The sequence below is a fragment of the Paenibacillus sp. GCM10027630 genome (genome assembly GCF_042676305.1).
Classification (GTDB): domain Bacteria; phylum Bacillota; class Bacilli; order Paenibacillales; family NBRC-103111; genus Paenibacillus_S.
Genome location: NZ_JBHTGY010000089.1, coordinates 1 through 56,389 on the forward strand (window position 1 = coordinate 1; position 56,389 = coordinate 56,389).

The following is a 56,389-nucleotide window of genomic DNA, read 5'->3' on the forward strand; positions in this document are numbered from 1 at the left end:
ATTGAGCTTTGCGAGAACACTATTGAGAAATAGGGTGTATGGATTAAAATTTGAGAGATATTGAAAGCGCTTAATTCGACAGCCTGAGTTTTTCCAGTTAGATTGATTTCAGGCGATATCCACGCTGGATTAGCGTTACAATTTCCATCTATTTTCTTTCCTTCCGCAGCCGCCCGACAAATCATGGTCTCCTCTGATGGGAATTTCCCTATGAAAAAGACGCTTCCATTTCCGCTTACATGGTGGTTTTGGAGGCGTCTTTGTACATAGTTTGGGACTGACTCATTCAATGATATTCTTTTGGGACAGCCTCTCTAAGATTATGATAGATGGATCAGCTTATCTCTTAACCACATTGAAGTTATCCTCGATCAACAGCCAGTTTTGCGGAAAGCTCAGCCCGAGCTTCCAGTAGCTGATTCCTCGAAGTCCTAATTCCTTCAATAAATTAAACTTGGCTTGGATGGAACGCGCATCCTCGAACCAAACGACATGCTGCTTGCCGGAATGATCCCAATAACTGAAATGCGGAGCTTGCGATACATAATCGTACTCGATTCGTGCATGCTGATTTCTGGCCAAATCGATGGCAGCTTGCGGACTTAAGGCTTTGGCAAATGGACCGCCTTGTACGAACGGCAATGTCCAATCATATCCGTATAAATTTTGTCCCATCATGATTTTGGAAGCAGGCATTTCACTGATCGCATATTCCAAAACCTTGCGAACCGGACCGATAGGCGAAACAGCCATAGGTGGACCACCGCTATATCCCCACTCATAGGTCATAATGACAACGAAGTCAGCAACTTCCCCATGCACTTTATAATCATGAGCCGTATACCATGCGCCTGTTTGAGCCGAGCTTGTTTTGGGAGCCAGAGCAGTTGACATCAGAAAACCTTCGCGATGCAGCATGCCGGAAGCTTTGCGAAGGAAGCGGTTATAAGCGTCTCTATCATCCGGATGAAGATGTTCGATATCAAAGTGTATGTCTTGAAAATTCAGATCTTTTGCTGTTTGTATTATATTATTCAGCAATTGGTTCTGCACCTGTTCATCATTCAAAATGATGGAGCCAAGCTCGGGGCTGAACTGGTCCTTCTCCAAATTGGTTACGACCATCATTAAGGTAACATTGTGCTGGCGGGCAATTCCATTGAGACCATTCAAAGGCGGCGCTTGCAGAGATCCGTCTCGATTGATGCGAAAGCTGAAGGGAGCAAGATAGGTCAAATGAGGTGCGGTATCCCTTGCGGACTGCAGCAGCTCGGAGGAAATTTCATGTCCTCTAGGCTCAAGATAGGCATTAACTTCTGCTTTACGGTGCGGTGCTGGTGGAATATAGAGTCTCATTCCGGCATTTAGTGACTGATTCGTGTTTAAATGGTTGACTGATGCCAATGTCTGAACAGGGACGCCTAATTTGTTGGCTATGCTGTATAAACTGTCGCCAGGCTGCACCCAATAATACGTTCCAACTATAGGAATGACTAATGCCTGTCCTACGACTAGCGATTTTTCGGCAGAAATTTCATTGGCATCGGTTATTTCCTTAACCGTCACCCCATAAGTATTCGCAATCTGATAGAGTGACTGACCCTGTTGCACGACGTGAATTTGCATGGTTCCCCCTCCTTGTAAGGATTAGATTTGTAAATTACGATATTTTCATTATTGGATAGAGTATGCGGAATAGCCCAAATGGGTGTCTGTCTATACCAAGAGTCCTTCCAACATTTTAGGTGTGCTAACTGGTTATAGGGTAAAAGGGTTAGGCACTTCCCACCATAACCATTTCGTGCTACTTTTAATAGACATTATTATTAATCTGCAGCCGCAGCGAGGTGGAGAATTGTTTAACAAGAAAGCGCTATCAATAAAAACGAAGCTGGTGCTGCTTATTCTTTTCTTTTTATGTGTTCCGCTGCTTACCTTTGGCACGCTTTGGTATGTAAAGGCTTCTGAGAGCATTGAGCATAACGCAATCGATTACAGTGAGCAGCTAATGGGGCAAATCAATTCTCAGCTGGATGGGTATTTCTCCGACCTGGAAAGAATAACCTACCCGCTGCTGCTGCATCCGCAGATTCAATCCTTCATGAAGCTTGGGCCTGAGGACCAGTACGAAAGGTTCCTCATCAGCAAAAAAATATCCGACGAGCTGTTTCCAAACATTACTTTCGGACGCCCTGATATTTATGGTCTATCGATTGTATCCAAGAATGGCATTGCTACCGCAAGTTATAGTGCTACGGCTGCCAAAGCAAGCTATGAACAGTATAAGGATGCGCTGTTGGGTGATCGGAATTACCGGATTGTGGGCATCGAATATATGGATTCAATCCCTGTTTTGACGATTGCCCGCAAGTTTTTGGATACGGTCTCCTATCAATCCAACGGGATGCTGATCGTTTATGCCAGGCTCAATGAAATCATTAAAATTTGCGAGAAGATCAAGCTGGGGGAAAGCGGGTTCGTATGGATTATGGATGCGGATGGACGGATCGTCTACCACCCTCAGAGGGAGAAGTGGGGAGTGCCCGCTCAAACACCCAAGCTCAGTGAAATGCTGAAGGCTAGCCAGAGAGGGTACTACGTGGAGAAGGCTCAGAGCGACAATCGGCTTATTATATATGAACGCTCCCAGATGACGGGATGGACTCTGGTTTCCGAAGTATCATTAAAAGAATTGAATGGAAAAATGATTGGCCTGAGGAATGTTACCCTATGGGTCGGCCTCCTGCTGGTAGGACTGGCGTTAATGATAACGGGAGGCTTCTCTTTCTATTTAACCCGTTCATTATCCCATTTGCAGCGGCTTATGCGACGTGCGGAAGAAGGAGACCTCAGCGTTAAGGCTCCTGAGAGAAGGAATGATGAATTGGGAGGCTTAAATCGGGGATTCAACCGTATGGTCAGTCAAATTGGCCTGCTTATTCAGGAAGTGCAGACTTCCCATATGAAGGAGCGGGAGATGGAAATACGTCAGCGGGAATCGGCTTTGCAGGTAATGCAATCGCAGATCAATCCTCATTTTCTCTATAATACTTTGGAGATTATTAACTCCTATGCGATTATCGAGGATGTTCAGCCCATTAGCCGGATGGCTACCTCATTGGCGGATATTTTCCGATACAGCGTTGGTAACCCTGGGCAAGCGGTCACGTTAATGGATGAAATCCGGTATATTCGCACCTATCTGGAAATTCAACAGGAGCGCTTCAATGCTCTACAAGTAGAGATTCGTGTGGAGGACGAATTGCTTTCTCAAATACAAGCAGTACGGCTAATGATTCAGCCGCTTGTGGAGAATGCGTTTAAGCACGGCTATCAAGCTCACAAGCAAAAGCCAAGCTACATAGGGATTAGCGGCAGGCTCCAGGATGGGCAATATATGCTGTGCATTGAAGACCGGGGGCAAGGAATGGACAGCAAGCTTATGGAACGGTACAATGAAGCCTTTATGATGGACGATAGCAGAGGGCTGCCGCAAAACGGGGATGTTAGCGGAGTCTTTGATACCATTGGTCTATGGAATGTACATCAACGCATCCGAATTAGCTTTGGACCGTCCTATGGGTTATATATCGTCAAGTCCGATGTGACAGGAACCCTTATCGAGATGCGGCTCAAAATGATCAACTGGAGAGAGGGTGAAGAAGATGTACAACGTATTAATAGTTGATGATGAAGTGATGATCAAGCGCAGTCTGACTAAACTAATTAATGACAGTTCACATGGATTTCACGTCTTGGGTGAAGCGGAAGATGGGAGCGAGGCGCTGGCTCTATGGGAGCGGCTGAAGCCAGACTTGATCATCACCGATATAAGCATGCCGGTTATGGATGGCCTGGAGCTTATTAAAGAAATCCGCAGCCGGGAACAGGTAACGGAAATTGTCATTTTATCCGGCTATGATGATTTTGGATACGCGCAGCAGGCCATGCGCCAAGGGATCATGGATTATTTGCTCAAGCCGATCCGGCAGGAGCAGCTGGAGGATCTGCTGGGCAAAGCGGCAGCGCGTTTGGAGCAGCGAGGGAGAAGCATCAAGGAACGGGGACAGAGGCTCTGGGAATGCAGAGGTATTGCCGCCTTAATTGCCGATGACTTGTGGATGGTTAGAGAGACGGAAGCACTGCGGCACCTGACGGATTATCAGCAGCAGCTGTTGAGTCGCGGATTGACCGTCGCGCAATGCTCCGAGCAGCTGGAGGATGCGCTTGTCTTGGCAGAAGCCGAGCTTATTGCCCAGAGCAGCGGTAAATTGCAGGAGCTTCCGAAGCCGCTGCTCACTCCTGCTGCTGTCTCTGCCGAGGAGCTGCTGCTTCGTGCGGGAGAGAGTGTTGCGGCCTACGTAGATCAGATTCGTAATATGCGTAATTGGGGACAAAATCAGAGCATCCAGAAGGCGGTTGAATATATTTTAGCTCATTATACGAATGAGCATCTGTCCCTTTCCCATGCTGCGAATGAGGCCGGTATGTCCGACTCTTATTTCAGCAGATGCTTCAAAGATGAGCTTGGACTTAGCTTCATTGATTACGTCATTAAGCTTCGTATGGAGAGAGCCAAGGAGCTGCTGGAAGCTGCAGAGAGCAAGACATACGAGGTCGCCTTTACTGTAGGCTACACGGACTACCCGCATTTTTCCAAATCGTTCAAAAAATATTGCGGGTTATCGCCCAACGACTATAAGAAACGGTTAAGCAATAAATAAGACGTGCAGCATTTGCACGTCTTATTTATATTTAGAACTTAGGAGGATCGAATGTGTCAAAAAAGCACAACTTGTTATCTTTAAACACATGGTCGTTTGAAATGACAGCGGTTACAATAAACAGTGTGAAGGGGAGGGAGAGAAATAATGGAGTTAAGAAAGAATAGCACAGCACCGGAACCAGCAGTCTCCATTCCGGTCACAGTCTCGAAGCGAAAGTCGTATTGGTACAAACATTGGCAAATTTATTCGATGGTGCTTCCTGGGCTGATTTATTTTATTTTATTCAAATATATTCCACTTACCGGCGTAGTTATCGCATTTCAGGATTACAACGTGTTTAATGGAATTTTTGGCAGCAAGCTTGTCGGGCTTAAGCATTTTTACAATCTGTTTACGTATCCCGAATTTATGAGAGTACTGAAGAATACGCTGCTGATCAGTATTTATCAAATCGTGTTGGGGTTTCCGGCTCCTATCGCTCTGGCTATGCTGATGAATGAAGTTCGCCGGATGTTTTTCAAACGCACGATACAAACCGTCCTTTACCTTCCGCATTTCCTGTCTTGGGTCATTGTTGGAGGGCTTGTCATCAACTTCTTGTCACCAAGCTCAGGGATGATTAATGACATACTGAGGTGGATGGGCAAGGAACCGGTATTTTTTATGCAGGAGCCCGGCTATTTCCGTTCGATCGTCGTTATCTCTGCCATTTGGAAGGAAGTGGGCTGGGGTACGATCATTTACCTTGCAGCACTAGCGGGCATCAATCCAGAGCTGTATGAAGCTGCTGAAGTCGACGGAGCGGGTAAGCTGAAGCAAGCTTTTAGCATTACACTGCCCTCACTCCTGCCGACTATTATGGTGCTGCTGCTGTTAAGAGTTGGCAACGTGCTTGACCTCGGCTTTGAGCAGATTTATATGCTGCTGAATCCTCTCGTGACGGAGACGGGCGAGATTATAGATACTTACATTTACCGCATTGGTCTCTTGGGTGGGCAGTATAGCTATACAACGGCTATCGGATTATTCAAATCACTTGTCGGTGTCATTCTGGTTGTTGGAGCGAATCAATTAAGCAAGAAAACAACCGGAAATTCGATTTATTGATTACTGAAAGGAGAGCGGTACTTTGATCAAGGAAAATGCTTCACGCCGTGCGTTTATTTATGGCAACTATTTGTTTCTTACCTTTACCGGTTTAGCTATGCTGCTTCCTTTTTTACATATTTTTGCAGGTTCATTGAGCAGCGGAAATGCAATATCTCAAGGCCGAGTTAGTATTTTTCCGGTAGAGTGGACGTTGATTAATTACGAAGCCGTTCTCCAGAACGCGGCCATATGGAAATCCTTTGGTGTGACGATGCTGCTGACAGTGGGCGGAACGATTTTCAATCTGTTTTTTACCTCACTGATGGCCTATGGATTGTCCAAAAATGAGCTGAAGGGCCGTTCCTTTATTTTGCTGCTGATCGTTTTCACGATGATTTTTCAAGTTCCATTGATTCCAGGTTATTTGCTCATCAAATCATTAGGGATGCTCAATTCGCTGTGGGCTCTTATTATTCCCGGAACGATAAGCGCTTTCAATTTGATCATTATGATTTCCTTTTTCCGTGAGATACCTGAAGGACTTGTTGAGGCTGCTCGGATTGACGGCTGTGATGAGTACCGGACCTGGTGGAGTATCGTGCTTCCGCTGTCGCTTCCATCCTTAAGCACCGTTGGATTGTTCTATGCGGTTGGTCATTGGAACGGCTACTTCAGCGCAATTATGTACATCCGGGATCCCAGCTTGTTTCCTCTTCAGGTAAAGCTTCGCCAGCTGCTCGTTGACAGTGATACCGAAGCGCTTATGCAAAGCGTGAACGTGACGCTGCAATCGATGGAAGGCATTAAAATGGCAACGATTATGGTTGCTACTATCCCGATTTTGTTGGTTTACCCGCTGATTCAAAAGCATTTTATAAAAGGCGCGATGCTGGGGTCAGTGAAAGGTTGATATAGAATTCCATTATAATTATAAAGGAGAAGGGTCACATGAGAAAAAAAATGACGATGCTTGCATTATCCGCGGCTTTGGCTGCAGGGACTTTGGCTGGCTGCTCATCAGGCGGCGATACTAAGGGTCAAACTAATCCGCAGGGAAAGACGGACAGCAAGCCGGTTAAGCTGAAGGTAGGAATTGGTACGGAAGGGCTGCAATATATTGAGGGCTCCGCGAACATTAATGAAGACAAGTATACGAAAAAGCTCCGTGAAATTTCTAAAACTGATGTGACCCTGGAGTTAATTCCGCACCGTGAATTCGATCAAAAGCTGACGTTGCTGTTTGCCGGTGGCGAGCTGCCGGACTTGCTGCAAACACATGGCATTAATAAGCCTGAAGTGGCTCCGGCTATCGATACTGGCGTATTAATTCCGCTGAATGAGTTGATTGACAAATACGGACCTAATTTGAAAAAGAACATCCCGAAGGAATCATGGGATTTCGCCTCCGTCAGCAAAGACGGTAAAATATACGGTATTCCTACAGTAAATGCGACGCCTAACGGCAACGTTATGATGGTCCGTAAGGATTGGCTGGATAAGCTCGGGCTGAAGCCGCCGAAAACGGTAGACGAATATATCGAAATGTTGAAAGCGTTTAGAGACAAGGATCCGAACGGTAACGGAAAGCAAGATGAGATTCCATTCTCCGGACGCGAGAAGCTGGCATTTACCGAGGCATTCTTCGGAGCTTACGATGTCATGCCGGCAGACTGGAAGTTTGAGAACGGACAGTTGATTCCGAACCTGATCCGACCGAAGATGAAGGATGCATTGGCGGTTTACCGGACGCTTTATGAACAAAAGCTGCTGGACAATGAAGTATTCGTGCAAAAGCCTAAGGATTGGGATGCGAAAATTAAAGGTCAGGGGATTGTTGGCTTATGGATCCACGGTCCTAGATTAGCGGATAAATGGGCAGCTGAGGTAAGGACAGGGACACCAACGGCTCAATTGGAAATCATTCCGGCGCCTGTTGGACCTGACGGTAAAGGCGGCTTAGGCATCAGCTCCGCCGTTGGCGGCAGCGTATGGGTCATCCCGAAAACAACGAAAAATCCGGAAAATGCTATAAAATTTCTGGATTGGTTTTACTCGGATGAAGCTCAAAAGTTTCTTACCTACGGGATAGAAGGAGACGACTATACGCTAGAGGGCGGAAAGATCAAGTACAAATATCCGGAGAAGCAGGAAGACATCTATAGAGAAGAAATGCATCTGACCTGGCTGCGCATGGTAGGGCCTTCCCACTTGAGTGATGCGGAATTTATGAAAAATCGTCCATCCGGCGACCTTGTAATGAGAGCGATGGATGTGGCTGCGAAGGAAGGACGCAAAAACGATGGTCTGGGTATGCCGGCGCTGCCGACTGCACAAGCTCGTCCGGAGCTCTCAAGAGACGGCCTCTGGCTGGAGCTGGCTGCGAAAGTCATAACCGGCAAGGAATCACCGGATGCGTTCGATAAGTTTGTCGAGGATTGGAAAAAACGCGGTGGGGATCAAATTATTAAAGAAGCGACCGACTGGTATAAGAGTACACATAAATAAATAGTTGGAGTAGGCATTGCTCTATGCAATGCCTATTTCGTTAAGGAGTGGTGAACATGGAGCATTTGGTTGGAACGCATGACTTGAAGCAGCTTCCCTTATGGGGACCGTACACGAAGAAATACATAGGCATTTCGCATATTGCGGACGCTGACAGAGGCTTACGCTTTGATTTGAGTGTATTCCCAGGTTTTTACCGCAGAAAGGTAGACGTACCTAATGTGATGTGGGAGTCGGGTTACCATCCATGGGAAGCGTCACCTGATCTTAGCTGGTTTACGCATAGGCATGAGCTGGAATGGAAGGATCAGGTTTATACGGATATTACCTATGCCGAGATGTCCGAGAATGCAAGGCTGGTCCGGTGTGAATTCGTCAACCGGACCGAAGCTGAGCAGAATGTTGTGCTGCATTACATGGCCTCGATGCATTTCCCGCAGGTGCGTGGTCATGGAGAACTGCTGCGGACAGTCCGCCCGGAGCTTCCGGAGGGGGCATTGTGGACGAATGCACTGGACTATGCGGCGTTATCCTACGCAACGCCGCAGCCGAGTGACAATCTGGTATACGACGGCTTTTTTCGTGGCGAAGCACGCGGTCAAGGATTAGTCGGAGGCTCTGCGCTTCGTTTCGGGAGAGAACCGGGGGACCGGGTTTCCTACACGGTTGTGGCTGCCAAGCCGTTGGAGCAAGCTGTGCTTCTGCTGCGCTTCCGAATGAAGGAAGGGCAGCATCTAAGTATTCGGCTAGGCGGTATGATTGATGCTTCCATAGAGCTTACCGGGACAGGTGAGCTGGCTGAAGCAAGTGTAAGCTTAGGAGCGCTTGAGGCAGGGCATTATGAGCTTATTTTTACAGCTGGTGAAGGTAGTAACGTTGGCAACAATAACGCTGGTGGCAGCAGCAGCTACAGCAGGGGTAATGCTTTCACCGTCTCAGCGGAGTTTGACGGGTTTGTCATTGCAGAGCAAAATAGGCTTGATCAAGTGCGATTTATACCTGAGTCGGACGAGGCGCATCCACAAATAATCCAGGGGCCAGTTCCGAACAGTCTGCTGCTGAAATATGAGGGAATCGATCACTATTATGGGCTGCTCTGGGCTTATGAGGACTACGAGGTGCGGGAATTTCATTGTGATGAGCTCGATCGTTTTATGCGTCACAATGTGCATCATCATACTAGTTCTGTATTTAAGGGAGAAGGGCGAGGCCATTTCACCAATGTATATTTGAGACCGATTCCTTTGGCTCCGCATTCCAGCAAGCTTATACATGGAATGGTGTGCAGCGGCAGCAAGGACGAGGTAGAGCGGCAGCTATCTTCCAGTCTGATTGATCCGAAGAGATGTGAGACGGTTTTCGCATCGTTGAAGGAGAAATCTTTGCAGGCCATGAAGAAAACGTACAATCCGTCCGGCGAGCCGTACCGTTTGAGCCAACAATTAATGGAAGCAACACTCGCTACGAATATTGTTTATCCGGTTTATACAAAGCGCTCTTATATTCGTCACAGTACTCCAGGGCGTTGGTGGGACAGCCTGTACACTTGGGATTCCGGGTTTATCGGGATCGGCCTGGCGGAACTGGACATGGAGCGGGCGTTGGAATGTTTAAATGCGTACGTTACTGAGCCAGGAGATCCGCACGCCGCGTTCATTCACCATGGCAGTATGGTTCCTGTACAGCATTATTTGTTTCTGGAGATTTGGAATAAGACACAATCCAAAGAGCTGTTGAATTATTTTTATCCAAGGCTTAGGCAGTACTATCTGTTCTATGCAGGCAAGCTTGGGAGCTCAACCACAAGAGTATTATCCTCGGGCCTGCTGAAGACATGGGATTATTTCTATAATTCCGGTGGTTGGGATGACTATGCTCCTCAGGTTGAAGTTCATCGAAGCCGGTTGACGGCTGAAGCTGCTCCAGTGTCCAACACAAGCCATGCTATCCGTATTGCCAAAATTTTAAAAATGGCGGCAGCAGCAATAGGGGGACTTGAAGAGGACGTTGCGGAATATGAGGGAGACATAGCTCTTTTTGGAAAAGCAATCCAGGATTATGCATGGGATGAAGAGAGCGGTTATTTCGGTTATATTATGCACGATACGAAGGGGCAACCGAATGGATTGCTGCGCCATGAAAGCGGGCAAAACTACAATATGGGGCTCGATGGAGCTTATCCGCTCGTAGCGGGTATATGCAATCCCGAACAAGAACGTCGTCTACTTGGATATATATCTGACAGCAGTCGTTTATGGAGCCCTATCGGCTTAACAGCTGTCGATCAGAGCGCTGCTTATTACAAAAAGGATGGCTATTGGAATGGCGCCGTCTGGATGCCGCATCAATGGTTTTACTGGAAAATGCTCCTCAGCCTGGGCTACAGCGAACCGGCACATAGGATCGCCCGTACAGCGCTTGAGCTATGGAAGACGGAGACAGGCGAGACCTATAACTGCTATGAGCATTTTATCGTCCAATCCGGAAGAGGAGCAGGGTGGCATCACTTCGGTGGACTTTCCGCCCCGGTGCTAAGCTGGTTTGCCGCCTATCACCGACCAGGGACACTCACCTGCGGCTACGATGTTTGGCTGGAGCACAAGGAGTTTAGCGTGGATAATTCGGAGCTTACCGCCGAAATTCGTTATTTTGGTGCAGCCGATCGTACTCATTCGCTTTTGGCCTGCATGAAAGCAGGCGGCAGCTACAAGGTCACTTGGAACGGGAACCCTGTGGATGTCCAATCCGCTGAGGATGGTGTGCTGGACATTCGATTGCCTGGGGAAAGCAGCGGGAGGCTGAGGGTTACTTCGGCTTGAATCGGTCATTTATCGATTCCACGAAGCTTTACATCGTTATAGTGAATTACATCGTGAAGGACCTCATCATGAGTATTGTTTTTTTTCATACTTCTAGACCCGAGCTGGTAGCACGTGAACGTTATAGGAGTACGTGATTTTATGGAGGAAGCAGGACTTGTGATTGATCTGAAGTTGATGATAATCAAATCCAATGGTGGATAATATCAACCCAAAAAATAAATAAATCGGATATCGCCCAAACCCGCTAAGGCTTGATTCTGCGTGGGTTTGGGCTTTTTTGTGGTGATTTCTTTTATTGTTCTTTTATGGCTAAACCTCGAAATCAGTGCTTGATCCCCATTGGAACATATGTTCCCAAAAATCCTGCAAACATGCAGTTATTTTCTAACAAAATTGTTGTTGAGAAGAACATGCCTGCAAAAATACATCAATTTTCATGGCAAACTCTTCGGTCCAGCTAAGAATGAAAAAATAAATGCACATTTGCATGAATTCAAGAAGACTGCCGATATGCAAGCCAAAAGGATGTATAGAAGCAGGTTTTAGGAAGAGGTAATGACTTCGAATCGAATAATTCGAATACAGTCGTGTGCGTTAGCATTGCCGTTCTTAAGGTTTTGTCTACAGCTGAGCAGGGCACGGCACGGAGACAAAATCGAATGACTTTGTCAAAGTGCTGATTTCTTTTATTATTCTTTTATTGATGTGTTTTATAATAAATCTAGCAGGTTGACGACATCCGGGATTAAGCTCGATACCGAAAATGCTGATGCAATTGGCCTTTATGGCATTTGTGCCTTCGCTGCCGAAATAATATTGCTGATCTTGTTTTCAAGATTGAAAATGGCTTGCTTCTCCTCATTGATTTGATGGGATAAGGATATCAGGGATGCGAGCGTGTCCAGAACGGTGTGGGGATCGTTATTTTTGGCTGCTTGTTTAAACGTATTCCACACTGTGGTTATATCGGTTTCGTTAGTTTTGATTGCACTTCGCTTATTTTTAATTTCCAGATTAACGGGGGTGATTTCTTCCAATCTGCCTCGAAGCTCTTTCTTCTTTTTGGCTGCATTTTCCTTGGCTGCCCGCCATTCATTTTCTTTGGTATTGATGTTTATACGGGCTGCTTGAACAGGGATTTTTATGAGATTAACTTGGAATTGGAACAGATTGGTTAAGTCCTTGCTTTTCAGTGCTCTGGCTGCTTCAATCTGCTTGTTCAAAGAGCTGTAATGGGAGAATAGTGCTTTGTACCGTTCTCGTAATTGTGTAACTTCGGATTCGAGCTTGTCTAAGCTTTCGGCATCGATTTGTTGAATTTCTTTATTGAGAGCCGCCGAAGTATCCTGGTTTCGAGTGTGGAGCTCTTTGATTTCTACATCCCAGTCTTGCAATTGTTTCTGAACCGTGAGTAGTTGATCGTACAGCGAGCTAATTTTATCCGCTTGACTAGGGGCTGCAGCTGCAATTGTTTTATCGAGAGATGACTTGACGGAGGTTGTGAATTTAATAGGGGCAGCGGTTACTGTAGTAGGGATACTGGAAGCAAGTATAGAAGCGGCGAGCAAAGCTATGAAGATTGATCTAGTGTTCATTGAATTCCTCCTTAGTTATGAATGGAATGTGAGGTACCGGATTGCAGCAAAAAAAGCACCGATAAGAAAGGCAATTAGCCTTCTCTTACCGGTGCTTCCGTTGTAAGCGATCGTATAAATGATATGTGTAATTACTATACAGGATGCCTCAATGGCCTGTCAACAACTTATACAAACCGGGAGACAAATTGTTTCAGCCAAATGAGTTTGCTTACTATTAACCGTGTACAGGCGTAATCATCAACTCTATAAAGCTTTCTTTAATAAGAGATAGATAAACTATGTAAATAGAGACTGGATAATTTTAACTGGTATAATCTTATAAAATACTAGTACCTTGGAACTAAGTTTATAGTACAATTATGTAAAATAAAGTCACGTTCATTTAATGAAAAGAATGGAGAGTAAGCCTCATGCTCAAGCTTTTCACAGGTAAGACGATGGTAAAGGCAGCTCAGAGGTTTACAGAGGATAAGGAAGAATATACGAAGGTACTATGGCTGTTTGGCTATTTGTTTTGCGTAGTATCGGCATCCACGTTAGGACGGACTTCAGCAGATGCCCTGTTTCTATCGCGGTTTGACGCCTCTCAATTATCCATCATGTATTTGCCTCAATCGGCTGCGCTTATTTTAATTGGATTTTTATTTCAAAGGTTTGGCAGTCGTTTTCGTTTGGATCGTTTGATCAAAGCTTTGATTCCTATCGTTTCCCTGCTGGTACTCATCTCCAGAGTAGGGGTAGGTCAAGATTACACATGGGTTTATCCTGTTATCTATGTGATATACGATGTGTTTAATTTTCTGATGATCGTTATCTTCTGGCAATTTGCCACCTCTGTGATGGACCAGCGAAAGGTGAAACGGATGATTGGTTTGGTTGGGAGCGGAGGGATCATTGGGGGAATTATTAGCGGTTTTGGATTAAAGCTGTTAGTTCCGCTGACAGGTACGGCCAACTTAATCTATTTTTATGCAGCACTCCAATTACTGGCATTGATAGCTGTGTATCGTGTTATTGGAATGAGTAAAGACCCGGAGGAATTATTTTCAACATCGAAAGCAAGATCGAAGAAACCGACCAATGAACGTAAGCGGCAGGGGGAACAAAAGGCTGGCTTGTTTCAAAATGTCCCTCACCTGAAGTACGTTGCAATTATGTCGGCAACCTTGGTGCTTTCGCTCACTTTTGTCGATTATCAATTTAAGGTCATTCTTAGAAACACGCTGCAAAATGATGCTCTAGCCGGATTTATGGGGAGCTTTTACGGATTTTCCGGGCTGTTGGCCTTGTTCGTTCAGCTGTTTGTCGCAAGTAAATTATTAACGAGATTTGGAGTTATGACAGCCATTCTCGTATTCCCTATTGCCTTGTTTACAGGTAGTTTGGGCGTTCTATTGATGCCTGTTCTTGCGCTGGCAGTTATCGTTAAGGGAAGCGACAAGGTAGTTGGGGATACCATTTATTCCTCGGTAAGCCAATTGATTATGTTTCCAATTTCTCCGGAATGGCGGAATCGGGCCAAAGGCTTTTTGGACGGCGTCGTACGAAATGGAGCCAAGGGAATAGCGGGTATCAGTCTAATTATATTATCTCCGCTGCTTAGTGCAGGGCAGTTTAGTTATGTCATTCTCGCTTTGCTCGCCTGCTGCGTAGTAGCGGCTGTCAAAGTAAAAAGGGCTTATTTGCAAACGCTGCTGTCTACTTTGGAAACGAGGGGGACGGATCTTCAAGAAACGGAACTCGATTTAATGGACCCTGCAAGTAGACAAATTCTAATCTCTGCATTAGAGAGTTCGGACAGGCATCAGGTCATGTATGCTTTAAAGATTTTACGCGGGTTGGATGGATTTGATTTATCTCCGCATATTCCGGCACTGCTTCGCAATCCATATCCAGAGGTCTGTGTAGAGGCTGTCATCTATATCGAGCAAATGACTCCGGCCGGGCTGGAGCAAGAATTGCAGGAGCTTCTAAGCTCATCTAACCCTCAGGTTAAAGCCCAAGCTTTATTGGCATTAGCTGCTTATTCCAAAGAAGAATATTTGGATCAAATAACGCTTCACCTTGAGGCGGATGAGGTCGGGATTAAAGCGGGGGCGATAGCAGGATTAATAAAATTTTATGGTATAGAGGGGATGTTTCGTGCTGTTGGAACACTCAAGCAATTGATTGAGAGTACGGATGAAGAGGAACGGACGGCTATGGCCGTCTTATTTGGACGGATTGGAATCCAAAGCTTCTACAAGCCGCTGGTTCCGATGCTGAATGATACCTCATCAAGGGTACGAATCTGTGCCTTGGAATCTGCTGCATTGCTTTGTGTGCCTGCTTTAGTACCCCATATTGTGCTTATGCTTCAGGATAGCCGGACGCGTCGGCATGCTATTGAAGCGTTGGCCCGTTATGATGAGAAAGTTATCATAGGGCTGCTGGAGCCCTATTTCATTGAGGATGGCGTATCTTTGCTGCATTTGCCCAAAGTTTTCGAACGTATTGGAACGCAAGGGGCTTTCGATACCTTATTGATTCATTATCGCCACTCGAATTATGAAATGCGCGATAAGCTGCTGGAAGCTTTGAGAAATTTGCGTCATGGGATCCGGCAGGTGGACGAAAAGCTGGTGGAGGAATTAATCCTCCAAGAAATCCAGCTATATTGGCAATTTGCGGAGCAGAGTTCAGGAGTCGTTGGAAATAAAGCTTATACAGCCATTTCGGAAGCGGTAGATCAGATACGGTCGTCGATGACCGGGCGTATTTTTGGGCTAATAGGGCTCGTCTATGAGTCCAAAACCGTTCAGGCGGTTTACGCTAACTGGTCTGAAGGAGAAGCGAGGCATCAAGCGAATGCAGCAGAGGTTATGGATCAAATGCTGTCCGGAAATCTCCGTATGGAGATAATCAAGATCATGTCGTCTCCTAAAACAATAACAGTTGCCATGAAGAAGGAAGCTTTAGAGGATGAAAAGCTGATATGGCTCTATGAGAATGGAGATGAGTGGCTGCGTCAAATGATTCAGCTGGACGTTATGCAGGAGAAAAGGCTTGTGAAGAACACAGCGCTTAAAACTCGGCTGGATGCATCCAAGGATATTTCATTAGAATGGCTGGCTGACCAGATGGAGCGGGTCCATTTGCTGAAGAAGGTGTCTTTGTTCCAAGGATTGACGAGCAGGGATTTGTTTTTTATTGCCCAACAGCTGAAACAGATCAATGAAACAAGCGGAGCTATCGTATTCAAAGAGCGTGATCCGGGAGATTCTCTATATTTAATTCAGTGCGGTAAAGCAGGTGTATACCGTAATCAAGAGAAGATTAGTGTACTCGAAGCCGGGGATTGCTTTGGCCAAACAGCTATTCTAACCAAAAAATTAAGAACGGCGACAATCCGCGTTGAAGAGGACATTCAATTGTGGCGGCTTGATTCCACAGCATTGTATGAGTTGATGTTCGACCGAACCGGAATGGCTCTGGAAATGATGAAATTGCTGTCTCGCCGCTTGCGGTCTATGCTTGAACGCAGTGCTCAGCCCAAGGAGGAGACGGATCAACAAGACGGGGCTGATAAACATCAAGTTGTATCTTCATTGCCAGAAGCAGCCGCTGCAGCTTCGGCCGAGTTGGGACATGCGGACTCAGTAGCCGATTCGACACATAACAATAAAATTCTACGCCGAGTATTGATTCTACAAAAGATTGAACTGTTTTCCCACCTAACCCAGGATGATTTCATTCGGTTGGCGCAGATGGTGGACGAGGTTGAATACGAGGCAGGAGAAGCTATATGCAGTGCAGGTGATTTCGGTGACTCCATGTTTGGAATCATTGAAGGAAACGTTCGTGTTCATAGAGGAAGTGAAACTTTTGCGACTTTGGGCGAAGGGGAATATTTTGGAGAAATGGCTATTATCGATAGCGGCCCTCGTTCTGCTGATTGCACAGCGATAGGTCAGACTGTACTGCTTCAGCTTCAAAAAGATCAGGTGTTCTCCTTCTGCTTCCAAAATATCGACTTGCTCCGCAGCATGATGCAGGTACTTGCAGACCGGGTTAAAGGAATGCTTCATGAAGACGGAAGTCGTTAGAACATATAAATATAAAACAACGGTCTTCCTTCAGGAGGGCCGTTGTTTAAGCGTCTGAGTAACTCTTAATCCATTTGCTTAACTGGGCTTAGCTTACGATAAGTCAGCAGCTCCGATATCGTTACAAAACGGTAGCCCCGGTTTTTGAGCTCCGGCAAAATTTGCTTAAGTGCATCCACCGTTTGCGTTTTCCCTTCAACCCAATCGTGAAGCAGCACGATATCGCCATTTTTCACATTATTTAATACGGTGCTTGTAATCTTGGATACCCCAGGCGTAGCCCAGTCTCTTGTGTTGATATGCCAGGACCACATAACTACCGTGTAGCCCGCTTTTCTCGCTGTTTGGACGAGTGCTTCGTTATAGTACCCGCCTGGCGGCCGGAACAAGTGGGACTTTTGACCGGAAGCTTTGAAAATGATCTCCTCCGCACGTCTTATTTCCTCGGAAATTTTATTCTCGGGAAAAGAACGATTGAAGTAAGTGTGATGGTATGTATGATTGGCCAGCTCATGTCCTTCGGCAATTTCACGGCTTACAAGCTCAGGATATGCCTCCGCTTTATTTCCTACAATGAAAAAAGTTGCTTTGGCCTCATATTGCTTCAGCAGCTCCAATATTTGCGGTGTGTCCTCTGGATCTGGACCATCATCAAAGGTCAATGCAATTACCTTTTCATCGGTCGGTACCTCCCATACTACTTCTCCTCGCTTCTCGTAGTAGAATCGATTTTTCTTTGGCGTTTGGGCCGCGCTCAAATTGCCGCTTAAACCAATTAACATACAGCACATCAATAGTAATATTTTTGTCGAAAATTTCAACATGGTGTTAGATTCTCCTTCCCAGATCAGGCCCAGGGCAAACCGGCGTATGCTGGAATTAGCTCCTCGAAAGTGAGTGCTTTTTAGTTTTCCCGCTTTCTTCCTTATTAACCAAGCATGTATGAAGAAATATAGGATATCGCAACTGTTACAACAAAAAACGCCCCTTTTTTTAGGAAAAATGGTGGAGTCAAAATATCCATTTTCCCGCAAAGGAGCGTTCTTTTTTTAGTATAAGGCTATTGAAGCCGTTTTACTTACCAGCCTCTTTGATACTGTTTCGGCGCTGCAAGCTCAGCGCCTAATTGCTTGGCAGCAGTTCGCGGCCAATATGGATCGCGCAGCAGCTCTCTGCCTAGCAGTACGAGATCGGCACGACCGTTGGAGATAATTTCCTCGGCCTGCTCGGGCGCTGTAATCAATCCGACAGCTCCTGTGGCGATGCTGGCAGATGTTTTGATTGCATGTGCGAGAGGAACCTGATAGCCCGGATATGCATCGATTCTGGTAGGTACGACGCTGCCTGAGCTGCAATCGATTAGATCAATTCCCTGTGCTTTCATTTGTTCGGCAAAATAAATGAAATCATCGATCTGATTGCCTTCCGGATGGTACTCGTTGGCAGATATTCGGACAAACAACGGGCCTTTCCAAAACGCGCGGATGCCATCAATTATTTCTCCAAGGAAGCGGTAACGATTGTCCCGGTCTCCACCATAGATGTCTGTGCGGTGGTTGGCTAGTGGTGATAGAAATTCATTAATTAAATAACCGTGAGCCCCATGAAGCTCCATGGCATCAAATCCTGCTTCCTGGGCTCTCCGCGCTGCATGAATGAAAGATTGCTGGGTAGCTTTTACCTGCTCCAGACTCATGGCTTCAGGAGTTTTCGAGCTGTCATTGAAGGCGATCGCTGATGGTGCGATGATTGGACCGTCCAGTACTGCTTTGCGGCCTGCATGGGCTAATTGGATAGCGATTTTGGAGCCTTGACCTTGCACGAGTCCGACCAGCTCCTTCAAGCCTGCTACATGCTCATCACTCCAAATACCAAGGTCCTGAGGTGAGATTCGGCCCTGCTCCGTTACTGCTGATGCTTCAACGATAATCAGTCCGACTTGGCCGACTGCTCTTGCAGGATAATGGACCTTATGCCAATCTTGGACCTTTCCGGATTGATCTGCGCATGAATACATACACATCGGCGACATAACAATACGGTTTTTGAGCGTCATCCCATTTATCGTAATCGGGGAAAACAATTTCATAGCTTCTTTGCCTCCATCCTATTGTTTTAATATTCGAATATTAAGTAAATAACTCTATAATAGTAAGCTGCTTTCATAACAATAATTATACATGATTATTAGGGTGTAAATCTAATTTTTATGTTTATTTTCATATAACATCCAAGTCATTCATATAGCATCCCATATTTAACTTACTGTATGTATTTTACATAAAATGACTGATGAGAATTAAGTGCATACATTTTATTTAGAGTTTGACCGGCTGTCATACTGTGCTGAAACGCATGTCACGGGTTTGGGAGCTTTAAGAAAAAGAAAAAAAATACTCGAATCGTGTTGCAATAACATGAAATATGTGGTAATTTATAGTCAATATTGGTAAATAGAGCGGAAGAACCGTCTCTCCCATGTTAACGCATGGTGGGGGGCGGTTTTTTTTGTGTCTATACAAAAGGTTCAAATGATGGGATTGGAGGGATGTGTATGCTTAATCAGCAGTCAGGCAAACATGCCGGAGATGTACTGGGGGACCGGTACAAGATTGTTACTGTACTTGGAAGCGGGGGGATGAGTACTGTTTATTTGGCAGAAGATTTACGGCTCGCTGGCAAGCGCTGGGCAGTGAAGGAAACAAGGACGACTGAGAAGGAGGCTTTAGCTTGTGTGGCTGAGGCGGATATGCTGATTCGATTGAACCACCCGAATTTGCCGAAAATTGTAGATTTTTATCCGGCAGGCAATGAGGGCTTCAGTTATCTGGTGATGGATTACATCGAAGGGGAGACATTGCTTCAACGCTTTGAGAGACAGGCCAAGAGGATGCCGGAAGGTCAAGTTATAGGTTATGCATTGCAGCTTTGCGATTTGTTTCAGTATCTGCATACCCGGAGACCAGAACCGATCATTTACCGCGACTTGAAGCCGACTAACTTAATGATCGATGTAGAGGAGCGGGTGCGCCTCATTGACTTCGGCATTGCCCGCAGCTTCAAATCAGGGCAGATAGCCGATACAGTAAGCATCGGGACCATAGGTTTTGCCGCCCCTGAGCAGTTCGAAGGGAGACAGACGGATTCGCGCACCGATCTGTATGGGCTTGGCGCGTTAATGTACTTTTTGTTGAGCGGCGGTCAATATTATTGTGCCGCTTATAAGCGCCTTCGTGAGCACGACGCGGGGCTCTCGGCGAGCCTCACAGCGCTCGTGGAAAAGCTGCTGCGCACTGAGCCCGACGAGCGCTGCCAGACAGCCGCGGAAGTGCGCAGCGAGCTGCAGCAGGTGCTGGCAGCGCAGCGTGCGCACGACGGCGCAGCCGCAGGCGCGGAGCGCCAGGTGCCGGGCAGCAACGCAGTAGCCCGTGGGCACGCGCGGGCCGAAGCAGCCGAGGCTGGAGGCGCTGCGGGCATGGCGCAGCCGCCGCGCATAATCGCGGTAGGCGCGCTGTACGCCGGCGCCGGCGCGACGTTCGCGGCGCTGGCGATAGCCCGTGCGCTGCACGGGATTGGCGTGCCGCACGCGGTGCTCGAGCCGCCGGGGCGGCAGCCGGAGCTGTACGCGCTGCTGTACGGCGAGAGGCACGCGCCCGCAGGCTACCGCTGCTACAACGAAGCGGGCGGCGGCGAGCCGCAGTGGGCGGACGGCTGCACGCTTTGGCTGCCAGCCAAAGCGCTTCCGTACGCGCAGCCCGCCGCCTCAGCAGCGCAGTCCGGCAGCGGACGAAGCGCCGACGGCACACCGCTTCCCTACGGTGCCGGGAGGGTAGCTGACGCCTCGGCTTCGTCAGCTTATTACCTCCAGACCTACGGGGGTCCGATCATGGGTGACGGTCTCTATGCGCCTAGCATAGGCCCTGGCTCAGGCACATATCGCCATGAGAATAACGGCTCAGGAAGCGGTCTTCGCGGAGCGCAGGAATACTGGCTGGAGCTATTTGAGGGCTTGGCACGACCCGTCATTCTTATTGATATCGGCTCCGACTGGCAGGGCCCTGCTGCCAGAGAGCTGCTAGGGATAGCTACCGAGTTGGTTTATGTAGCCGATCCTCTGCTGCACAAGCTGGAGCTGTCATCGGCAAGGCGCAACCTCCGGCTCCTGAGTGAGCTTCGACAAGCGGGCAAGGCTGTTTACGGCATTGCTAACAAAGCCGTTGCATCAAGCCATACCGCTCACTGGCTGCGCGTTCTACCGGAGCAGCCGGTGTGCCTGCTGCCAGCCATTCATCAGGCTAAGCTTGCCGAGGCAAGCTGGCTGGGCGTTTTGGCGCAGGAACGGCCTGGCGTCAAACAGCCGTTGAACAGGGCGCTGCACTCGTGGCTGCTCAGTTTGCTGCCGCAGACCCGGGGGCAGGCAAAACCGGACGGAACAAAACGGATGCTCAATAAATTTCTGAAAAATGGATAGAGCGGGAGGAGGGCATGATGAGCATTGGTTATAGATTCCTTTATTACATTTTAGTTATTGGGTTGTGCTTATCCGGTCCCGCTTTATTAATTGGCTGGAAATGGATGATTGAGCCGAATTGGGGGACGGTTGAGGTCATACAGGCCGCACGTTCGATAGACCGTGGGGTCCGGTTGACGGAAGCTGATTTGAAGATGGTGAAAATAAAAAAAGATCAGCTGGTCGACGGTGCGGTGGTCAGAATACCTTCCGCACTTAAACAAGAGACCGCTCGTGCGATTCGGCCCAATGAACAAATAACGGATGCGATGCTCAATACGAGTCATCTGCTTCCTGCGCCGAACGAGTGGAATATGCCGCTTCCTGCGGAATGGGTGTTTGGCAAGCCTCCCGGAAGTCTGCTGCGAGGTGATCGAATTTCTCTTTTGCCGGTGCTGAAGGAGGACATTAAACGAGCGGGTGAGCAAACGGCAGAGCAGACATTGTCCAAAGAGAAGCTTATACAGTTGGAAGTGCCTTTCGAGGAGGAGAAGAAGCTGCAGGAAATCGTGGTGAGCTTTGCCAAAGGTACGAATAATCAGGAAATTGCTGCTTCCGATGACCGAAAGAAACCAACTGGCGCTGTAAGTACTATAGAGCTGATAGTGAATGACGAGCAGAAGGAGCTGATTCGTAAATACGGTACCAAGGGATATCGGTTTCTGGTTGTCTATCGATAATACTACAGTGAGGGAGGCGAATGATATTTGAAAATGTATGCTGTGTCAGCAGACCGGAGGCTCCTTGAAGCACTGCGATTGTCCAGGCACTATGATTCGGTGACATCTGTTACTAAAGAAATGGTGACCGTATTGCTGATGGACGAGAGTGAGCAAGTTTGGGATCCAGAAGAGAAAAGCTCCTCTTTCCTTCAGGAGGGTAACCAAGGTGGAGCTAAAGGTTTAGAGCTGACTTCCAACAGGCACGGTTCGGGAAAAGAACGTACGGGAACTGCTATCGTTCATGGAGATGTATGGCTAGTGAGCGATACTCTGTTGGATATTCACGAGGCAGTCGCTCTGCGCAGACGGTACCCGGCCAATAGGCTCATCTATATGCTGAGCAACCACGCAGATACACTTGCGCTTAAAGCAGTACAAACCCTTTGTGCTGCACATGGCATGCATTATGTGCTTCCGTATCGGACACCTGAGCAGGTGGCGGAGGAAACGGCAGGAATATGCTTGGCTAGAGAAAAAACGGTCAGCAAGGTGATAACTGTAATCGGGGCGCTCCCGCAGACGGGGTTAACCTCAAGCTTGATCGGCTTGGGGGTTATGCTGTCGCGCTTGAGTGGAGTCCGTATCGGCATATTGGGGATGAATGGCTGGAATCCTGGAGATAGCGGCTTGCGCTACAATGCCAAATATTTGGACGAGCTGTGGGGCAGCTTGCAGGGGAAGCAGCTTCAAGCTGCCGAGCTTCGCAGTAAGATGCAGCAGCTCGCTCCAAGAGTTCATTATATGGCAGGTAATCGGGATTTAAAGAAGCTTTACTATTACCAGACAGACGGGGTTTCCTGGCTTATTGAGAAAGCCCGGGAATGCTTCGATATTGTCCTGATAGACGCAGGCAGCTATGTGGATCATGCTTTGGCTGCACAGAGCATTCATGTTTCCGATCTGCTGTTGGTCCAGATGCACCAAGGCCAGCAGGCGAGGACACAGTGGCGCCGAATGCATGAGCATATTTTGCAGCCTGTGTTCCGATGGAATGAAAGACAGACGATGCTGCTTTTTAACAAAATGCACCGCTCCCCTAATTTCGAGAATGAAAAGCAGCTGTCACGTCAGATGGATATGTCCTACATAGGCAGTCTTCCTTATGTAACATCGTTTCATCGAAGCGAGACGGAGAGCAACCTGCTAAACCTGCATTGGCCAGAGTATGATAAGGAGCTGCAAAAGGTAAGTCAGGCGATCATGCATTATTACTCTCTGCCATCAGTGGCGGTTGAAAAGGAAGTGAACCGCGGCCATTCGCAAATACTGCAGGGCAGGGAACGAAAAGTGTCCTGGTTTGGCTGGATGAAGTCGGCAAGGGAGGCTTGAGTTGATGGGCGACGAGCCTTTACCTTTACCTCTAACTTTGCCTTTAACAAGATTTCAGATTGGTCAGTATCGCCCGGACAAGGCAAGCGATCCTGCTGCTGAAATTGTAACTGCGGCATCTGTTGTCCAGCAATCGCAGGAAGCTGTGGCCGCTTCCAGAAAAGCTGCATTTGAGCAGGCTTGTCTGGCATTTAAAGAAATGTCCGGAGCCCGCTTTAGCCATGCTGTACATCGTGGCGATGCGGCTAGACAGCAATCAGGCCGTACATCCGTTGATGAAGCGGAAGCCTTTGTTGAGCTGGAAAATAAAGCTATTATCGGTGTACCCGAAACGGTGACAACCATAATGGAACAGATTCAGTCTTATGTTGAACAGCATGGCTTGCATCAGATGGAGCTGCCTGACTATTATTGCGGTCTTAGAGCATTCGCACGCGCAGAACAGAAATGCTATTCCGAAATCACGCACGCAATGTTTCATGAGATTTATGGATTCAAAGCTCTGGCTTGCTGGCAAAAGTACCCGGATAGCTACGCGGCGCAAGTGATAGGGACTGCTATTTGGATTCATCATAATGGCCGGCATGAGCGGATGCCGTTTCAATTCGCTTCCACTCAGGAGGTGGACAAAATTATCCGGGCGCTGACACGGCAGAAGGAGGATGCCATCGTTAATTTGTACAATACGACTCTGGAGATCGATTTGTACACAGGTGAACGAGTTACGCTGACGGTCAAGCCTGATGTTCGGCATGATGTAATCACATTTCGCCGATTTCTGATCGGGCGTGTGACCGTGGATGATCTAGCGGATGAACGGCGCAGAACCATTCCCCCGGAAGCGGCTATGCTGCTGAAGGGAATTTCCAAGACGCATTGTAATTTCATTGTCGTCGGGCCGCCAGGCACTGGGAAGTCTACAACGTTGAAGGCGCTGCTTGCCGAAAGGGCCGATCATTACACGGGCGCAATCATCGAGAAGCATTATGAGCTGGCAGCAGGACGCGATTTTCCAGAAAAAAAGCTGATAGAACGCATAACACATGAAGGTACTTTTCATCATGCGATGGATCAAGTACTGCGCTTTGACGTCGATTATGCCATCATCGGGGAGGTTCGGCGTGTGGAGGCAGAGGGGGCGATGCTTGCTTGCGAAAGACTGCTCAAAGGCTTTGGCAGCACTTATCATACCTGGAAGCCGGAGACATTGCCCTCTCAGTTTGCAAGGCTGCTATGCAGCTTAAATCCTGGTGTACGATTTGAAGAGGAGGAAAAGCGGGTCGCTGAAAATATTGACCTGTTAATTGTTCAAACTCAGGATTCAAGCCGTACCCGCAAAAGAATCAAGAGTATTATGGAGCTTCGATACGATCGCTACAACGGCGAGATCAGTACGCATGAATGGATGCGATGGGATGAAACGAACGACACATGGAGCTACTGTGATGATATTAGTGAGCGGCTGATTAGGGAAATGCGTGAGGTTCATCCTGAGTGGGCCGAGCTCACGTTAGCGCTGCTTCAACGATTGTCCGAAGCTTCACCGATCCCGGCGGCGAAGGGAATCATTGTTTATAACCCAGCTGCTGCGAATCCACTGTCCCGAATAGACAGTTCCTTGCAACGGATGGTTGCATCCTCCTTCACGGGCAAAAGGGATTGTTGATGGTGGAAGAGGCATTGCTCATGCCAGGTTTCAGAACCCTCTATTGATTAGCTGTTGCTGTCAGTCATTACTTTATTGCTATGAACACAAAGTAAGGGAGGCAGGCTTAGTGCCGGCAGCGTATACCGTTATCAATATCGCCTTACTTGGGGCGGCAGCTCTTCTATTTACATGGGGGATGTATCTGCTGCTGCATCCATTGCTGGATTACATGAGCGCGCTGCTTCGTACCGAACGCAGGCATCGTTCAGGAATGAAGCTGCTGCAGGATCAGCGTCGTCGTCAAGTGAAGCTTGCTGGGCTTATCGTGGTTTACCGAAGGCTTATGCGTGAGCTGGAGCTGCTATTGAAAGCAACGCAAAAAGAAGGCGTTAACGTTTCTGTTCAAAGGTTCGTATTGCTTACCATTTCCTGTGGTTTATCTGCCGGGCTCATCAGCTATTTCTCAACTTATGATAGTAGATTTAGCCTGTTTATAATGGGGCTCACGAGTATCCTGCCGATCATGTACTATCGCTTAAAGCTTCGCAGCCTGCAGATTCAAAGCGGTTATGATCTAGCTGAGGTTGTCGGTATTTTAACAAGCAAATATAAGGTGACACGCGGTAATATGCGCATAGCTCTGCAGCAATCATGTCTTGAAATCGAGTCGGGACCTATCCGACGTCACTTTATGAATTTACTTAGAGAGGAGTTAAATTATGTGGAATCGAGCGAAATGGAGAAAGCGGTTGAAGAATTTATTTACAGCATTCAGACATCCTTTGCCAAACAACTGGGCTTAACGATACTGAAGGGGCTGCTACGCAACGAGAATGTTGAAAGCACTCTGATGGCGATTGATAAAAACATTCACAAGCAAATCGATATGCTGAGAGATGAAGGCGATTCAAGCTCTGAAGTCATACAGCTAAGCTGGCTTCATGTAATTTTATTTCCTTTGCTTTTGCTTATGATGGTTGTGTTTATGGGTTATAACAGCACGGTGTATTACCAGTTGGGAACGGAGCAGGGGCGGTTTTGGTTGACAGTGACGGTTTGTTTTATAGTGGGGTCTCTAATGCTTGCCGTGTGGTTTCGTCGGCCGCCTAATGATTATTAAATCAACTGTCAGGAGGTCTAACAACGCTAATGGAATTGCGACAGCACCTGTACATACTCTCTGGCGTGGGACTAAGTATATTTATTTGCTTGCTTTATGTGTGGGCCGCTTATTTGGTGCACCGCAGGCTTCGAACACCCATTTCGATCAAGTATATGTCACGTCTTCAGTATATGCGTCTTAAAAGCTGGCTGAATCACCCCGAGCTGGAGCGCCGCTTGGAGCATACAGGCTACCCGCTGAAGCTGAATGCATTGAAAATCCAGTCGCTTCGCTATGGTTTAGCTTCGCTGTGGCTGCTGAACAGTTTGTATGATATGACAGTTCGCTGGGAGACGTTATCAGTACCAACCCTTCTAATGTATGTCTGGGGGCCGGTCGTATTGCTTTTGCTGACCAATACGAAAGCTTCCTTGCTAACTTATTTTTTAAGTAAATGGAAGGAAGTCGATGACGGCGAAAAAAACCGTGAGCTGTTCATGATCTACAGTATGATAGCCGATGAGCTCAAAGGGGTTGGACGGCGCAGGCTTAACCTGCATACTTTGCTGACCAAGCTGCGTGATTATACGGTACGAATCAAACCGTCGCTGAACAAAGGACTACGTTTGTTTGATGAGGGAGCGCAGGCTGCTCTGCATGTGATAGCAGAGGATATTGGCACGCGGGAAGCGAGGGAGCTGTGCAAGCTGCTGGCTGATTTGGAGCTTACTCCTCCCGAGGAGATATCCGCATTGGTAGCTGCGAGGGAGGAGAGCTATACCCAAATGCTAAGGGAGAATCGCCGCCGCAGGCGCAAGTTTTTCGGGAACATTGCCTATGCGGTTGCCTTCAGCCCGCTGCTCATCTATTTGTGGAATGCACTTAATATTGCCCAGCAATATGTAATGGATTTGGCTAAAAGCACGAATCATTTTGGATGATAAACAGAAGGAGCGAATGAATCATGAAACCGGCATTGGAGAAATTTTTGTTAATTGCGGCAACCTTGGCTGCTATTGGGCTGTTTGTTTTTGTTGCGATGTGGAGCTCTATCAAGGAAAAAAAGACGCAAATGGATGATTTGTTCAATAACACGAATGTTCCAACCAGCTTTTATTATGAAAAAGAGATGATGGATTCTTTAATTGCACTTTCGTCATTTGCATCTGCATCCATCGATAGCCAATCAGAAATTAATTCATCTCCGTTGCTGCCACACAATTTGGCAGTATGAAAACCGCTTTGGTAGAGATGCTGACGGTATACATTTTGCTGCTGCTGCTCTTTCAGCCGGTTTTGCATGATATTTACTCGACAAGAGCGAATGCGGTAGAGATGGTGCTGGATAGCGCAATCCAGAAAGCGGCTAACGCTGATAATGGCCATTTTACACCAGAAATTATCGCTCAAATGCGCAATACGCTGGAGCATACTTTTTTACTGGATGGCAATGATATTCGCTTCACTGGTACGACGGAGCTGACGCCAAGAGGCGAATATATTGAAGGAACCTTGTCTGTCAAAAGTACCCCGAGATGGCTGCTGCGTACATTGTTCGGCAGTGTGGATCGGGAACCGCCCGAAATTGTCCGTTATGCCAAGCAAATGAGCGAGGCGATTGTGCGATGAATGAATTATGAATCGGGCATTGCTGTTGATGTTTGTTGTGCTTCTATTTTTGTATACGACAGGCTTTGAAGCCGACCGCTATATAACCGTTACTACTCACAACCGTCTCAAGTTTGCATTAAATCGCGGAGGGCATGACGCTTCGCTGCAAATCGATAAAGAACTGCTCGCGGAAGGAAAAATTGTCTTTACAAGACTTTCAGCGAGGCATGCTTTTGAGAAAGCATTGCAAAATAATTTGCAGCTTGGGCTGGATGGAGCTCCGTTAATGGGAAGCTTGCTGAGCGATCCCCCAATCATTGTGTTTGAGGATTACGTGGATGACCATACACCAGGCGCGGACTTTCCGTTTAATTATGTCAATGAGAGCGAGCACATCGTTAAAATGTTAAAAGGACCGGCTGTCATTTATAAGGTGAAAGTAAAGCTCCCGCGCCATCATACGCTTTCTTATGAAGGTGATGTATACAAGACAGTTATTTATGAATATCGATTTGATTAAATGTTTCCAGATCTAAAGGAGGTGCTAGGTTGAGATCAAGCTCATTTTCCAAGCGTTATAGCTATTATGGCTTGAGAGTTTTAAGTGTTGTTTGTCTCGTATGGTTAGCATTCCCTGACTTAGCGGCTATGGCTGCAGCTTCTGCCCCACCCTCCCCAGGAATGATTCGGGTAGAGAACCGATTGGCAGGGACACAGGATGTCGTCACCGTTACTGGCTTATCAGCTGGAGATATAGTTAAAGTATACGCCGATGCAGGAGCTTCTTCTCCACTAGGCAGTGCAACTGTCAGTAGTGGTTCAACAGGAGCAAGCGTGACTATAGGTCAGCTGGGAACGGCGGCGGGCCATGTGTACGTTACAGTGACGCAGCCTCCTTTTTCGGAAAGCAGGCGTACGATTAAGCTATATTCCGCCGAGCCGTTATCGGTTGCTCCCTCAGCAGCTTCGATCCGTGTAATCAATCATGCGAGCGGAACTTCGGATCAAGTTGTAGTGAGGGGACTGCATGCAGGCGATGTCGTTAAGGTTTATCGCGATGCACAGAAAAACCAGCTTCTCGGAAGTGCTGCTGCAGCAGTTGGAACTTCCGATGAAACAACGGTGTCTGTAGGGCAGCTTGGAGCAAACGAGGGGATTATTTATGTAACGGTTACGGTACCAGGCCAAGGAGAAAGCAGGGTTGTGGAGAAAGCACATCCGGCAGAACAGCAGACAGCTAAACCGGCTTTGGGAGATATCCGTATCATGAATGAATATGGTGGTACGGGAGATCGTGTTGAGGTCAATCGAATTAACGGTGGAGATGTGGTAAAAGTTTATGCCACTGAGCGGGCTGCGACCCCAATAGCTCAAGCAGCTGTGCCTTCAGGAACGGACAGAGTGAATGTTATATTACCGCAGCTGGGAACAGGCGAAGGTACCTTGTATATTTCTTTGACGCGCTCCCCCATGCTGGAAAGTGCACGTGTATCGAAAAAGTATCTTAATGAACCTGTTACACCTGCTCCTGCACCAGGGATGATAGTTGTTACTAATGAGAATGAGAATACAGATGACAGGGTGGAAGTATATGGCTTGTCACCTGGCGATAGGGTCAAGGTGTACCGGGATGCGACTACAGCTACTGTTCTGGGCACATCGGCACCTGTATCTAATTCTACGAGAGCAGCCGTAGCCATTCCTCAGCTAGGCAAGCAAGGAGGTAACGTTTATATTACAGTGACTTCTTCTTCCAGAGGTGAGAGCATACGTGTTGTCAAAACCTTTGCTGCAGAGAATGCCAGTAAAGCTCCGGAGAGAGCTGATATAAAAATTCAAAACGCTGTTGGTTCAGATGATGTAGTGACCATAAATGGACTTCAGTCAGGAGATAGGGTGAAGCTGTACTCAGAGGAGGCCTCATTGGTTCCTATAAGCAGTGCACTAGTAGCTGACGGCGCAACCTCAGTCACCATACGCACAACTTTACCCCTCACGGGGTATGGTGTCTTGTATGTCACTGTAACCCATTTAAACGATGAAGAAAGCGTTCGGGTATCCAAGATATACCCTGCTGAACCCGTCTCGCTTCCTGTCTCTCCCTACCAAATCCGGGTCATTAACAATATGTTGGGTTCTGGTGACGATGAAGTAAGTATCTTGGGACTTAGGGAGGGCGATAGAATACGCTTGTACTCTGATGCAGCAGCAACCATGCCAATTCAGACGGAAGAAGGGGGCAATGCTGAGGCTGCGGTTGGAAATGGTGAGTCGTCCGTAACGATTAACCGGTTAAAACTTGAGTCTAAGGGAGGTGTGATGTATGTCACGCTTACTTCCAACGAAAAACGCGAAAGCAGCCGAACAATGAAGGTATATGAAGCGGAGTAAGAAAGAAAAGATACTTTCGTTCTCGGTGCTCCAAGCTCCCAGAGTTACAATACTCAATAATAGATGACTTATAGGGAAAGGGCGATATAAGATGAGTAAATCCAAAATCCGTATGCAGAGAAATCGGCTAAAGCTGATGTTTGCTGCTTCTTCCATAGTTTTAATGCGTAGAATTGTTTTTTTAACAACTTTGCTTTCATTACCGGTTGTTTTGTTGTCCGCAGGAAGTCCATTATTGGCTGCGAGTAAGCACGATGAAATTCATTTTAGCGATGTTGAGGGGCACTGGGCTGAGACACCTATTATCGAAGCGGTAATTAGCGGTATTGCATCAGGGTACGAAGACGGAACCTTTAAACCGGATCGGGTAGTGAGCCGCAGGGAATTTACTGTTATGCTTGCGTCCACCTTGCAGATTCCACTTGTTATTGCATCTTCAAAAAACGATCAGGGGACGGATGACCCATACCTGCAATCGCTTCAGGATGCAGGCATATTGCATGAAGGCGATTTTCCTGTTGAAGAAATAGATAAGGGGCTGCAGCGTTCGGAAATGATGAAGCTTGTTGTAAACGCTTTGGAGCCGGAAGCGGCTTTCGGGCAGCCGGAAGAGATTAAGAAAAAAGCTCAAGCCGCCGGACTGCTTGAAGACGATCAGGTAGGGCAAGCTTCAAGCTCGCTTGAAGCGACAGCAACGAGGGCTGAAGCCATTATTATGCTTCAGAGATTGCAGAATTTGCTTGGACTCGGTTAACCGGATCATTTTTCGCCTTTTCTATATAACTTTAGCAATTGTTATCCCACCCTCAAATCACTTATTCGAGGTAGAGTAATGTTGAAAGGATGTAATAGATGAGTTACTCTTATTTTAAATATACGATAAGAGGAGGCTAGTACATGGCTTTTTTCGATTGCCACTTTTTCTCGGAGACGCTTGGTGTTTCAGCATCCATGCATGTGATTTTGCCGCAATCGACGACTCGGCAGATCGGCATGGAGGCTCAGGCTGTTAAGGAGAAGCACCCAACGCTATACTTGCTCCATGGACTATCAGACGACCATACAATTTGGATGCGTAGAACCTCCATTGAACGGTATGCTGCGGAATACGGATTGGCCGTGGTTATGCCTGCGGTAAATCGGAGCTTTTATACCGACATGGCTCATGGATATAAATACTGGACTTTTATAAGCGAAGAGCTGCCCGCTTTGGCCAGATCCTTCTTTCCATTATCGGAAAAGAGGGAGGACACGTTCGCAGCAGGGCTATCGATGGGAGGATACGGTGCTATTAAGCTTGCTTTATCTTGCCCGGATCAGTTTGCCGCAGGTGCAAGTCTGTCAGGCGCAGTCGATGTGGTAAGCTTGGCTTACGAGAGGGACCCGGTTGAGTTTGGCAATATGTTTGGCGATCTCGACCAAATCCAAGGCAGTCGGAATGATTTATTCCATTTAGCCGAAGAACTGGTACATCTCGAAGGATCTCGCCCTAAGCTTTACCAATGCTGCGGTACAGAGGATTTTCTGTATGAGGGCAATGTGCGTTTTCGCGAGCATTGCCGCAGCTTGAACTTGGAATTGACCTATGAAGAGGAGCCTGGCACTCATGAATGGGGTTATTGGGACCGGAAAATCCAATCCGTACTAAAGTGGCTGCCGATTCGTTAATAGACAGGCATCAGGAGGGACTTGCATGATCAGCGAATTTATTATGCGTATACAACGGCTTCAGGCTCGGCTGCAGGAGAAGCGGATCGACGGCTGCATGATTACACAAAACGTCGATATTTATTATTTTACAGGCTCCATGCAATCAGGCTATTTATTTGTCCCTTCTGCAGGGGAAGCTTTATTTTTTGTGCGTCGCAGTGTAATAAGAGCACAAGGCGAAGCAGCGGTGCAGGTAGAGCCGTTAGGCTCCTTCCGAAGCTTTGGCGATCGGCTGGCGGACACTTACCGCGCCATATTCGATGATACCGCCTCATCATCGCGCAAGCTTCGGCTGGCCGCCGAATTTGACGTGCTGCCGGTGCAGCAGCTTCAGCGGCTGGAAGCGGTACTGCCTGGAGCCGAATGGGTGGATGGCTCCATGCTTATACGCGAGCTGCGAATGATTAAATCCGCAGCAGAGCTTGCGTGCATCCGAGAAGCTGCGCGCGTGATCGATCTGGCCTTCAACGACGCTGTGCAGACTCTTCGGTCTGGTACTACAGAGCTTGAACTGATGAGCCGCATCGAGCTGTTCATCAGGCGGCAAGGGCATCTCGGGATTATGCGCATGCGCGGATATAATCAGGAGGTTATCACCGGCATGGTGGGTGCCGGCGAAGCCGCCGCGATGCCGACCTATTTTGACGGTCCGGCTGGTGGCCAAGGGCTTAGCGCTGCAAGCCCGCAAAGCGCCGGCCGCAGGCCCATCCAACCCAATGAGCCGATTCTAATCGATATCGGCTGCTGTATAGAAGGCTACGTCATCGATCAGACGAGAACGGCTGTCATCGGCACTTTGCAAGATGAGCTTGTCTTCGCATACGATACTTCCGAGCAGATCATCCGCAGCGTAGAAGAGCGTCTGAAGCCAGGCGCTATCTGCGAGCAGTTGTACATGCATTCGCTCCAAATGGCTCATGAAGCAGGACTAAGCGATCATTTCATGGGATACGGCGATGATCAAGTGAAATTTCTTGGTCACGGCATTGGTCTGGAAATTGATGAGCTGCCAGTGCTTGCCAAAGGCTTCAGCTATCCGCTTCAGCCGGGAATGGTCATCGCTATTGAACCTAAGTTTACGTTCCCTGGTCGCGGTGTTGTAGGAATTGAAAACAGCTACGTGATAACTGAGAATGGTTATGAAAAGCTAACTGTCACACAGGAAGGTCTAATTCTATTGTAAATAATCGTTCCAAATGAGGCTGCTTCCAGAGCCATTTTTGGAAATTACTGCCTCACTTAGGTCGTAATCATGCGGTTGCAAAAGAACCTTTAATTCCACTTTTACAGTGGAGTTGAAGGTTCTTTCTCTTTTGCACATTTTATGGTATTGCTTGCCTCGTCAGAAAAGCTGCTTTTTCATCATGCACCACTCAACGATAACAATATTCACAACCAAGCCAATCCAAATATTGACCTCCAAAATATTCGCTATCATGGACTCGCGCCCGCCAGGTATAGTGAATCCATGCAGCGCGGCATAGAGAAGGATACACAACGGGACGATCAGGCGTGCTGTTACCGCGACCAGAGTAATTGCATAGCTTCGCACCATCCATAGCCTATGTGCATCGAATTGTTTGCTGCGGGCTGTTCGGTACCCTTTCCAGGCTGTAAACAGCCACAAAATACATAAGGTAAGAAAAGCGAGCGCTTTGATGAAACTTGCGATATACAGCGTAATAACAAGCCCCAGTATCCCGCTTATACCTATGCATATTACGTATAAACGGCCCAATGCCCGGTGAAGCGCAGGTTGTCTGGCGCGTAAGCCCTTGCTGAATTGAAAGGGACCTGAGGCCAGCGCGATGAATGCAGTAATGATATGGGTTACCAACACCAAGTAATACCAAGAGAAGGCAGGATTGAGCGCGACTCGGCTGTTTTCCGGGTTCAAGGTCATGTAGGGGGCAGCTGCAGCAATTCCAACGGCAATGGAAATTCCAAACAGAAGGTACCAGCCTAATTTATACTTCATAAGTGCAGCAGCACTCCTTTCGATAGAAAGCTCCCTCCTCACTTTAGCATCCGTTTCTAAACAGACTGTAAACCATTTCTTAAAAATTGATAAAAAGCATGGCTGCAAGTTCTGCTATTGGTACATTCAGTCAAGCATCATCTTTATTAGAACTAAGACCGAAGCCCGAGGCAGGGTTATATAAGGAATGGTTTTGCTTTGAATAAGGGAATGCTGCCGTTAGCATTGTCCAAAACATGGATATCGCCGGAGTGACAAGCTTGTTTTTATGGCGAATGGCATAAATGTATCGCTCAGGGGTCCAACTGGGAATAGAGCGGACCGCGAGCTTACCTTCCTTCCAATCGGATTCTACTGAAGCTTTGGAAACCATTGCATAGCCAATATGGTGGTAGACGGCAGCTTTCATCGCTTCAGACCCTGAAACCTCCATGGAAATGTCAAGCGAAATGCTTTGCTGCTCAGCCCAGCTGTCAATGAGCTTGCGGCTGATGGAGCCAGCTTCATGCGATATGAAAGGATAGGAGGACAAAATTTGCGGAGTCAGCTCCTGTTCCTGAGCAAGTGGATGCTGCGGATGGAATATGACGACGAGATCATCCTGAACGAGCGGTTCGTAAACCAGATCGGGATCGTTGATGCTAGTCTGGGATATGATCCCGAGGTCAAGCTCATAGCGTTTAATTTTTTCCACAATGTAAGGAGCTGGTTTGACATCAAGCAGAATCGCTAGGCGGGGATATTTATTTTTTAGTTCACCGAGCAAGGGCGGCAGCATATAGGTTGCGGGTGTATGTGTACTTCCGATGGACAAATGCCCCTTCACCATAGCGCGGTGACCATCCATCAGCGTAGCAATTTCTGCCGACATGGCGCTTATTTGTGAAGCGTAATGATACAGCTCTTTCCCGGCTTCCGTCAGCTTGATAAGATGAAAAGATTTTGTATGAAATAGAGCAACGCCCAGATCTTCCTGAAGCTTATTTAAATGAAACGTTACTGTTGGCTGTGTAATTTCCAGCTTTTCCGCCACCAGGTACAATTTTTGAAGCTGTACAGCCAACACAAATACTTTCAACTGCTGTAAGTTCATCCTTTTCCTCCTGAGTCCCTGCCATCCCACATGTATGTAAAGCAGCGCCTAATAAAAATAGATGCTATCTATATTATCATATATAACATAGATATTATTTAATTTTCTGTTAACGTACCGATAATCTTAGGATGAATTTCACTCTTTATACTAAACAAAGTAAGCAGATCCCCAATGGATCAATTCAATAGACGGAGGAAATTATGAAAACGAAATTTATCGGATTGCTGCTTTGTTTAAGTGTATCAATCGCTTTAACTGTTACTGGCTGTGGAAACTCGGGTCCGCAGTCTACATCAGCAGCTGTTGGCGGAGGTTCAGAGGGGAAGACCGGCAAAGGGGCAGAAGACAGCTCGGAGGATACGGGTAAAAAGATTTACTTATACGGCAACGATTTTGTCGATCTTATCGCACCCAAATTTACGGAAGCTACCGGTTTTCAAATGGAGGCCGTACATTATGGTGGAGGGGAAGCATTGGCCAAAATCGAAGCGGAGCAGGGTAATCCTCAATGGGATATTTTGATGATGGACGGGCATGGCTCGGTTCGCAGTTTGGGCGATCGGGATTTCCTGATGAAGAATTGGAAGCCCGCCAATCTGAATGGACTGAATGAATACGGAGCTTCACTCGTTCCTCAGGACTATGCTTATTTCCCAATCGGTATTCACGCATCCGCCGTCATCGCTTATAACACAAAGCTGGTTCCGGCTGATAAAGTGCCGAAAACCTGGGATCAATTTTTTGCTTATCAGGGACCGGTTGGTCATGCAGATCCTGCTGTAGCTGCCCCTGCGTATCCTCTTGTCTCGTCTTTCTTTCACAAGTGGGGGATTAAAAAAGCAGAGCAAATGTATACGCAGCGCTTTAAAGACGGCATGCGGGTTTATCCGAAGAACGGCCCGGTAGGCAAAGCGCTTCTGAGCGGTGAAATTCATATGGCGGCACTGCAGGAGCACAATGCATATGAATTAAAGCTGGCGGGCGAGCCTGTAGAGGTGGTTTGGCCGGATGAAGGAGCTCCGGGCAGCTTGCGTGTCGTCGCGGTCAATAAACGGACGAAAAATCCGGCTGCAGCCAAAGCATTTGTTGAATTTATGCTCAAGCCGGAAACGCAAAGCCTGTTAGCTTCGCTTAAAACGACGGATAGCTTCTTTACCCCGCTTGTAAAAGGTGTACAGATGAGAAAGGAACGCAGGCAGGACGGAACGTTTCTGCTGCCTCCGGCGGAGTGGGCGGCCAAGAATGAAGTGGAAATTAAAACCTGGTTCGCCGATCAAAACGTAAAGTAGGGGTAACAGTCGATGAATTCTTCTGAAGCGCGTTGGGGAGGCGGGGTCACCCTCCTCTTGTTCGTTTTCATTTTTTTGCCTTTACTTGCCGTGCTGATAAATGTTGTATTTCCTGGCCTGTTTTTTGGAACCTACCAGTACAATGGGCTAGGTATGGTTACTGAAATTTTCAATCGCCCATTGTGGCGACAATCTCTCTTTAATTCGGTGACGCTAGCATTAGGTGCAGCGACACTTGGCACCGTTATCGGAGGGGGGCTGGCCAATGTTCGGGCGCAGTGGGATTTTACCGCTGCCCGTCTGTTGGATGGCGCATCCTGGGTGCTGCTAATAGCTCCTTCGTTCATGATAGCCCAAGGCTGGGTGCTGTTTGCCAGTGCGGACGGTCTAGTCAACCAATGGCTCGGCTGGACATGGGTGACTTCGTTTATATTTCAACCAACGGGACTTGTGTTTGTTATGGCGTTAAGCAAATACCCGCTCGCTTATCTCGCCATACTTGCGGCAACGGAATGGAATGTCCGCCAATTCGGACAAGCGGCTCAGCTATGCGGTGCAAAGCCGTTCACGGTTTGGCGGACGATCCAGCTCCCTTTGTCCATGCCCTCCTTTCTGGCGGGCTGGACGCTTGTTTTCATGGATACGGTAGGCGATTTTGGACTTCCTGCAGCGTTGTCTACAGTCTACAAATTTCCTACGCTGCCGTATTCGATTTATTCAGCCATCTATCAGTCTCCTGTGCGCTTTGACATGGCTGGAGTTTTGGCTTTTTACTTGGTGCTTATACTAGGAGCCGCGATGCTTATGCTTGTAATGGCTATTCGCCGTTCCCGGTTTGATTTTCTGAACGCAAGAGCGGTGCGGATGGTCAAGAAGAAACCCCGTCGGGTGTGGCTGGCGAATTTGACGTTAGGCGGATTTATCGCGCTCTGCCTCGGTATTCCGATAGGAACGAGTGCCACCGTATCTTTTTTGAAGCAAGCTGGAGGCGGTATCACGGCAGCTAATCTGACGCTGGGCAACTATGCAGAGCTATTTGCAGGGGGAAGCGGGGATCACCGGACACTCGGCTATTTGGAGGGAATGACCCATTCATTGACGATCGCTGCCGTTGCGGCTGTCTTAAGTATGGCAATCGGATTCATCGTTGCGTATGTTCTTAGTTTTACCGAATTCCGGTTTAAGGGAGTTATCCAGTTGTTTTCCATCGTTTCATTGGCTGTTCCGGGAGTGGTGCTTGGAATCGGGTACATTTTCATATGGAACCAGAAATGGCTTGAGCCGATTGGGCTTCATCTGTACGGTACGCCATCGCTGCTTGTCATTGCTGCCATTGCCGGTGCCATCCCCTATGCTGTTCGGCTGCAGATGGGAGCATTCGCGAACTTGTCGAGCTCCATGCTGAAGGCGGCAGCCATTCAAGGAGCAGGCATATTCGACAGGATGAGGCATATTGTACTGCCGCTTGTCCGTCAATCACTGCTCATCGCTGTGTTGGCTGCATTTGGAACGGGCATCTTCGATCTGGCTCTCGCTTCAATGCTCCAGCCGCCCAATTATGTGCTTATGCCTCTGGTCATCGATCGTGCATTCGAATTTTCACGTTATGGCTACGCTACTGCAGCTACGGTTTGTAGTGGAGGAATCGTCGTTATTTTGCTCCTATTGTTGCAATTTTTAGGCAAGCGGCTGTTCAACTATCTTGACCGGAGATAGGTAAGCAAGCAGGCAAATGAATGATGAATTTTTCAGGAGGTTTTGAATTTGAGCTTTGTTCTTAAGCTGAAGGATGTTAGCAAATCTTTCGGTCAACAGCGGATTTTAAATCCGATTTCGTTTGAGGTCGGTAAAGGAGAGCGCATCTGCATTCTCGGACCATCCGGATGCGGCAAGTCAACGCTGCTTCAGATTGTAGCTGGTCTTCTGCGCGCCGACGGCGGGGAAGTGTCGATAATGGGGAAAACGGTCGAGAACGGCTCTCTGTACATTCCCCCGGAGAAACGCCCCATCAATATGGTATTTCAGGATTACGCGCTTTGGCCTCATATGACGGTCAAGCAAAACATTGAGTACGGGATGAAACGAAGAAAGACGGAAGCGGCTGTTATGAATGAACGATTGCAGCGGCTGCAGGCGCTCCTCCGTTTGGAAGGTCTTATGGAGAGGCTGCCGGCCCAGCTATCCGGGGGTCAGCAGCAACGGGTAGGGATTGCCAGGGCGATTGCAACGGAACCGGATTTGCTGCTCATGGATGAGCCCTTATCCAATCTGGATGTCAAGCTGCGGACGGATATGCGCAATGAGCTGGCCCGACTGCTGGGCGAGCTGTCCATTGCTTCGCTCTATGTTACGCACGACCGGATGGAAGCCTTCACGCTGGCTGACAGAATACTCGTATTGCGCAACGGCAATATCGAGCAGCTGGCAGAACCGCGCGAGCTGTTCGAAAAACCGGCAACTCCGTGGGTTGCCCAATTAATGGGCTATCATAACCGGCTAACGGGATATTTAGCGGAAGGCGGAGCACCAGGTGCTCATTTGGCGGGAAGCCGAATATCCGGCACAGTGATGGCTACCGGCTCCGGTAAAGGAGAAGCTATTATTATGCTGCATCCCGAATCTATATTTGTCTGTGAAGTGTCAGATGTTGAAAAAGGAAATTGTTTACCGGTTAAAGTTGTTCAGTGCATCTATGAAGGCACATGTTGGAGATTAATCGTGGAGACGAAGGATGGACAGCCGGTGCATGTATTTCATGACAGAAGGGTGGAAACGGGCGAATGGCTGGAATTGTTTCTTCAACCGGAGCGGGCGATGATCTACGCGAATTCCTCCGGAGCGGTTGATGGGTAGATTGCTTGCGGTTTCAGACATACACGGATATGGGTGGCTGCTGGAGGGACTTCTCAAGCATGCAGACTATAATTCCGCAAAGGATCATCTTTATTTGTTGGGGGATTATGTAAATAAAGGTCCTGATTCCGCAGGCACCCTTGAGCTGATCCGCAAACTAATGGACGGGGGAGCGGTTGCCTTACAGGGAAATAACGAACGCAAATGGATGCACTGTATTCCGGATCAATCAGTGGACCCCGCTCAGTTTATACCATTTATTTCCATCCTCCCGCTAGTTTCCGAATACGGACCTTATTTATTCGTCCATGCAGGATTACGTCCAGGCGTGCCGCTTAACGCACAATCCGAAAAGGATTTAACGGAAATAAGGGATGAGTTTCATTACGCTCCGGTTGAACGTGGGCGGACCGTAGTTTTCGGGCATACTTCTACCTTCCGCTTTGGAGTAAGTCCGGAAGAAATTTGGTTCGGGGATGGTAAAATTTGTATCGATACAGGAGCTGGGCATGGGCATTATTTAAGTCTTGTCGATTTGACGAATGGCATTCAATATTATGTTTCCGTGCTGTCTCCGCATACAATTCGAACTGCTTTACTGCAGCCGCTTCACCAGCAATGAACGGATTTCATCAGGCGCTCTGTCATTTAACCTAACTTTATGGACCCGCATGACCGCTTGGCTTCATAGAATCTGCTAAAGAAAGCTGTTATACTGTGGGTATACTTTAAAGAGGTGAAAACAATGGCGAAAAAAAGAGTGCAGCTGACTCCCAAGCCAGCTTCCGAGGATAAACCCGCCACTTTGAAGGATTTGTTAAATCCCGAAATTGTGGGGAAGCTGAAAATGCAGGCTGATGAGATGAAGGCAGCTGAGGAAAAGCGCAAGGAAGAAATACGCAACCAAGCCGCAGAGGCGCGTAAAGCCGAACAGAAGCGTCTGGATAATGATTTCGGGCATCTGCTTGAAAAAAGTGGGATGGACTGGAAAAATTACAAATAGCAGCTAGTTTATAAGACAAAAAAAGAGACCCACCAGCAACGGGCTGTGTGGGTCTTCAATATATATATCAAAAAAGGGGTCATAATTAGTATAACCGCATTGTATTAAAATAAGATGTGTACAACATTTCATTTATATTACAATCTCATTCCTACTGTTAAATAAATATTTCGTTCTTCGAAAAGTATGAAGGGGAATGAACGCTCTCTATCGAATTGTTTTCGATGAATAACATTTACAAGGGGGATGACATGTAATGCGGAAAAAAGTAGTGGTTTCATTAGCGGTGGCATTGGCTTATCTGGGTTCACTAACCTCATCGGCAATGGCAGCTGATGCAGTTAAATCGGACTTAAAGGTATTGCTGAGCGGTAAGGCAGCAGAGTTCTCGGATCGCGCCTATTTGGTAGACAACAGCTTGTACGCACCCTATGAATTAATTGCTAAAGCGGTAGGAGCTGAAGCTAAATGGGATGCAGCTACCAAGACACTTGCTTTGAGTAAGGACGGTAATACCGTTCAGCTTACGGCTGATGCAGCAGAGCAGAAAGTCAATGGACTGACTGTAGCCACAGGAACACCGCTTCAGCTCATTAATGGCAGCGCTTATGTGCCGGTCCGCCTTGTCTATGAAACATTCGGAAATCAGATAAGCTATGATACTCAAATTAGAACGGTGAGCCTGGCTACCTATACTCAGCCCGGTTTTAAAGTATTTGGCGTTGGAGAGCAGCAATATGTGACTGGAAGCGAGCTTCGAGCTTCTGTTGTTACATTAAATCATAACCTGAAGGATTATACGCAAAATAAAGAATCCAAAAAAGGTGAAGGCCACCTTCTTGCAGCACTGGATGCCGATCCTCTTGCAGAATCGGCTTTGAAAATAACTAAAGGCGAGCCCATCGTATTTAAAAACCTGAAGCCAGGCGAGCACACTTTGAATGTCCAGCTTGTAGGCAATGATCAGAAGCCGATACTGCCTGAAGTGAAGAAAGCTATCAAGTTCCGCTCGGTTGGAACGTCCATTCTGACGGATCTGGATCCTGAGCAAGCGACTGGCATGCGGATCGAAGGAGTGACGGGGGACAAGCAAGGCAGATTGTACACCATTGACATGGATTCCAAACAATTATTTCGCATTGCTCCTGAGACAGGAAAAGCTGAGGTATTGACTGTTTTACCTCGCTCAGCCACGGGTATGGTTTTCGATAGTAAAGGCAACCTCTATATGGCAAGCGGTGGCGGTCAAGGTGTAGAAGGAGTTGTTTTACGTGTACCGGCAAAGGCTTTAGAGGGCGGAGCTTTTGATTCAAGCTTGGTGGAAACATTCGTTAGCGGCACTAACGGGGCTAATGGATTAGTATTTGATGCATCTGGAAACCTGTATGTCAGCGGCGGTGCAACCGGAAATGTGTATGTCGTGAAGCCTAATGGCGAAAGCAAGGTTTGGGCTAGCGGCATTGCGGCAGAGCGTAAAGAGCAGTTAATCACTGTGAATGGCCTCGACTTCGGTAAAGACGGTCTTCTCTACATTGCCAATACGAGCTCAGGCGAGATTCACAGGGTTAAAGTAAATGCCGACGGTTCGTTCGGTAAGGTAGAGAGTGTTGCTAAAGATCCGTTGCTATACGGTGCAGACGGCATTATGTTTGGCCCGGACGGGGACCTTTATGTATGTGCCAATGAGCGCAACGCAATTGTTAAAGTAACCGTGAATGGCAAGGTAACTGAAGTAACGGCGAATGATAATAAAGGAATACTGGAGTTCCCGGCAAGCTTGCATTTTGTAGGAACTACCATGTACATTAGCAACTTTGATGTGCAGCGGGGCTCGAATAATCCGAACACTCCAGGAATTGGCGCTTCCATTGTCAAGCTTGAATTAGGCGGCAAATAATTTAATATAAGACGAATTAACGGGCATCGGCTGAAAAGCCGATGCCTTATTTCACGTTGTTACCCCCCTCCGGGAAGCATTCCCGTTCTTTCAAGCAGCCACCAGAAGGCGCGGATAAAGATGAGAACGGAGCCTGCGATAATAATGGTTCTGCGCCATTTTCCCCGCGTCACCCATAGCAGCAAAGGAAGCACTGCAAATACAACTGCCAACTGACCGATCTCAACTCCAAGATTAAATATCAGCAGTGAACTGACGAAATAGGCTTTAGGAAGCCCGATTTCCTCCAAAGCACCAGCAAAACCCAGACCATGGACAAGTCCGAAAATAAAGGTCAGTACCCAACGCATAGCGTATTTGGTGGATACTATATTTTCCAATGCCACATAACAGATGGACAGGGCAATAGCAGCTTCAATCCAGACTGGATTCAGGCTCACATATCCCAAGGAAGCGAGCAGCAGAGTGATGCTATGCGCCACAGTAAATGCAGTGACGATTTTCACGATATCCCGATATCCTGCCGCTACCAGAATGAGTGAGAATAAAAACAATAAGTGATCAAAGCCTAGTAAAATATGCTCGATGCCGAGCAGGAAATATTTCCACAGAACAGCAGCCTGCCCAGCAGTATGCAGCGACTCGAAATGATAGGAGCGGTGCATGCTGTCAAAGATGGTTTGGTCCACATCCGTGCCGTTCATAATGAGGGCGAAATTAAGATGGTTAGGATCTTCTTGGTCGAACAGCATTGTATACTCAATGGTAAACCCGGAGATTGGCTCCCGGCTTGTATAATTAATCAGAAAGGTTATGCCATTAATGGACTCCTTGGCGCTTTTCTCCAGGGACTGAAGGTTGAAATCCATGGGTTCCAAATTTTGCAGCAAACGAACCTTAGCTCTTAGTTCATTTTCCAACTCTGTTTTATATAAGGCGATTTCTTCTGTGGAAAGGGAGCCGTCATGGTTTTCATCATACTTTTGCAGGCTGTATTCAGGGATAAATAGCTCATATTTAACGCTATTTTGCATCACCGTCAGCTGTGAATAACCATTATTTAACGGATGAGCGCTAGCGGCCTGTCTATCATTGCTTACAGCTAAAAAAGATGCTAGAATTAGTAGAATTATTACCCATTTTATTTGAGAGCAGACTCTCATAGCTCTGTTCATTAGCCACCTCTGCTTGTTGTTGTTACTTATTGTCATTGCTAAGTTCATAATAATCAAATTCGGGCAGGAGTCAAACTCTGCGCGTTAGTATTGAGGAGGAATGGTATATGCTGCGTTTGGGACAAAAGGTATATATCGTAGCAGATAGCTTCGAGCAAAATTTGCCCGTCGGTGATTACGGTTATATAATCGCTTACGACCGCAATTCGGATAATGTATTTGATTATGTTGTTAGAGTACCCAAAATAAACAAGCATTTTTTTGTGCCTACTGCGGATATTGAACTGGAGGAAGTTTTGGTTCAGCAGGAGGTAGACAGACTGGAACGCGAGGCGTTGATAGATTTTGCGCTGGCTACTCGTAACGAAGAGTTATTCCGCCGTATCATGAATGGGGAAGAAGCGGAAGCAGAGAGTGTAGAAACCGTCAAGGAAGTACAGTCGCAGGCTGATTTTATTAAACAGGTTAATCTAAAAGCATGGATTTAAACTAAGCAAATACTTTGGCAGCTTTAGGCGGGAAAGTACATGAACCGCAGAAATGCTGTTTTTTTGTGCCCAAAAAGCGGCTGTCTGGATGGTTTGGATTGCAATGAGGGACGGCAAGTTTTTTTCTTTTCCATGTGATTTTGCTCACATCGCAATCTGTCAGTCCATGGTAAAGTAAAGGTGTGGAAGGGAAGTAACAACCATTCACAATCAAGATTTTAAAAAAGAAAGGATCATGTGCCATGGTGAAGAAAATGACCACTTGCTGCAAATCCCAATCATCGATAATCCGCCTGCATATGCACTCAATAGGATGAAAATTTTTTCGACTATTATGTGAAAATAATCACAATGATTACAGCAACTTGCTTTTCCATATTCAGGATTGTCAATTCACTAAAATAGGGAGATGGATGATCATGTTAAAATGGGTTCAAGAAAATGTTTATGCTGCTTGGCTGCTGCTGATTGTCAGGTTATATGTCGGTTATGAGTGGATTACTGGCGGGTGGCACAAGCTAACAGCCGGATTCGATGCCACTGGATTTATCAAGGGAGCCGTTACAAAGCCACTCGTTGATAAAGCTACCAATGAGCTTATCTATCCTACTTATACCGCATTTTTACAAAACTTTGCACTGCCGAACGCTAAATTGTTTAATATAATTATACCATTCGGTGAACTGCTGGTTGGTTTGGGGCTAATCCTTGGAGCTTTGACAACAGCAGCAGCATTCTTCGGAATTCTAATGAACTTCATGTTCATGTTCGCAGGAACGGTTAGCACTAATCCTTGGATGATCCTGCTTGGAACCATCGTGTTTGTAGCTGGCACGAATGCGGGAAGATGGGGCGTCGATTACTACCTGATGCCTTACATCCGCAAAGCGCTGCACAGAAGGAATAAAGGTGATAAGCCAAAGGCTGTAGGCGGGGGCACTCATACTCCCAATACTGCAGCTCATGCCTAAAAGAGTCTAGCCAAAGCAGGCTGGCATAAAGCAAGTCTTGAAGACCGTGGAGCTTCCAAGCCACGGTTCTTTTTATGGGCAGAATGTATATGTTTTGGAGTGAGCGAAGCTTATCCCTTATTTCAATTTTGTTATAGTAGCACTAACCAATTCTATAATTGAGTTCAAATTCTATCTAGTCTATAATAAGAAGATGAATTTTCGGCTATGATGTCGAAGTATGCTAAGGAAAGTATGAAAGGCGGGGGGCATTCGATGAGTATTACAATTAAAGATGTAGAGCATGTAGCTAATTTGGCCAGACTTGAACTGAGTGAGCAGGAGAAGCATAAGTTCACCCAACAGATGAATGCTATTTTAAAATATGCGGAAAAGCTGAATGAGCTTGATACAGACCATGTAGAGCCGACTAGTCATCCGGTTCCGCTTGTCAACGTAATGCGCGAGGATGTAACCAAACCATCGTTGTCAATTGAACAAGTAATGCTGAATGCTCCGGACGAAGAGGATGGACAAATCAAAGTGCCGGCTGTTCTGGAATAATGCCTGAACTGCATTAGCACGGAAATGTACGATATTTGAAGGGAGGATGCTGTTTTGTCTTTATTTGATCTTAAATTACAAGAAATACATAATCGGCTGAAAGCCAAAGAAATAACGGTTTCCGACTTGGTGAATGAATCCTATGGACGGATCGGGCAGGTGGACGGCAAAGTTAAAGCGTTCCTGACGCTCGACGAAGAAAACGCCCGCTCGGCAGCGAAAGCATTGGACGAGCAGCTTGGGTCCAATGATTCGAGAGGATTGCTATTCGGCTTGCCTATCGGTATCAAGGACAACATTGTGACCGAAGGCGTTACTACTACATGTGCGAGTCAATTCCTGCGTAATTTTAACCCGGTCTATGATGCTACTGTCGTCACCAAATTGAAGGAAGCACAAGCCGTTTCCATTGGTAAATTGAATATGGACGAGTTCGCCATGGGAGGCTCCAACGAAAACTCCAGCTTCCATACTACATACAATCCGTGGAATTTGGAGCATGTTCCTGGCGGCTCAAGCGGCGGTTCGGCTGCGGCCGTTGCTGCGGGAGAGGTTTACTTCTCACTTGGCTCTGACACTGGCGGCTCCATCCGTCAACCGGCGGCGTACTGCGGCATCGTTGGCTTAAAGCCTACGTATGGCCTTGTATCGCGCTTTGGATTGGTTGCCTTTGCGTCCTCTTTGGACCAGATCGGTCCTTTGACCAAAAACGTTGAGGACAGCGCTTATTTGCTGCAAGCAATTGCAGGCTATGATCCTAAGGATTCCACTTCTGCTAAAGTGGACATTCCAGACTACCTGAGCGCATTAAGCGGCGATGTTAAAGGTTTGCGGATTGCTTTGCCTAAAGAATACATGGGCGAAGGTATCGATCCTAAAGTCCGTGAGGCTGTACAATCTGCGCTCAAAGTGTTGGAAGGCTTGGGGGCTGTGGTTGAAGAGGTTTCCTTACCACATTCCGAATATGCCGTTGCCACCTATTATTTGCTTGCGTCCTCGGAGGCTTCCTCCAACCTGGCCCGTTTTGACGGCGTCCGTTACGGTGTCCGTGCAGAAAATCCGAGAAACCTTTTGGAGTTGTATCACAGGTCGCGCAGCGAAGGCTTCGGGCCGGAAGTGAAGCGTCGTATTATGCTTGGAACTTATGCGTTAAGCTCGGGCTATTATGATGCGTATTACCTGAAAGCGCAAAAGGTGCGCACCTTGATCAAGCAGGATTTTGACAATGTATTTGAAAAGTATGATGTTATCATCGGACCAACGGCACCAACTACTGCATTCAAAGTAGGCTCTCAGGTGGATAATCCGTTAACGATGTATTTAAACGATATTATGACTATTCCTGTGAACCTCGCAGGTGTTCCGGCAATCAGCATTCCATGTGGTTTTGCAGAAGGCTTGCCGGTTGGTTTACAAATCATTGGCAAGGCTCTTGATGAATCAACTATTTTACGTGTAGCTCATGCGTTCGAGCAGAACACGGATTTCCATAAGCAGCGCCCTGCATTAGACTAGAAAAGCTGGAAAGGAGCATATCCCCTATGTCGGTAACGGAAACAAAATACGAAACGGTCATTGGGCTGGAGGTTCACGTTGAACTGCACACCCAATCCAAAATTTTTTGCGGCTGCTCCACCCAGTTCGGAGCACCGCCTAATACTCATACATGTCCGGTATGTCTCGGCCACCCGGGTGTACTGCCAGTGCTGAACAAGCAGGCGGTTGAATATGCGATGAAAGCTGCAATGGCGCTTAATTGCCAGGTTGCTACAGATAGCAAGTTCGACCGAAAAAATTATTTTTATCCGGATTCGCCTAAAGCCTATCAAATTTCCCAGTACGACAAGCCAATTGGTGAGCATGGCTGGATAGAGATTGAAGTGAACGGCCAGACCAAGCGTATCGGGGTTACTCGCGTGCATCTTGAAGAAGACGCTGGTAAGCTGACGCATGTTGATGGAGGCTACGCAACACTTGCCGACTACAACCGTGTTGGTACTCCTTTGATCGAAATCGTCTCGGAACCCGATTTGCGCTCTCCGGAGGAAGCCCGCGCTTACCTGGAGAAGCTGAAAGCGATCATGCAGTATTGCGATGTATCCGATGTGAAGATGGAGGAAGGTTCGCTTCGCTGCGATGCCAACGTCAGTATCCGTCCTTACGGACAGAAGGAATTCGGAACACGAGCTGAGCTGAAAAACATGAACTCCTTCCGCGGTGTGCAGAAGGGACTGGAGTATGAGGAATGGCGTCAAGCCGATGTATTGGACAGCGGCGACAAGGTAGTACAGGAAACGCGTCGTTGGGATGAAGCCCAAGGCAAGACGATCATGATGCGCAGTAAGGAAGAGGCGCATGATTATCGTTATTTCCCGGACCCGGATCTGGTGCGGCTATTCATTGATGATGAGTGGAAGGCACGTGTTAAAGCGAGCATCCCTGAGCTTCCCGATGCGCGGAAGAAACGTTATGTAGCTGAATACAATCTTCCAGGGTATGACGCCGAAGTCATTACATCTTCGATCAAGCTGGCGGATTTCTTCGAGGAAAGCTTGAACTACACTAAAGATGCCAAAGCTGTATCCAACTGGATTATGGGTGACTTGCTCGGCTTCCTTAATGCCAATAATCAAGAGCTGGAGCAGGTTCAGATTACAGGCAAGGGTCTTGGTGAAATGATCGGCTTGATCGAAAAAGGCACTATTAGCAGTAAGATTGCCAAAACCGTGTTCAAAACAATGCTTGAAACCGGTAAGGGGCCATTAACGATCGTTGAGGAACAGGGTCTTGTACAAATCAGTGATGAAGGAGCGATCAAAGCTGTAGTTGAGCAAATAGTTGCCAATAACCCGCAATCTGTCGTTGACTTCAAAGCCGGTAAAGACAAAGCCGTAGGGTTCCTGGTAGGCCAAGTCATGAAAGAGACTAAAGGCAAAGCCAATCCTGGCTTGGTTAACAAGCTAATTATGGACTGTCTGAATCAATAGCAGCAGAGTAATCATACAAGGAGCCTTCCGCTGAATAGCGTGAAGGCTCCTTGTTATGGGCTGGCTCAAAATTAAATTAGGAACTATTATATCGGTCGTATTGGGAGAAATTTCAAATAGAGAGTGGATTGTGATAGAACGCTGTTGTATACTTTGGCTAATCAGCTTTAGTTAATGCGCATGAGGGGGACCTCTATGATTCGCCAAATTGATTTGAATGATAACTCTCAAGTGCTGGACCTGCTTATGTTGCAGCAGTTGTCCTATCGCATTGAAGCCAAGCTCATTGGCTTCAAGGAAATTCCGCCGTTATGGGATTCGCCCAAGACGCTGCGCGAATCCGGGGAATTATTTTTCGGCTATTATGAAGATAACCGGTTGGCCGGCAGCGTTTCAGTCAAGCAATCACCCAAGGAATTAACCATTTGCCGAATGATGGTCCACTCCTCGTATTTTCGCCGCGGCATCGCAAGCTGCCTGCTCGAATATGCTGAAAGCCTGGCAATTCCCGGCATGATGATCAAAGTATCGACAGGCACGAAGAACGAACCGGCAGTTAACTTATACCGTAAGTACGGCTATGAGCCTGATCAGACTATGGACATCGCAAAGGGGGTAACGCTCACCATATTTACGAAGGTAGCTCTCCCGTCGGATAATCAGTAAAAGTGACAGGCAGTCCGTTAATCATTTTTTCATTATTACTAGTTCCAATGGTTAAGGAAAGCACATCATTCCTTCTAGTCTTGTAAACAATGTTAAGCTTTCCATTCGTCTCTGCGAAAGGGATTATTGTATAAGCTGCTCTTTGGTTATTCATGCTCTCAGCCCAATCAGCGAGACTGTCTACACCAAGAGCAGCCGCCTCTTTACAAGATACAACCTCCATTACAACTCCGTTTAACCCGTCTTGTAAAGGACTTGCAATAGATATACGGTCTGTTTTTTCTATGTGCGTATAATCGTTCATTAAATGAAACGCCATATATACATTACCTACTCGTCCATACCCGCTTTGCTGTTCAAAATGCCACTCTCCCTTAGGCAAGCAGCCCACAAGCTCCTGGCATGTTTCATTCATTTCTAAGCTGGGCAGACTCGAAGGAAGCGCCCACAATTGGATTATACAATCTTTATGAAACAACACCTCACCGTAAGGACTTGCGTGACGATCATCTCCGCTTTTATATTTGGCCCCTGGATGAAAGAACAGCGCTTGGTTGACATGGTTATTGTCTTTAAGTGCTTGAGATGTTAAGGGAAGTGTAATATCCCATCGCTGCTGCTCATTATCAAACTCGGTCCGCCGTTCCCAGACGCCTCCAGCTGCGTAATCTTCCGTAATATATACATAGGTATGTGCCTCTTCCGTTACTGCGCCATCCACGCCCGCGAATTGGATAGTCCGCTTTACCTCCTGTGGCAGTTGACGGTTAACGGCTCTCTGTACAATATCCTCAGCGACCTCGTAAGTGAACAATGAGGCTCCCTCCAGCCGGGTAATAGCGACCGGTTCCGGAAAATCTCCGAAAGCAATGTAATCAAGCAGGGTGTTATTGTCCAGCGGACCATCGTGCGGCCATTGGCGTGATTGGGCGCCTACCCAAGTACCCTTCAAATAATAATCGGCACGTATGCGCCATAATGTGTCCAGCATTTCACTTACAATCCTCTGAACATTCGGGTTATCCACCAATTCCCATACACATGTAAAGGCTTGAATCCAATGCCAGTGCCACGGCAGACATCCATATTCTTTAAATCCGAATTTCTTAATGTGCTGCAGCTGCTGCTCAAGAAAGCTCAAGCCCTGCTCCAACAGCTCCTTGTCATCAAATTGATGGGCTAGAAGCAGTTTTAATGCTGTATGTTTAGCCTCATGATGGTGGATTTGCTGCAGCGGGTGACGGTACACATCACTTTGATAAATATGAAGTATCGCAAGGCTTAAATCGCTTTTCAGTCCTATTGGCAATGTGTGTTGGTATTTGTTGTAGAATAAAATAATTAAGCAGCCCATAAGCTCGACCGGCAAAGGATGCGCTTTGGCTGCCGCTGGATTGTCTCCAAGTCCTAACGGCCAATGTCCGTACATGGGATGGTTTGAATCCTGAACCTGAAGCTTCAAGACGTTCCCAATCATATCGACAGCTAATTGCATTGCCGTATTTCTCTGTTCTTCATTCATATTTTTATCCACATTCCGCTCAACGCATGAAGCGAAGAGGTGGGTAGCATAGTAGAAATTATCGCGAATATCGCTATGGAACCAGAATCCGCTTGGCAGCAAAGGAAGCTCAATAGCCTTGCGTGCAGCCAATTTACGTATGGTATTTCTTCGTTCAGTTACACTATGTGTTTGACCAGTCATTACAGTTCCTCCCGATTTCTTATCTGTCTTACTTCTATAGCAGCAATTTGGATCCTTGTGTCATTATATTAGTGTAACGGAGCTGAAATGGAAGTCAACCGTTCTTTTGTCAAAAACATCTTTAAACGAATAACGTCAACCATGGTAAAATAAACTTCTACCTTCCCTAATTCCATAAAAATGTTCTTCAAATTTGAAGGGTTTCTTCGAATGATATCGTCTAACTGAAAAGAATGAAAAATAAAGGCGGTGAAACGATGGAACAATTGACGGATGAACAGCTGGTTGACCAGATCCGTCAAGGCGATGAGGAAGCTTACCGCTTCTTGATAGAGCGTCATAGCCAGTATATTTATACGCTCGTCTATCGCATGGTTGAGCATCGCGAAACCGCCGAAGATTTGACTCAGGATATTTTTATTAAACTGTACAGGTCATTAGGTCAATTTCGGGGGGATGCCAAATTTACTACATGGTTGTATCGCTTAACCGTTAACCTGGTTACAGACTTCCGGCGATCGCAGCGGCGCAAGCCGTACGAGGCTATTTTGGATAAAGTAAAGGGATGGATGGGCAAGCGGCAGGAGGAGCCTGAAGCCATGGCATTGCAAAAAGAAGAGCAGGAGACAGTGCAGCGGCTTCTTGCGGAGCTTCCAGATAAATATAGGCTTATTTTGTATTTGTATCATTTCAAACAGCTATCGTATCATGAAATTGCAGAAGCGACCCAGCTACCTTTGAAAACAATTGAGACCCGTCTATATCGTGGCAAGGCCTTGCTTAAACAAAAATGGCAGGAGGTGCGCAACAATGAAAAACTTACATCCGAACGATCGTCAACTGCAGCGGTATCTAAATAGAATGTGCTCGGAACTGGAATTTAATAAAATGGGAAAGCACATTCATGGATGCACTAGCTGCCGAACTCGTCTGCATACCCTTCTCGAAATGGAATTTCTGCTTGATCAAATGCCGTTGCTTGCTGCTCCGCCTATGCTTGAGGACCGTATTATGGAGTCCATTAATGCCGAATCCAGAGCAGCTTTAGGTAACCGGGCGGTATTACAACCCGCTAATCAGAAGCCAGGAGCAGCTGCGGTAAAGCGCTATCGCTCCGAGCTTGTCAATGGGCTTATTGCTGTGGCTGCAACCTATTTATTTATTAATTCTGGTATAATTGGGAAAATCATTTCAATTAATGCAGATAGTTGGGGAGCAGACGTTCAAAATCGGGTTGCTGCTATCGAATCTGTCGTTACACGAATTTCTATACAATTGTTATCCTAATAAAACTACGCTCAGGATCGGAGGTTATCCTACATGGAAGAACCAAACAAAAAACCGTATCAAACGGATGAAGACCAAGAAGAAGCATTTATACGAGAGCGAATGGAACGGTGGAATTCCAACTCCTCCAAGCAGCAGAATACATTCGATCCATTCAGGATTCGGCCTCGCAAAAGCAAAGTTGTGTCAGGAATTCTTTCTTTTCTAGTGCCAGGTACCGGTCAGCTATATTTAGGTTTAATGCAGCGTGGGATGACGATCATGCTTTTGCTGATCTTAAATATTTTTGCGATAGTGTTTTATGCCACCAATGCCAGTACAAGTATTCCATTGATTGTTTTGTTCTCGCTGTTTATCCCGGTCATTTATTTTTACAACATATTTGACGCATTGCAGCAAACGGATAAAGTGAACGGGCAGTGGAGTGGGTCATATACGGATCCTATAGATGATGCTGACTCATCGGTAAATCGTTCCTTCAAGAAGCTTTCGAAGGGAAGCGGCCTTGGTTATTTACTTGTAATAGGCGGTATCATTTTATTCCTGGTCAGCAGTAAGCCGGCGTGGCTCAATAGTATCTTCGAACTGCTTGGATCTTCGATTGGTGCGATTATTCTGATCGTTATCGGCGTTGTTATGTTTTTAAGAGAATCGACCAAAAAATAATACAATGCCTCTATGAGAGAAAGGAGCGCAAAGATCATGCGCAAAGCGGGGCGCTTTACAGCGGCGTTATTATTGATAGCTGTCGGTGCTGCAGTGATGACGGACCAATATGCCGGAACTCATTGGACGAGTCTGCTTATTGACTGGTGGCCGGTCTTGTTTATTACATTAGGCTTGGAGTACATCGCATTCAATATGAAGTATGGAGAAAGTGAGAAGCAGCTGAAGCTGGATGTTGGCGGCGTGGTATTTGCAGTACTTATTTCGGCGGTTGTTATTGGCAGTACGCAGTCTACGGAGACGATTCGAGGTTGGTTTGGACAAATAAATCTTTCCAATCATTGGGGATCAATGATGAGCGGGGAAGGCAGCAAGTTTCAGAAAGAGACTGTTTCTATCCCCATCCCTGCGGGAGTTGATCATATATCTGTCCTTAATCACAGCAACGGCAGTGTAACCGTTAAATCGGGTACTTCGGACCAGCTGCTAATTGATATGACCGTGTATGTTGCACTGAGTGACGAGAAAGAGGCGGCTTCTATTGCCGACCAAACCCGGTTGAAGAATAGCCTCGATGGCAATACTCTTAAGCTTACTACAGAAGGCAAGGCGTTTGGTGATGGACCGCCATGGGTGACCCGAAGACCAAATATTGATATGGTTATTACGGTGCCGTCTCAGGTACAAGTTAGCATGGACCTTGAAATGTCCAACGGTAAATTTAAAGCAGATCAGCTCACATTCAAAAAAGACTTGAAGGTTCGTACAACCAATGGTGAAATTCAGGTAACCTCCATTAATGGCAATCTGGATTTGGAGTCTACCAACGCAGCCATCAAAGCAGCGAAAACAAAAGGAAATATGCAGCTTGGGACGACCAATGGCTCCATTGAGATAGATGACCATCAAGGAAATGCCCGGATTGCATCTACTAACGGAAGATTAAAGACAGCTGGCGTAACAGGCTCTATAGAAGCCGAGACAACGAACGGAGGCATAATAGTCACCGATGCCCCTCAAGAGCTGAAGGCTCATACAACCAATGGCTCCGTTGAAGTAACCAGCCGCATTGTGAATGGAAACTGGGATGTGGAAACGAGTCGTGGTAAAGTTACTTTAAAGTTGCCGCCAAGCGGAGACTATAAAATAAAAGGCGAAGGGCAAAATAGCCAAATCCATTCAAATTTGCCGCTCCAAGTTCGTAAAAATAAGATCGAAGGAACTATTGGAAGCGGAAAGCATGATATACGTATCGAAACAAAGGGCTCCTTGTCCATCCAAGCTGTAGAATGATTTGTAGAGGATTTGTGAAATGAGCTGTTAACTTGATTGACAAATGGAAACAATGCCGCTTACAATAAATCAAACCCTTTTTTATGAATTAATAGGCGGTGGGCAGCATGGATTCCAGGATGGAGCAAGCATTAACCAAGTTAAAGATGACAGGCGTGCGTATGACTCCACAAAGACATGCGATTCTTGCCTATCTTTTAAAAACGATGTCACATCCTACTGCAGATGAGATTTACAAAGCCTTGGCACCCCGTTTTCCAAGTATGAGTGTAGCTACCGTTTATAATAATCTCAAGGTTTTCATTGAAGTGCATCTTGTCAGGGAAATGACTTATGGCGATCATTCGAGCCGCTTTGATGCCGACATGTCGGATCATTATCATGCGCTGTGCGAGGAATGCGGCAAGCTGGTTGATTTTACTTATAAACCACTTGATGATTTGGAAAGAACGGCTGGTATTGAAACAGGTTTTTTAGTAAAAAGCCATCGTGTTGAAGTGTATGGGCTTTGTGCTGATTGCGCAACAGTGCGTCATACTCATTAAATACAGGATCTGTAACCGATTAATAAAGAGTCCATAGCGTGCTTGAGTTCCTTGTTATCAAGGTCTCAAGCACGTTTTGTTCATAGACCTTTTGAGGGCTTCGTCTAAAGCCAGTCGGAATCGCAGCGAAGAGCTTGCCCAACTTTTAAGGGAGTTATTGCAACTTATCCTTTTGAATTAACGTATAATGATATGATCTAAAAACCATCATCATGGGAGTGAAAAGATGGAACCGGAATACCCGACGAAATTGCCTGGAAGAAAGAAATCGAGAAAGTGGCCTTTCCTTTTAACATTTACAGCTATTATTTTTGGTGCTGGAGCTGTATTGTATTTCAACCAATTTATCCCGTCCAGCGAACATGAAACGCCTACCTTTAATGAAAATTCTAAACCGGTCTTCTATAAGGGAGCAATGCTTGATAAGCCTGCTGAAGGTAAAGAGGAAGGGTTAAAGTTGCCTTTTGCAACGGTGCAGGAGCTGTTGGACCCGACTATGATTTACGAGGAAGCAAGCGAATCAACCATTATTACTACACAGGATAAAGTCATCCGTTTACGTACAAGCCAATTGACAGGCATGCTTAACGAGAAGCCCTTTAATTTAAAATTCCCGCTTGAGAAAGTGAATGGAGCTTTATATTTACCAATGGAACCGCTTAAGCAGCTGTATTCCTTCGAGCTTCGTGAGTCTAAGGACACAGGGGCGGTTATTTTGGTTAAAGAAGGCGATTCGATAGAGTGGGCAAAGACGGCGGCGTACACGGACAAGCCGACCAAAACTATTCCGATGCGCAATGGACCGACTATCAAATCCCCGATTCTGGTTGATGTAGGCCAGCAAGAAGAGGTGATGATCTGGTCTGAAGAGCAGGAATGGTACAAGGTTCAGTTAAAGAATGGTTACCAGGGCTACATTAAGAAGGACCATTTGCAGCAGGAGCATCGCAAGGAAGTCATTCCTGAGCAGCCAACACCACCTCCATTTGTCCCACTCAAGCCAATTAATGGGAAGATAAACCTGACTTGGGAGCAAGTCGTAACCAAGACGCCGGATGCTACTAAATTTGTGCCGATGCCTGGTTTGAATGTGGTTAGCCCAACCTGGTTTCATCTTGAAGATGGACAGGGTAATTTGAAAAATATTGCTGATCCCGCTTACGTTAAATGGGCTCATAGTCAAAATATCCAGGTTTGGGGATTATTCAGCAATGGCTTTGAACCAAAAAGAACGACAGAAGCACTCGCTACCTACGATAAACGTATGAAAATGATCAAGCAGCTTCTGAGCTTTGCCCAATTATATTCGCTTCAGGGCATCAATATCGATTTTGAGAATGTAAATGTCAAGGACAAGGAAGAGCTTGTGCAGTTTGTTCGCGAGATGGTTCCATTGATGCATGAACAAGGACTTGTAGTATCTATAGATGTTACGCCGAAATCAACCAATGAAAATTGGTCCTTATTCTATGATCGCAAAGCATTAATTGAATCTGTGGATTATATGATGCTTATGGCATATGATGAGCATTGGGCCAGCAGCCCAACCGCGGGTTCTGTAGCTTCTCTGCCGTGGGTCGAGAGCAGTCTCACTCGAATGATGAAGGAAGACCGCATACCTGCGTCCAAGCTCATTTTGTCCATTCCTTTCTATACAAGGATATGGACGGAGGAAACAGTTGACGACAAGGTCAAGGTGAGCTCCAGAGCAGTGTTTATGGAAAATCCCCAAAAGCTGATTAAGGATAAAAAGCTGACGCCTGTTTTTAAGTCGGATGTAGGACAAAACTATGTTGAGTACAAAGAAGGAAATAAGCTTAACCGAATTTGGCTTGAGGATGAAGTCTCAATAAAAGCGAGAATGGATCTGGTCAAGAAGTATGGACTGGCAGGAGTCGCATCCTGGAGAAGAGGCTATGAAACTCCACAAATTTGGGGCATCATAGATGACGCGCTTAAATAATATGAGAAAAAGAGCTCCTAACGCTGCGGATTGAACTGTGACCCGAAAGATAGACACTTTGAAAAAAGTGCCCGTCTTTTGGGTTTTTGTGTTTTAATAAACAATACTACAGTGAATGAGGGAAGCTAACAACAT

The 56,389-nt window shown here is 46.8% G+C and carries 47 protein-coding genes; 38 read left to right on the plus strand and 9 right to left on the minus strand.

Annotated features, from left to right (window positions below; translation table 11 throughout):
• Positions 1 to 339: 339 nt before the first annotated feature.
• Positions 340 to 1,626 (minus strand): glycoside hydrolase family 18 protein, encoded by a 1,287-nt coding sequence (locus ACFQ0C_RS33405; RefSeq protein WP_379373435.1) that lies wholly within the window; start codon positions 1,624 to 1,626, stop codon positions 340 to 342.
• Between the two features lie 229 nt (positions 1,627 to 1,855).
• Between ACFQ0C_RS33405 and ACFQ0C_RS33410 the strand changes: the two genes are divergently transcribed.
• The 6 genes from ACFQ0C_RS33410 to ACFQ0C_RS33435 all read left to right on the plus strand — a co-directional run bounded on the left by ACFQ0C_RS33410 (position 1,856) and on the right by ACFQ0C_RS33435 (position 11,140).
• Positions 1,856 to 3,688, plus strand: a complete 1,833-nt coding sequence (locus ACFQ0C_RS33410; protein ID WP_379373437.1) for a sensor histidine kinase — start codon at positions 1,856 to 1,858, stop codon at positions 3,686 to 3,688.
• On the plus strand, positions 3,666 to 4,724 hold the full coding sequence (locus ACFQ0C_RS33415) for a response regulator transcription factor (protein ID WP_379373439.1): 1,059 nt from the start codon (positions 3,666 to 3,668) through the stop codon (positions 4,722 to 4,724). The genes ACFQ0C_RS33410 and ACFQ0C_RS33415 overlap by 23 nt, the downstream gene beginning before the upstream one ends.
• A 147-nt stretch (positions 4,725 to 4,871) precedes the next feature.
• Positions 4,872 to 5,834 (plus strand): ABC transporter permease, encoded by a 963-nt coding sequence (locus ACFQ0C_RS33420; RefSeq protein ID WP_379373441.1) that lies wholly within the window; start codon positions 4,872 to 4,874, stop codon positions 5,832 to 5,834.
• Positions 5,835 to 5,856: 22 nt separating this feature from the next.
• Positions 5,857 to 6,726: a carbohydrate ABC transporter permease gene (locus tag ACFQ0C_RS33425; RefSeq protein WP_379373443.1), complete on the plus strand. Its 870-nt coding sequence runs from the start codon at positions 5,857 to 5,859 to the stop codon at positions 6,724 to 6,726.
• 38 nt (positions 6,727 to 6,764) lie between these two features.
• Positions 6,765 to 8,321, plus strand: a complete 1,557-nt coding sequence (locus ACFQ0C_RS33430) for an extracellular solute-binding protein (protein WP_379373445.1) — start codon at positions 6,765 to 6,767, stop codon at positions 8,319 to 8,321.
• A 56-nt stretch (positions 8,322 to 8,377) separates the two neighbouring features.
• Positions 8,378 to 11,140 carry an MGH1-like glycoside hydrolase domain-containing protein gene (locus ACFQ0C_RS33435; protein WP_379373447.1) on the plus strand — a complete coding sequence of 921 codons (2,763 nt, stop codon included), beginning with the start codon at positions 8,378 to 8,380 and terminating at the stop codon, positions 11,138 to 11,140.
• Positions 11,141 to 11,925: 785 nt separating this feature from the next.
• On the opposite strand, the gene ACFQ0C_RS33440 is transcribed toward ACFQ0C_RS33435, so the two are convergent.
• Positions 11,926 to 12,738 (minus strand): hypothetical protein, encoded by an 813-nt coding sequence (locus tag ACFQ0C_RS33440; RefSeq protein ID WP_379373449.1) that lies wholly within the window; start codon positions 12,736 to 12,738, stop codon positions 11,926 to 11,928.
• Positions 12,739 to 13,151: 413 nt separating this feature from the next.
• On the opposite strand from ACFQ0C_RS33440, the gene ACFQ0C_RS33445 reads away from it, so the two are divergent.
• Complete coding sequence (locus ACFQ0C_RS33445) at positions 13,152 to 16,826, plus strand: Npt1/Npt2 family nucleotide transporter (RefSeq protein ID WP_379373451.1); 3,675 nt, start codon at positions 13,152 to 13,154, stop codon at positions 16,824 to 16,826.
• 65 nt (positions 16,827 to 16,891) lie between these two features.
• Here the strand turns inward: ACFQ0C_RS33445 and ACFQ0C_RS33450 are convergent, their stop codons facing one another.
• Positions 16,892 to 17,650 (minus strand): polysaccharide deacetylase family protein, encoded by a 759-nt coding sequence (locus ACFQ0C_RS33450; RefSeq protein WP_483875020.1) that lies wholly within the window; start codon positions 17,648 to 17,650, stop codon positions 16,892 to 16,894.
• Positions 17,651 to 17,904: 254 nt separating this feature from the next.
• On the minus strand, positions 17,905 to 18,915 hold the full coding sequence (gene namA, locus ACFQ0C_RS33455) for an NADPH dehydrogenase NamA (RefSeq protein WP_379373453.1): 1,011 nt from the start codon (positions 18,913 to 18,915) through the stop codon (positions 17,905 to 17,907).
• A gap of 465 nt (positions 18,916 to 19,380) precedes the next feature.
• On the opposite strand from namA, the gene ACFQ0C_RS33460 reads away from it, so the two are divergent.
• From ACFQ0C_RS33460 to ACFQ0C_RS33520, 13 genes are all read left to right on the plus strand, one after another.
• Positions 19,381 to 21,297, plus strand: a complete 1,917-nt coding sequence (locus ACFQ0C_RS33460) for a serine/threonine protein kinase (RefSeq protein WP_379373455.1) — start codon at positions 19,381 to 19,383, stop codon at positions 21,295 to 21,297.
• 14 nt (positions 21,298 to 21,311) lie between these two features.
• Positions 21,312 to 22,016, plus strand: coding sequence for an SAF domain-containing protein (locus ACFQ0C_RS33465; RefSeq protein WP_379373457.1), 705 nt, complete (start codon positions 21,312 to 21,314; stop codon positions 22,014 to 22,016).
• A 27-nt stretch (positions 22,017 to 22,043) separates the two neighbouring features.
• Positions 22,044 to 23,387, plus strand: a complete 1,344-nt coding sequence (locus ACFQ0C_RS33470; RefSeq protein WP_379373459.1) for a P-loop NTPase family protein — start codon at positions 22,044 to 22,046, stop codon at positions 23,385 to 23,387.
• 4 nt (positions 23,388 to 23,391) lie between these two features.
• Positions 23,392 to 25,053, plus strand: coding sequence for an ATPase, T2SS/T4P/T4SS family (locus tag ACFQ0C_RS33475; protein WP_379373461.1), 1,662 nt, complete (start codon positions 23,392 to 23,394; stop codon positions 25,051 to 25,053).
• Between the two features lie 109 nt (positions 25,054 to 25,162).
• Positions 25,163 to 26,155, plus strand: coding sequence for a hypothetical protein (locus ACFQ0C_RS33480; protein ID WP_379373463.1), 993 nt, complete (start codon positions 25,163 to 25,165; stop codon positions 26,153 to 26,155).
• Between the two features lie 29 nt (positions 26,156 to 26,184).
• Positions 26,185 to 27,078, plus strand: coding sequence for a hypothetical protein (locus ACFQ0C_RS33485; protein ID WP_379373465.1), 894 nt, complete (start codon positions 26,185 to 26,187; stop codon positions 27,076 to 27,078).
• A 23-nt stretch (positions 27,079 to 27,101) separates the two neighbouring features.
• Complete coding sequence (locus tag ACFQ0C_RS33490; RefSeq protein ID WP_379373467.1) at positions 27,102 to 27,371, plus strand: hypothetical protein; 270 nt, start codon at positions 27,102 to 27,104, stop codon at positions 27,369 to 27,371.
• Positions 27,368 to 27,766 (plus strand): hypothetical protein, encoded by a 399-nt coding sequence (locus ACFQ0C_RS33495; RefSeq protein WP_379373469.1) that lies wholly within the window; start codon positions 27,368 to 27,370, stop codon positions 27,764 to 27,766. Before ACFQ0C_RS33490 ends, ACFQ0C_RS33495 begins: the two co-directional genes overlap by 4 nt.
• A 7-nt stretch (positions 27,767 to 27,773) precedes the next feature.
• Positions 27,774 to 28,268, plus strand: a complete 495-nt coding sequence (locus tag ACFQ0C_RS33500; RefSeq protein ID WP_379373471.1) for a hypothetical protein — start codon at positions 27,774 to 27,776, stop codon at positions 28,266 to 28,268.
• A 29-nt stretch (positions 28,269 to 28,297) separates the two neighbouring features.
• The gene (locus ACFQ0C_RS33505) at positions 28,298 to 30,139 is read left to right on the plus strand and encodes a hypothetical protein (protein ID WP_379373473.1); all 1,842 of its coding nucleotides are present in this window, start codon (positions 28,298 to 28,300) and stop codon (positions 30,137 to 30,139) included.
• Positions 30,140 to 30,230: 91 nt separating this feature from the next.
• The gene (locus ACFQ0C_RS33510; RefSeq protein ID WP_379373475.1) at positions 30,231 to 30,893 is read left to right on the plus strand and encodes an S-layer homology domain-containing protein; all 663 of its coding nucleotides are present in this window, start codon (positions 30,231 to 30,233) and stop codon (positions 30,891 to 30,893) included.
• Positions 30,894 to 31,036: 143 nt separating this feature from the next.
• A complete protein-coding gene (locus tag ACFQ0C_RS33515) occupies positions 31,037 to 31,807 on the plus strand; it encodes an alpha/beta hydrolase (protein ID WP_379373477.1) in 771 nt (256 codons plus the stop codon).
• A gap of 25 nt (positions 31,808 to 31,832) precedes the next feature.
• Positions 31,833 to 33,032, plus strand: a complete 1,200-nt coding sequence (locus ACFQ0C_RS33520; RefSeq protein WP_379373479.1) for a M24 family metallopeptidase — start codon at positions 31,833 to 31,835, stop codon at positions 33,030 to 33,032.
• Positions 33,033 to 33,191: 159 nt separating this feature from the next.
• On the opposite strand, the gene ACFQ0C_RS33525 is transcribed toward ACFQ0C_RS33520, so the two are convergent.
• Together ACFQ0C_RS33525 and ACFQ0C_RS33530 are read right to left on the minus strand one after the other, a co-directional pair.
• Positions 33,192 to 33,827: a DUF2306 domain-containing protein gene (locus tag ACFQ0C_RS33525; protein ID WP_379373481.1), complete on the minus strand. Its 636-nt coding sequence runs from the start codon at positions 33,825 to 33,827 to the stop codon at positions 33,192 to 33,194.
• Positions 33,828 to 33,957: 130 nt separating this feature from the next.
• Positions 33,958 to 34,920, minus strand: coding sequence for a LysR family transcriptional regulator (locus ACFQ0C_RS33530; protein ID WP_379373483.1), 963 nt, complete (start codon positions 34,918 to 34,920; stop codon positions 33,958 to 33,960).
• Positions 34,921 to 35,123: 203 nt separating this feature from the next.
• Between ACFQ0C_RS33530 and ACFQ0C_RS33535 the strand changes: the two genes are divergently transcribed.
• The 6 genes from ACFQ0C_RS33535 (at position 35,124) to ACFQ0C_RS33560 (ending at position 41,965) form a co-directional block, all read left to right on the plus strand.
• Complete coding sequence (locus ACFQ0C_RS33535; protein ID WP_379373485.1) at positions 35,124 to 36,212, plus strand: ABC transporter substrate-binding protein; 1,089 nt, start codon at positions 35,124 to 35,126, stop codon at positions 36,210 to 36,212.
• Positions 36,213 to 36,224: 12 nt separating this feature from the next.
• Entirely contained in the window at positions 36,225 to 37,928 is a 1,704-nt protein-coding gene (locus ACFQ0C_RS33540) for an ABC transporter permease (RefSeq protein ID WP_379373487.1), read from the plus strand.
• A 48-nt stretch (positions 37,929 to 37,976) separates the two neighbouring features.
• Entirely contained in the window at positions 37,977 to 39,065 is a 1,089-nt protein-coding gene (locus tag ACFQ0C_RS33545; RefSeq protein WP_379373489.1) for an ABC transporter ATP-binding protein, read from the plus strand.
• Positions 39,058 to 39,687 (plus strand): metallophosphoesterase, encoded by a 630-nt coding sequence (locus ACFQ0C_RS33550; RefSeq protein WP_379373491.1) that lies wholly within the window; start codon positions 39,058 to 39,060, stop codon positions 39,685 to 39,687. The genes ACFQ0C_RS33545 and ACFQ0C_RS33550 overlap by 8 nt, the downstream gene beginning before the upstream one ends.
• Positions 39,688 to 39,810: 123 nt before the next feature.
• The gene (locus tag ACFQ0C_RS33555; protein WP_379373493.1) at positions 39,811 to 40,068 is read left to right on the plus strand and encodes a YqkE family protein; all 258 of its coding nucleotides are present in this window, start codon (positions 39,811 to 39,813) and stop codon (positions 40,066 to 40,068) included.
• A gap of 256 nt (positions 40,069 to 40,324) precedes the next feature.
• Complete coding sequence (locus tag ACFQ0C_RS33560; protein ID WP_379373495.1) at positions 40,325 to 41,965, plus strand: stalk domain-containing protein; 1,641 nt, start codon at positions 40,325 to 40,327, stop codon at positions 41,963 to 41,965.
• Between the two features lie 59 nt (positions 41,966 to 42,024).
• Here ACFQ0C_RS33560 and ACFQ0C_RS33565 read toward each other — a convergent pair whose 3' ends face one another.
• Entirely contained in the window at positions 42,025 to 43,140 is a 1,116-nt protein-coding gene (locus tag ACFQ0C_RS33565; RefSeq protein WP_379373497.1) for a HupE/UreJ family protein, read from the minus strand.
• A gap of 107 nt (positions 43,141 to 43,247) precedes the next feature.
• Between ACFQ0C_RS33565 and ACFQ0C_RS33570 the strand changes: the two genes are divergently transcribed.
• Positions 43,248 to 43,628: an ATPase gene (locus tag ACFQ0C_RS33570; RefSeq protein ID WP_379373499.1), complete on the plus strand. Its 381-nt coding sequence runs from the start codon at positions 43,248 to 43,250 to the stop codon at positions 43,626 to 43,628.
• Between the two features lies 1 nt (position 43,629).
• On the opposite strand, the gene ACFQ0C_RS33575 is transcribed toward ACFQ0C_RS33570, so the two are convergent.
• A complete protein-coding gene (locus ACFQ0C_RS33575; RefSeq protein WP_379373501.1) occupies positions 43,630 to 43,899 on the minus strand; it encodes a hypothetical protein in 270 nt (89 codons plus the stop codon).
• Between the two features lie 145 nt (positions 43,900 to 44,044).
• On the opposite strand from ACFQ0C_RS33575, the gene ACFQ0C_RS33580 reads away from it, so the two are divergent.
• The 5 genes from ACFQ0C_RS33580 to ACFQ0C_RS33600 all read left to right on the plus strand — a co-directional run bounded on the left by ACFQ0C_RS33580 (position 44,045) and on the right by ACFQ0C_RS33600 (position 48,795).
• Positions 44,045 to 44,599 (plus strand): DoxX family membrane protein, encoded by a 555-nt coding sequence (locus tag ACFQ0C_RS33580; protein WP_379373521.1) that lies wholly within the window; start codon positions 44,045 to 44,047, stop codon positions 44,597 to 44,599.
• 255 nt (positions 44,600 to 44,854) lie between these two features.
• The gene (gatC, locus tag ACFQ0C_RS33585) at positions 44,855 to 45,142 is read left to right on the plus strand and encodes an Asp-tRNA(Asn)/Glu-tRNA(Gln) amidotransferase subunit GatC (RefSeq protein ID WP_258217402.1); all 288 of its coding nucleotides are present in this window, start codon (positions 44,855 to 44,857) and stop codon (positions 45,140 to 45,142) included.
• A 54-nt stretch (positions 45,143 to 45,196) separates the two neighbouring features.
• Complete coding sequence (gatA, locus tag ACFQ0C_RS33590) at positions 45,197 to 46,657, plus strand: Asp-tRNA(Asn)/Glu-tRNA(Gln) amidotransferase subunit GatA (RefSeq protein WP_379373503.1); 1,461 nt, start codon at positions 45,197 to 45,199, stop codon at positions 46,655 to 46,657.
• Positions 46,658 to 46,683: 26 nt separating this feature from the next.
• Positions 46,684 to 48,129, plus strand: coding sequence for an Asp-tRNA(Asn)/Glu-tRNA(Gln) amidotransferase subunit GatB (gene gatB / locus ACFQ0C_RS33595; RefSeq protein ID WP_379373505.1), 1,446 nt, complete (start codon positions 46,684 to 46,686; stop codon positions 48,127 to 48,129).
• Positions 48,130 to 48,324: 195 nt separating this feature from the next.
• Positions 48,325 to 48,795, plus strand: coding sequence for a GNAT family N-acetyltransferase (locus ACFQ0C_RS33600; protein WP_379373507.1), 471 nt, complete (start codon positions 48,325 to 48,327; stop codon positions 48,793 to 48,795).
• Here the strand turns inward: ACFQ0C_RS33600 and ACFQ0C_RS33605 are convergent.
• Positions 48,761 to 50,500 carry a hypothetical protein gene (locus tag ACFQ0C_RS33605; protein WP_379373509.1) on the minus strand — a complete coding sequence of 580 codons (1,740 nt, stop codon included), beginning with the start codon at positions 50,498 to 50,500 and terminating at the stop codon, positions 48,761 to 48,763. The two genes, ACFQ0C_RS33600 and ACFQ0C_RS33605, sit on opposite strands and share 35 nt — an antisense overlap.
• Positions 50,501 to 50,757: 257 nt before the next feature.
• On the opposite strand from ACFQ0C_RS33605, the gene ACFQ0C_RS33610 reads away from it, so the two are divergent.
• From ACFQ0C_RS33610 to ACFQ0C_RS33635, 6 genes are all read left to right on the plus strand, one after another.
• Positions 50,758 to 51,360: an RNA polymerase sigma factor gene (locus tag ACFQ0C_RS33610; protein WP_258217407.1), complete on the plus strand. Its 603-nt coding sequence runs from the start codon at positions 50,758 to 50,760 to the stop codon at positions 51,358 to 51,360.
• Complete coding sequence (locus tag ACFQ0C_RS33615) at positions 51,311 to 51,787, plus strand: anti-sigma factor (RefSeq protein ID WP_379373512.1); 477 nt, start codon at positions 51,311 to 51,313, stop codon at positions 51,785 to 51,787. The genes ACFQ0C_RS33610 and ACFQ0C_RS33615 overlap by 50 nt, the downstream gene beginning before the upstream one ends.
• Positions 51,788 to 51,820: 33 nt before the next feature.
• Complete coding sequence (locus ACFQ0C_RS33620) at positions 51,821 to 52,453, plus strand: hypothetical protein (protein WP_258217409.1); 633 nt, start codon at positions 51,821 to 51,823, stop codon at positions 52,451 to 52,453.
• Positions 52,454 to 52,489: 36 nt separating this feature from the next.
• Positions 52,490 to 53,746, plus strand: coding sequence for a DUF4097 family beta strand repeat-containing protein (locus ACFQ0C_RS33625; protein ID WP_379373514.1), 1,257 nt, complete (start codon positions 52,490 to 52,492; stop codon positions 53,744 to 53,746).
• Positions 53,747 to 53,853: 107 nt separating this feature from the next.
• Complete coding sequence (locus tag ACFQ0C_RS33630; protein WP_258217411.1) at positions 53,854 to 54,291, plus strand: Fur family transcriptional regulator; 438 nt, start codon at positions 53,854 to 53,856, stop codon at positions 54,289 to 54,291.
• Positions 54,292 to 54,517: 226 nt separating this feature from the next.
• Positions 54,518 to 56,254, plus strand: a complete 1,737-nt coding sequence (locus ACFQ0C_RS33635) for a glycosyl hydrolase family 18 protein (protein WP_379373517.1) — start codon at positions 54,518 to 54,520, stop codon at positions 56,252 to 56,254.
• Positions 56,255 to 56,389: the final 135 nt, after the last annotated feature.

Coding starts and splice junctions, on each gene's coding strand:
- ACFQ0C_RS33620 (WP_258217409.1), top strand. CDS start 51,821: ATGGAAGAACCAAACAAAAAACCGTATCAAACGGATGAAGACCAAGAA.
- ACFQ0C_RS33635 (WP_379373517.1), top strand. CDS start 54,518: ATGGAACCGGAATACCCGACGAAATTGCCTGGAAGAAAGAAATCGAGA.
- ACFQ0C_RS33615 (WP_379373512.1), top strand. CDS start 51,311: ATGAAAAACTTACATCCGAACGATCGTCAACTGCAGCGGTATCTAAAT.
- ACFQ0C_RS33450 (WP_483875020.1), bottom strand. CDS start 17,650: ATGTTGAAATTTTCGACAAAAATATTACTATTGATGTGCTGTATGTTA.
- ACFQ0C_RS33495 (WP_379373469.1), top strand. CDS start 27,368: ATGAAAACCGCTTTGGTAGAGATGCTGACGGTATACATTTTGCTGCTG.
- ACFQ0C_RS33550 (WP_379373491.1), top strand. CDS start 39,058: ATGGGTAGATTGCTTGCGGTTTCAGACATACACGGATATGGGTGGCTG.
- ACFQ0C_RS33485 (WP_379373465.1), top strand. CDS start 26,185: ATGGAATTGCGACAGCACCTGTACATACTCTCTGGCGTGGGACTAAGT.
- ACFQ0C_RS33475 (WP_379373461.1), top strand. CDS start 23,392: ATGGGCGACGAGCCTTTACCTTTACCTCTAACTTTGCCTTTAACAAGA.
- ACFQ0C_RS33490 (WP_379373467.1), top strand. CDS start 27,102: ATGAAACCGGCATTGGAGAAATTTTTGTTAATTGCGGCAACCTTGGCT.
- ACFQ0C_RS33465 (WP_379373457.1), top strand. CDS start 21,312: ATGATGAGCATTGGTTATAGATTCCTTTATTACATTTTAGTTATTGGG.
- ACFQ0C_RS33555 (WP_379373493.1), top strand. CDS start 39,811: ATGGCGAAAAAAAGAGTGCAGCTGACTCCCAAGCCAGCTTCCGAGGAT.
- ACFQ0C_RS33610 (WP_258217407.1), top strand. CDS start 50,758: ATGGAACAATTGACGGATGAACAGCTGGTTGACCAGATCCGTCAAGGC.
- namA (WP_379373453.1), bottom strand. CDS start 18,915: ATGAAATTGTTTTCCCCGATTACGATAAATGGGATGACGCTCAAAAAC.
- ACFQ0C_RS33500 (WP_379373471.1), top strand. CDS start 27,774: ATGAATCGGGCATTGCTGTTGATGTTTGTTGTGCTTCTATTTTTGTAT.
- gatB (WP_379373505.1), top strand. CDS start 46,684: ATGTCGGTAACGGAAACAAAATACGAAACGGTCATTGGGCTGGAGGTT.
- ACFQ0C_RS33405 (WP_379373435.1), bottom strand. CDS start 1,626: ATGCAAATTCACGTCGTGCAACAGGGTCAGTCACTCTATCAGATTGCG.
- ACFQ0C_RS33440 (WP_379373449.1), bottom strand. CDS start 12,738: ATGAACACTAGATCAATCTTCATAGCTTTGCTCGCCGCTTCTATACTT.
- gatC (WP_258217402.1), top strand. CDS start 44,855: ATGAGTATTACAATTAAAGATGTAGAGCATGTAGCTAATTTGGCCAGA.
- ACFQ0C_RS33520 (WP_379373479.1), top strand. CDS start 31,833: ATGATCAGCGAATTTATTATGCGTATACAACGGCTTCAGGCTCGGCTG.
- ACFQ0C_RS33570 (WP_379373499.1), top strand. CDS start 43,248: ATGCTGCGTTTGGGACAAAAGGTATATATCGTAGCAGATAGCTTCGAG.
- ACFQ0C_RS33430 (WP_379373445.1), top strand. CDS start 6,765: ATGAGAAAAAAAATGACGATGCTTGCATTATCCGCGGCTTTGGCTGCA.
- ACFQ0C_RS33625 (WP_379373514.1), top strand. CDS start 52,490: ATGCGCAAAGCGGGGCGCTTTACAGCGGCGTTATTATTGATAGCTGTC.
- ACFQ0C_RS33535 (WP_379373485.1), top strand. CDS start 35,124: ATGAAAACGAAATTTATCGGATTGCTGCTTTGTTTAAGTGTATCAATC.
- ACFQ0C_RS33600 (WP_379373507.1), top strand. CDS start 48,325: ATGATTCGCCAAATTGATTTGAATGATAACTCTCAAGTGCTGGACCTG.
- ACFQ0C_RS33560 (WP_379373495.1), top strand. CDS start 40,325: ATGCGGAAAAAAGTAGTGGTTTCATTAGCGGTGGCATTGGCTTATCTG.
- ACFQ0C_RS33435 (WP_379373447.1), top strand. CDS start 8,378: ATGGAGCATTTGGTTGGAACGCATGACTTGAAGCAGCTTCCCTTATGG.
- ACFQ0C_RS33510 (WP_379373475.1), top strand. CDS start 30,231: ATGAGTAAATCCAAAATCCGTATGCAGAGAAATCGGCTAAAGCTGATG.
- ACFQ0C_RS33460 (WP_379373455.1), top strand. CDS start 19,381: ATGCTTAATCAGCAGTCAGGCAAACATGCCGGAGATGTACTGGGGGAC.
- ACFQ0C_RS33420 (WP_379373441.1), top strand. CDS start 4,872: ATGGAGTTAAGAAAGAATAGCACAGCACCGGAACCAGCAGTCTCCATT.
- ACFQ0C_RS33630 (WP_258217411.1), top strand. CDS start 53,854: ATGGATTCCAGGATGGAGCAAGCATTAACCAAGTTAAAGATGACAGGC.
- ACFQ0C_RS33605 (WP_379373509.1), bottom strand. CDS start 50,500: ATGACTGGTCAAACACATAGTGTAACTGAACGAAGAAATACCATACGT.
- ACFQ0C_RS33415 (WP_379373439.1), top strand. CDS start 3,666: ATGTACAACGTATTAATAGTTGATGATGAAGTGATGATCAAGCGCAGT.
- ACFQ0C_RS33530 (WP_379373483.1), bottom strand. CDS start 34,920: ATGAACTTACAGCAGTTGAAAGTATTTGTGTTGGCTGTACAGCTTCAA.
- ACFQ0C_RS33445 (WP_379373451.1), top strand. CDS start 13,152: ATGCTCAAGCTTTTCACAGGTAAGACGATGGTAAAGGCAGCTCAGAGG.
- ACFQ0C_RS33565 (WP_379373497.1), bottom strand. CDS start 43,140: ATGAACAGAGCTATGAGAGTCTGCTCTCAAATAAAATGGGTAATAATT.
- ACFQ0C_RS33540 (WP_379373487.1), top strand. CDS start 36,225: ATGAATTCTTCTGAAGCGCGTTGGGGAGGCGGGGTCACCCTCCTCTTG.
- ACFQ0C_RS33525 (WP_379373481.1), bottom strand. CDS start 33,827: ATGAAGTATAAATTAGGCTGGTACCTTCTGTTTGGAATTTCCATTGCC.
- ACFQ0C_RS33515 (WP_379373477.1), top strand. CDS start 31,037: ATGGCTTTTTTCGATTGCCACTTTTTCTCGGAGACGCTTGGTGTTTCA.